General features: G+C 43.7%; 55 protein-coding genes, 1 pseudogene and 1 other annotated feature (1 of these 57 running past the window's edge). Of the genes and pseudogenes, 8 read left to right on the top strand and 48 right to left on the bottom strand.

The window, feature by feature from the left end:
- On the top strand, window positions 1-238 hold the final stretch of the coding sequence (locus tag HPK16_RS12885) for a sodium-dependent transporter (protein WP_181677345.1). 1109 nt of this gene lie to the left of the window's left edge; only the last 238 of its 1347 coding nucleotides appear in the window; its start codon lies off the left edge, out of view; it ends in the stop codon at window positions 236-238.
- 45 nt (window positions 239-283) lie between these two features.
- Here the strand turns inward: HPK16_RS12885 and HPK16_RS12880 are convergent, their stop codons facing one another.
- From HPK16_RS12880 to HPK16_RS12855, 6 genes are all read right to left on the bottom strand, one after another.
- A complete protein-coding gene (locus tag HPK16_RS12880) occupies window positions 284-1267 on the bottom strand; it encodes an NAD-dependent epimerase/dehydratase family protein (protein WP_181677344.1) in 984 nt (327 codons plus the stop codon).
- A gap of 43 nt (window positions 1268-1310) precedes the next feature.
- Complete coding sequence (locus HPK16_RS12875) at window positions 1311-2390, bottom strand: M42 family metallopeptidase (RefSeq protein WP_181677343.1); 1080 nt, start codon at window positions 2388-2390, stop codon at window positions 1311-1313.
- Window positions 2391-2523: 133 nt separating this feature from the next.
- Window positions 2524-2883, bottom strand: a complete 360-nt coding sequence (rplT, locus tag HPK16_RS12870; RefSeq protein WP_036062116.1) for a 50S ribosomal protein L20 — start codon at window positions 2881-2883, stop codon at window positions 2524-2526.
- 64 nt (window positions 2884-2947) lie between these two features.
- Window positions 2948-3148: a 50S ribosomal protein L35 gene (gene rpmI, locus HPK16_RS12865; RefSeq protein WP_036064633.1), complete on the bottom strand. Its 201-nt coding sequence runs from the start codon at window positions 3146-3148 to the stop codon at window positions 2948-2950.
- Between the two features lie 21 nt (window positions 3149-3169).
- On the bottom strand, window positions 3170-3685 hold the full coding sequence (gene infC / locus HPK16_RS12860; RefSeq protein ID WP_103035007.1) for a translation initiation factor IF-3: 516 nt from the start codon (window positions 3683-3685) through the stop codon (window positions 3170-3172).
- Between the two features lie 44 nt (window positions 3686-3729).
- Window positions 3730-3868 (bottom strand) — a sequence feature (ribosomal protein L20 leader region).
- A 124-nt stretch (window positions 3869-3992) separates the two neighbouring features.
- Window positions 3993-4238: a hypothetical protein gene (locus HPK16_RS12855; protein WP_181677342.1), complete on the bottom strand. Its 246-nt coding sequence runs from the start codon at window positions 4236-4238 to the stop codon at window positions 3993-3995.
- A gap of 133 nt (window positions 4239-4371) precedes the next feature.
- Here HPK16_RS12855 and HPK16_RS12850 point away from each other — a divergent pair, with 133 nt between their 5' ends.
- Window positions 4372-5433, top strand: a complete 1062-nt coding sequence (locus HPK16_RS12850; protein WP_181677341.1) for a type I restriction endonuclease — start codon at window positions 4372-4374, stop codon at window positions 5431-5433.
- A 233-nt stretch (window positions 5434-5666) separates the two neighbouring features.
- Here HPK16_RS12850 and HPK16_RS12845 read toward each other — a convergent pair whose 3' ends face one another.
- Both HPK16_RS12845 and rplS read right to left on the bottom strand, forming a co-directional pair.
- A complete protein-coding gene (locus HPK16_RS12845) occupies window positions 5667-6062 on the bottom strand; it encodes a VOC family protein (RefSeq protein ID WP_181677340.1) in 396 nt (131 codons plus the stop codon).
- A gap of 110 nt (window positions 6063-6172) precedes the next feature.
- The gene (rplS, locus tag HPK16_RS12840) at window positions 6173-6517 is read right to left on the bottom strand and encodes a 50S ribosomal protein L19 (RefSeq protein WP_036064629.1); all 345 of its coding nucleotides are present in this window, start codon (window positions 6515-6517) and stop codon (window positions 6173-6175) included.
- A 197-nt stretch (window positions 6518-6714) separates the two neighbouring features.
- Between rplS and HPK16_RS12835 the strand changes: the two genes are divergently transcribed.
- Window positions 6715-7419 carry an MBL fold metallo-hydrolase gene (locus HPK16_RS12835; RefSeq protein ID WP_181677339.1) on the top strand — a complete coding sequence of 235 codons (705 nt, stop codon included), beginning with the start codon at window positions 6715-6717 and terminating at the stop codon, window positions 7417-7419.
- A gap of 48 nt (window positions 7420-7467) precedes the next feature.
- Here HPK16_RS12835 and HPK16_RS12830 read toward each other — a convergent pair whose 3' ends face one another.
- From HPK16_RS12830 to HPK16_RS12800, 7 genes are all read right to left on the bottom strand, one after another.
- Complete coding sequence (locus HPK16_RS12830; protein ID WP_181677338.1) at window positions 7468-7812, bottom strand: hypothetical protein; 345 nt, start codon at window positions 7810-7812, stop codon at window positions 7468-7470.
- 2 nt (window positions 7813-7814) lie between these two features.
- Window positions 7815-8555, bottom strand: a complete 741-nt coding sequence (gene trmD / locus HPK16_RS12825; protein ID WP_181677337.1) for a tRNA (guanosine(37)-N1)-methyltransferase TrmD — start codon at window positions 8553-8555, stop codon at window positions 7815-7817.
- A complete protein-coding gene (gene rimM, locus HPK16_RS12820; RefSeq protein ID WP_181677336.1) occupies window positions 8556-9074 on the bottom strand; it encodes a ribosome maturation factor RimM in 519 nt (172 codons plus the stop codon). It abuts the gene before it with no gap.
- A gap of 10 nt (window positions 9075-9084) precedes the next feature.
- Window positions 9085-9471: a YlqD family protein gene (locus HPK16_RS12815; protein ID WP_181677335.1), complete on the bottom strand. Its 387-nt coding sequence runs from the start codon at window positions 9469-9471 to the stop codon at window positions 9085-9087.
- A gap of 552 nt (window positions 9472-10023) precedes the next feature.
- Window positions 10024-10254, bottom strand: coding sequence for a KH domain-containing protein (locus HPK16_RS12810; protein ID WP_036072758.1), 231 nt, complete (start codon window positions 10252-10254; stop codon window positions 10024-10026).
- A gap of 14 nt (window positions 10255-10268) precedes the next feature.
- The gene (rpsP, locus tag HPK16_RS12805; RefSeq protein ID WP_036093318.1) at window positions 10269-10541 is read right to left on the bottom strand and encodes a 30S ribosomal protein S16; all 273 of its coding nucleotides are present in this window, start codon (window positions 10539-10541) and stop codon (window positions 10269-10271) included.
- Between the two features lie 78 nt (window positions 10542-10619).
- The gene (locus HPK16_RS12800; RefSeq protein ID WP_181677334.1) at window positions 10620-12086 is read right to left on the bottom strand and encodes a poly(glycerol-phosphate) alpha-glucosyltransferase; all 1467 of its coding nucleotides are present in this window, start codon (window positions 12084-12086) and stop codon (window positions 10620-10622) included.
- 311 nt (window positions 12087-12397) lie between these two features.
- Here HPK16_RS12800 and HPK16_RS12795 point away from each other — a divergent pair, with 311 nt between their 5' ends.
- Together HPK16_RS12795 and HPK16_RS12790 are read left to right on the top strand one after the other, a co-directional pair.
- Window positions 12398-13216, top strand: a complete 819-nt coding sequence (locus HPK16_RS12795; RefSeq protein ID WP_181677333.1) for a hypothetical protein — start codon at window positions 12398-12400, stop codon at window positions 13214-13216.
- Window positions 13217-13357: 141 nt separating this feature from the next.
- A pseudogene (locus HPK16_RS12790) lies at window positions 13358-14631 on the top strand (IS3 family transposase).
- 108 nt (window positions 14632-14739) lie between these two features.
- Here the strand turns inward: HPK16_RS12790 and ffh are convergent.
- Both ffh and HPK16_RS12780 read right to left on the bottom strand, forming a co-directional pair.
- Window positions 14740-16095 carry a signal recognition particle protein gene (ffh, locus tag HPK16_RS12785; RefSeq protein WP_181677332.1) on the bottom strand — a complete coding sequence of 452 codons (1356 nt, stop codon included), beginning with the start codon at window positions 16093-16095 and terminating at the stop codon, window positions 14740-14742.
- Between the two features lie 12 nt (window positions 16096-16107).
- Window positions 16108-16440, bottom strand: a complete 333-nt coding sequence (locus HPK16_RS12780) for a putative DNA-binding protein (protein WP_181677331.1) — start codon at window positions 16438-16440, stop codon at window positions 16108-16110.
- A 922-nt stretch (window positions 16441-17362) separates the two neighbouring features.
- Here HPK16_RS12780 and HPK16_RS12775 point away from each other — a divergent pair.
- On the top strand, window positions 17363-17890 hold the full coding sequence (locus HPK16_RS12775; RefSeq protein ID WP_181677330.1) for a dihydrofolate reductase family protein: 528 nt from the start codon (window positions 17363-17365) through the stop codon (window positions 17888-17890).
- 63 nt (window positions 17891-17953) lie between these two features.
- Here the strand turns inward: HPK16_RS12775 and ftsY are convergent, their stop codons facing one another.
- The 13 genes from ftsY to HPK16_RS12710 all read right to left on the bottom strand — a co-directional run bounded on the left by ftsY (window position 17954) and on the right by HPK16_RS12710 (window position 33496).
- A complete protein-coding gene (gene ftsY / locus HPK16_RS12770; RefSeq protein ID WP_181677329.1) occupies window positions 17954-18943 on the bottom strand; it encodes a signal recognition particle-docking protein FtsY in 990 nt (329 codons plus the stop codon).
- A 16-nt stretch (window positions 18944-18959) separates the two neighbouring features.
- Entirely contained in the window at window positions 18960-22520 is a 3561-nt protein-coding gene (smc, locus tag HPK16_RS12765; RefSeq protein ID WP_181677328.1) for a chromosome segregation protein SMC, read from the bottom strand.
- Between the two features lie 19 nt (window positions 22521-22539).
- On the bottom strand, window positions 22540-23229 hold the full coding sequence (gene rnc, locus HPK16_RS12760; RefSeq protein WP_181677327.1) for a ribonuclease III: 690 nt from the start codon (window positions 23227-23229) through the stop codon (window positions 22540-22542).
- 207 nt (window positions 23230-23436) lie between these two features.
- Entirely contained in the window at window positions 23437-23670 is a 234-nt protein-coding gene (locus tag HPK16_RS12755; protein ID WP_036060159.1) for an acyl carrier protein, read from the bottom strand.
- A gap of 285 nt (window positions 23671-23955) precedes the next feature.
- Entirely contained in the window at window positions 23956-24699 is a 744-nt protein-coding gene (gene fabG / locus HPK16_RS12750; protein ID WP_181677326.1) for a 3-oxoacyl-[acyl-carrier-protein] reductase, read from the bottom strand.
- Window positions 24696-25646, bottom strand: a complete 951-nt coding sequence (gene fabD, locus HPK16_RS12745; protein ID WP_181677325.1) for an ACP S-malonyltransferase — start codon at window positions 25644-25646, stop codon at window positions 24696-24698. The genes fabG and fabD overlap by 4 nt, the downstream gene beginning before the upstream one ends.
- Complete coding sequence (gene plsX, locus HPK16_RS12740; RefSeq protein ID WP_181677324.1) at window positions 25639-26676, bottom strand: phosphate acyltransferase PlsX; 1038 nt, start codon at window positions 26674-26676, stop codon at window positions 25639-25641. Before plsX ends, fabD begins: the two co-directional genes overlap by 8 nt.
- Window positions 26673-27257 (bottom strand): transcription factor FapR, encoded by a 585-nt coding sequence (gene fapR / locus HPK16_RS12735; protein WP_181677323.1) that lies wholly within the window; start codon window positions 27255-27257, stop codon window positions 26673-26675. Before fapR ends, plsX begins: the two co-directional genes overlap by 4 nt.
- 106 nt (window positions 27258-27363) lie before the next feature.
- Window positions 27364-29412: an ATP-dependent DNA helicase RecG gene (gene recG / locus HPK16_RS12730; RefSeq protein ID WP_181677322.1), complete on the bottom strand. Its 2049-nt coding sequence runs from the start codon at window positions 29410-29412 to the stop codon at window positions 27364-27366.
- The gene (gene sdaAA, locus HPK16_RS12725; RefSeq protein WP_181677321.1) at window positions 29396-30295 is read right to left on the bottom strand and encodes an L-serine ammonia-lyase, iron-sulfur-dependent, subunit alpha; all 900 of its coding nucleotides are present in this window, start codon (window positions 30293-30295) and stop codon (window positions 29396-29398) included. Before sdaAA ends, recG begins: the two co-directional genes overlap by 17 nt.
- Before the next feature lie 305 nt (window positions 30296-30600).
- Window positions 30601-31263 (bottom strand): L-serine ammonia-lyase, iron-sulfur-dependent subunit beta, encoded by a 663-nt coding sequence (sdaAB, locus tag HPK16_RS12720; protein ID WP_181677320.1) that lies wholly within the window; start codon window positions 31261-31263, stop codon window positions 30601-30603.
- Between the two features lie 192 nt (window positions 31264-31455).
- Window positions 31456-33114, bottom strand: a complete 1659-nt coding sequence (locus HPK16_RS12715) for a DAK2 domain-containing protein (RefSeq protein ID WP_181677319.1) — start codon at window positions 33112-33114, stop codon at window positions 31456-31458.
- 16 nt (window positions 33115-33130) lie between these two features.
- Complete coding sequence (locus tag HPK16_RS12710) at window positions 33131-33496, bottom strand: Asp23/Gls24 family envelope stress response protein (RefSeq protein ID WP_036069692.1); 366 nt, start codon at window positions 33494-33496, stop codon at window positions 33131-33133.
- Between the two features lie 733 nt (window positions 33497-34229).
- On the opposite strand from HPK16_RS12710, the gene rpmB reads away from it, so the two are divergent.
- Window positions 34230-34418: a 50S ribosomal protein L28 gene (rpmB, locus tag HPK16_RS12705; protein WP_036060116.1), complete on the top strand. Its 189-nt coding sequence runs from the start codon at window positions 34230-34232 to the stop codon at window positions 34416-34418.
- Between the two features lie 102 nt (window positions 34419-34520).
- Here the strand turns inward: rpmB and araA are convergent, their stop codons facing one another.
- From araA to HPK16_RS12690, 3 genes are read right to left on the bottom strand one after another with little or no spacing between them, the layout of a single operon-like run.
- Entirely contained in the window at window positions 34521-35945 is a 1425-nt protein-coding gene (araA, locus tag HPK16_RS12700) for an L-arabinose isomerase (protein ID WP_181677318.1), read from the bottom strand.
- 17 nt (window positions 35946-35962) lie between these two features.
- A complete protein-coding gene (locus HPK16_RS12695; RefSeq protein WP_181677317.1) occupies window positions 35963-36661 on the bottom strand; it encodes an L-ribulose-5-phosphate 4-epimerase in 699 nt (232 codons plus the stop codon).
- A 16-nt stretch (window positions 36662-36677) separates the two neighbouring features.
- Window positions 36678-38285: a xylulokinase gene (locus HPK16_RS12690; protein WP_181677316.1), complete on the bottom strand. Its 1608-nt coding sequence runs from the start codon at window positions 38283-38285 to the stop codon at window positions 36678-36680.
- A gap of 216 nt (window positions 38286-38501) precedes the next feature.
- Here HPK16_RS12690 and HPK16_RS12685 point away from each other — a divergent pair, with 216 nt between their 5' ends.
- A complete protein-coding gene (locus HPK16_RS12685; protein WP_181677315.1) occupies window positions 38502-39893 on the top strand; it encodes a sugar porter family MFS transporter in 1392 nt (463 codons plus the stop codon).
- A 99-nt stretch (window positions 39894-39992) separates the two neighbouring features.
- Here the strand turns inward: HPK16_RS12685 and ltrA are convergent, their stop codons facing one another.
- From ltrA to HPK16_RS12610, 15 genes are all read right to left on the bottom strand, one after another.
- Entirely contained in the window at window positions 39993-41276 is a 1284-nt protein-coding gene (gene ltrA / locus HPK16_RS12680; RefSeq protein WP_181677314.1) for a group II intron reverse transcriptase/maturase, read from the bottom strand.
- 609 nt (window positions 41277-41885) lie between these two features.
- Complete coding sequence (locus tag HPK16_RS12675; RefSeq protein WP_181677313.1) at window positions 41886-42968, bottom strand: GntR family transcriptional regulator; 1083 nt, start codon at window positions 42966-42968, stop codon at window positions 41886-41888.
- 122 nt (window positions 42969-43090) lie between these two features.
- On the bottom strand, window positions 43091-43594 hold the full coding sequence (locus HPK16_RS12670; protein WP_181677312.1) for a YqhG/Tai3 family protein: 504 nt from the start codon (window positions 43592-43594) through the stop codon (window positions 43091-43093).
- Window positions 43594-43953, bottom strand: coding sequence for a DUF1418 family protein (locus tag HPK16_RS12665; RefSeq protein WP_181677311.1), 360 nt, complete (start codon window positions 43951-43953; stop codon window positions 43594-43596). The genes HPK16_RS12670 and HPK16_RS12665 overlap by 1 nt, the downstream gene beginning before the upstream one ends.
- Before the next feature lie 13 nt (window positions 43954-43966).
- Window positions 43967-44605, bottom strand: coding sequence for a thiamine diphosphokinase (locus tag HPK16_RS12660; protein ID WP_181677310.1), 639 nt, complete (start codon window positions 44603-44605; stop codon window positions 43967-43969).
- 756 nt (window positions 44606-45361) lie between these two features.
- Window positions 45362-46018 (bottom strand): ribulose-phosphate 3-epimerase, encoded by a 657-nt coding sequence (gene rpe / locus HPK16_RS12655; RefSeq protein ID WP_181677309.1) that lies wholly within the window; start codon window positions 46016-46018, stop codon window positions 45362-45364.
- A 1-nt stretch (window position 46019) separates the two neighbouring features.
- Window positions 46020-46907, bottom strand: a complete 888-nt coding sequence (gene rsgA, locus HPK16_RS12650; RefSeq protein ID WP_181677308.1) for a ribosome small subunit-dependent GTPase A — start codon at window positions 46905-46907, stop codon at window positions 46020-46022.
- Window positions 46908-46910: 3 nt separating this feature from the next.
- The gene (gene pknB, locus HPK16_RS12645) at window positions 46911-48869 is read right to left on the bottom strand and encodes a Stk1 family PASTA domain-containing Ser/Thr kinase (RefSeq protein ID WP_181677307.1); all 1959 of its coding nucleotides are present in this window, start codon (window positions 48867-48869) and stop codon (window positions 46911-46913) included.
- Entirely contained in the window at window positions 48866-49624 is a 759-nt protein-coding gene (locus tag HPK16_RS12640; protein WP_181677306.1) for a Stp1/IreP family PP2C-type Ser/Thr phosphatase, read from the bottom strand. The genes pknB and HPK16_RS12640 overlap by 4 nt, the downstream gene beginning before the upstream one ends.
- Window positions 49625-49684: 60 nt before the next feature.
- The gene (gene rsmB, locus HPK16_RS12635) at window positions 49685-51022 is read right to left on the bottom strand and encodes a 16S rRNA (cytosine(967)-C(5))-methyltransferase RsmB (RefSeq protein WP_181677305.1); all 1338 of its coding nucleotides are present in this window, start codon (window positions 51020-51022) and stop codon (window positions 49685-49687) included.
- A complete protein-coding gene (gene fmt, locus HPK16_RS12630) occupies window positions 51019-51963 on the bottom strand; it encodes a methionyl-tRNA formyltransferase (protein WP_181677304.1) in 945 nt (314 codons plus the stop codon). The genes rsmB and fmt overlap by 4 nt, the downstream gene beginning before the upstream one ends.
- Before the next feature lie 13 nt (window positions 51964-51976).
- The gene (gene priA, locus HPK16_RS12625) at window positions 51977-54379 is read right to left on the bottom strand and encodes a primosomal protein N' (protein WP_181677303.1); all 2403 of its coding nucleotides are present in this window, start codon (window positions 54377-54379) and stop codon (window positions 51977-51979) included.
- A 1-nt stretch (window position 54380) separates the two neighbouring features.
- Window positions 54381-55586 carry a bifunctional phosphopantothenoylcysteine decarboxylase/phosphopantothenate--cysteine ligase CoaBC gene (coaBC, locus tag HPK16_RS12620; RefSeq protein ID WP_181677302.1) on the bottom strand — a complete coding sequence of 402 codons (1206 nt, stop codon included), beginning with the start codon at window positions 55584-55586 and terminating at the stop codon, window positions 54381-54383.
- 176 nt (window positions 55587-55762) lie between these two features.
- Complete coding sequence (locus HPK16_RS12615) at window positions 55763-56719, bottom strand: zinc-binding dehydrogenase (protein ID WP_181677301.1); 957 nt, start codon at window positions 56717-56719, stop codon at window positions 55763-55765.
- A gap of 203 nt (window positions 56720-56922) precedes the next feature.
- A partial coding sequence (locus tag HPK16_RS12610; RefSeq protein ID WP_343064818.1) for an immunoglobulin-like domain-containing protein occupies window positions 56923-57671 on the bottom strand: 749 nt, incomplete at its 5' end.

The following is a 57671-nucleotide window of genomic DNA, read 5'->3' as shown; positions in this document are numbered from 1 at the left end:
CGGGAAAAATTTATTCGATATCGCGGACTATCTTGCATCGAATATCTTACTTCCAATCGGCGCTTTCTTAATCGCTATCTTTGTTGGGTTTCGAATGCCACGCCAAGTTTTACTGGATGAAATTACATCAGGCGGTGCGTTTCGCTTCAAACTTTTCGCGGCTTGGTTATTAATTTTAAAATATGTATGCCCAATCGCGATTTTCCTTGTATTCTTACAGCAACTAGGAATTTTATAAACACAAAAACGATGATGTAGAGTCCAGGCATCATCGTTTTTTGCGTTATAAACTTGTGAAAACTTCTTGAATCGCTTTTTCTACATTGTCTGTATGGTAGTCTAGCACGTCTAACGCCTCGATTGGGTCCACGTAAAGGGCTCGGGTTAATAATTCTGTATAAGCCACTGGTTCAAGCCCTGCCTCGCGACCCGTTAGTTCAATCTCATGCGCCTCTTTTCTTGCTACCGCTTGAATCTCGCGAAATGTTAGCGTCTTAATTTTGATATCCGACTGTAAAGCACGTTTCGCTTGCATTAAGAAAGACTCGTTTGAGATATTTCGCCAGCCAAGTGTGTAACTTTTCGGCGCGACATCCTCGTTCGCCGCGCCAACAAGCGCCTGACCAACCTGTTTTGCGGTCATATAACATGAACCACCCGTCGCTTTGTTATGATGATCGATGTATAGCGGAAACTCCCTTTTTTGCAAGCGTTTGGCGTACATTTTCCAAGCAGAAACACGATCCGGAACCAATCCCACAACATAAGGTAGGCGCAGAGCAACTGTTTCCAAGCCATTCCCATTCTCAGCCAATAGACGCATCTCTTGCTCCACACTTGCATAAATATACGGATGAAGCTCCGTCAACTGCATTTCAGGCCACAACGCGTGAAAATAATTATAGAACGATGTGCAGAGAATAAATCGCGATACCCCCGCCTGTCTCGCGAGCTGTGCCAGATGTTCCACAGGCTCTACATTCGCCTGAAAGAAAAACGCTTTCGCTGGCTTTTTCGGAATGTAATGCGAGTTTACCCCACCTGCAAAAATAAAAATATCCTGCCCTTTTAAAAATTTCACAATCTCAGCATCAGACATATCATTTATATTGCCAAAATGATGTTTTGCGCGCGCATCTAGCACACCGTCTGCTGGCACTGGCGGCAAGGAGAATGTGGTGACCAGATAGTCCTCCGTGTCTAGAAACGCTTTTGTTGCGGCGTAACCAATCAAGCCTGTTCCGCCTAGAATAAATACGGATTTCACTGTTGTAAACCCTCCCAGCTCGTCTGAAGTGGTGCTCTTTTTCTTAACCTAAACGAATCTCTTTTACTTTATCCGTATCTAAACGCTTCACAACTTCCGTAATCAATTTTACCGCATTTGTGAAGTCATCGCGATGTAGCATGGACGTATGTGAGTGAATATACCGCGTCGCAATCGTAATCGACAGCGATGGAATCCCATTACCAGTCAAATGAATCGAACCAGAATCCGTCCCACCTGCAGCAATCGCCTCGAATTGATATGGAATCTCCAATTCATCCGCCACATCTGTCACAAAATTCCGCAACGGTGTATGGCTAATCATCGATGCATCATAAATAATAATTTGCGGACCTTCTCCCATTTTGCTGACTGCTTCTTTCACCGTCACGCCTGGCGTATCTCCTGCAATACCAACATCAACAGCAAATGCGATATCTGGCATCACTTGATGTGCCGACGTTTTAGCACCACGTAAACCGACCTCTTCTTGCACAGTTCCCACGCCATAGACAATATTCGGATGCTTTTCACCTTGTAAATTTCGCAATACTTCAATCGCAATCGCAAGTCCAATCCGGTTATCCCACGCTTTCGCAAGGAGATATTTCTCATTTTTCATCACGGTGAATTCGAACGCAGGAACGATCATATCGCCGGGCTTAATTCCCCAACTTACGACCTCCTCTTTATCCGCCGCACCAACATCGATAAACATATCTTTAATATCAAAAGCTTTTTGGCGCTCCGCTGCACTCATCAAATGTGGTGGCTTCGAACCGATAACGCCCGTAACCTCTTCGCCAGAACGCGTCACAATCGTTACACGCTGCGCTAGCATCACAGAACTGACCCAGCCACCAATCGTTTGGAATTTGATGAAACCTTTGTCATCGATTTGTGTCACCATGAATCCAACTTCATCTAAGTGACCCGCGATCATGATTTTAGGACCGTTCGCATCTCCGGTTTTTGTAGCAATCGCACTGCCAAGGCCGTCCGTTTCAAATGTGTCTGCAAGCGGCTCTATGTAGTTCTTAAATACTTCGCGCACCGCACGCTCATTTCCTGAGATACCTTTCGCATCGGTCAGCTCTTTTAACATCTCTAACTGTTTATCCATCTTTCGTTCCTCCTCGAAATTACATCTTTTCCTTCTATAGTATACGCGATTTTTTCTGGCAAAACCACTTCTAGACATAAAAATAAGCAGTGAATAGAGAAACAAATTCTCTGTCCACCACTTATGTCATTGATTATTTAGCTAAAGCGTCTTTTGCTTGTGTCGCGATTTGCGTGAAAGCTGCTTCATCGTGTACAGCAAGATCTGCTAGCATTTTACGGTTCATGTCAATGCCGGCTAATTTCAAACCGTGCATGAATTTGCTGTAAGAAAGATCATTCAAACGAGCTGCCGCATTGATACGTGCGATCCATAATTTACGGAAATCACGTTTCTTTTGACGACGATCCCGGTAAGCATATTGGTAAGATTTCATTACCGCTTGGTTTGCTACTTTATATAGTGTATGCTTCGAGCCGTAATAGCCCTTCGCTAATTTAATTACTTTTCTCCGACGTTTGCGTGTTACTGTTCCGCCTTTTACGCGTGGCATATAAATTACCTCCTAATGGGTTTTCACAAAAATAGATTCTGTGTTTTTCCGAATTAAAACTTGCTTATTTCATTTTAGCGACCATTTGGCGAATACGCTTGAAGTCACCTTTTGAAACTAACGCACTTTTACGTAGTTTACGTTTTTGTTTTTGAGATTTGTTTGCGAACATATGACTTGTGTAACCGTGCGAACGTTTTAATTTACCAGAACCTGTTCTTTTGAAACGCTTAGCAGAGCCACGGTGAGTTTTCATTTTTGGCATGAATTTTTCCTCCTCAGAACTTTACTTCTCTTGAATTGGCGCTAGGACTAAGAACATTGAACGTCCGTCCATTTTTGGTCTTTGCTCAATTGTACAAAGGTCTTCGCACTCTTTCGCAAAACGGTCAAGCACCTTTTGACCGATTTCTTTATGGGTAATCGCACGCCCTTTAAAGCGGATAGAGCATTTTACTTTATCGCCTTTTTCAAGGAACTTGCGCGCGTTACGTAGTTTCGTATCGAAATCGTGTTCGTCAATCGTAGGACTTAAACGAACTTCTTTCATTACGATGATTTTTTGATTCTTGCGAGCTTCTTTGTCTTTCTTCTGTTGCTCGAAGCGGAATTTACCATAGTCCATAATACGGGCTACTGGCGGTTTCGCTGTCGGTGCAACTAGAACAACATCCAAATTGGCTTTCTCCGCAATTTCAAGTGCTTCAGCTTTTGTTTTTACACCAAGCTGTTCGCCGTCTTGATCAATCAATCTTAATTCACGTGCACGAATCCCATCGTTTACCAACATGTCTTTGCTAATGGTGAGCCACCTCCATAAATTATTACTCATAACAAGTGAAAGTACGCATAAAAAAAGCGCCGGTTTCATTACAAACCCGCACATCAGAAAATTCACATACGTCATACGTGAATTATAATTCCAATTCTTTGCCTGCAAAAATACATTTACGAGGCGAGAAGCGGGATGCTCCTTCTTTCTTGTCATTCATTAACCAGAAGTTATTGTACCACGGCTAGACTGCATATGTCAAATCACCTACTCATTCGACTACGAGACTTATCATATCAAAGTTTCGGATGCTTTTCAAGGACTTTCTGAAACTTTTTCAAATTCCCGGCTCAGAGAAAAGGATTTTGAATGGGCTGTGGATGGTTTGTTGCATAATTTGCGCCATGATTTCGTCTTTTTCAGGCTGGGGGATTGGTGTTAGTTCGTCCGCTTTATGCCAGTTTCGGATGGAAGTCGGGTCTGCGATGAAGCCTCCACGGACGAGTTCGCCGTTTAATTGGAAGTGTTGGCCTGATTGATTTTCGACCGTGATATGGTTGTTGTGACCTGTTAATATATACATTTTATTTCTCTCCTCCACCTAAGATATGTAAAAATGTGTATTCCATGATATAATTATACTAGCTTTTATAATGAATGAGGAGGCCTTACATAGCACTTTCCAAAAATAGATTAGAATAGGGAGCGAAATAAAAATGGAACAAGACCAATTTACCGCAAATGTAAAAGTACTTGGAGACCGTATTACGCAACTGAAAGAATCCATTATCACTGAAGAAGCCACAAAAACATCTTTGATCATGCCTTTTTTTCAAATACTAGGCTATGATGTCTTTAATCCGCTAGAATTCACACCAGAATTCATTGCGGATGTAGGCATAAAGAAAGGTGAAAAAGTAGACTATGCTATCTTGGCTGATGGTAAGCCTTTGATTTTGATTGAAGCCAAATCAATTAATGAGCAGCTTAAAAAGCACGACTCGCAACTTTTTAGATACTTTGGTACCACAACTGCAAAATTTGGAATCTTAACGAATGGTGATGAGTATCGTATTTATACGGATTTAGAGGCTCCCAACAAAATGGACCCTACCCCATTCTTCACATTCTCGCTAACAGACTTGCAAGATGTACAAATTCCTGAAATTATTAAGTTCCATAAGGATAACTTCGATGTGGAAGCCATTTCGAAAAACGCCTCTGACTTAAAGTACTTAGGACACATCAAGAAATTCATTGAAAAAGAAATTGATAATCCAAGTGAAGAGTTTGTAAAATTTGTCATTAATGAAGTCTATGAAGGAATGAAAACAAAGACTGTTATTGATAAGTTTACCCCCGTTGTCAAGCGCGGGTTCCGTCAATATATTTCGGATCAAGTCAACAATAAATTGAGTGCAGCACTAAACAATAATGTGAGTTCATCCGTTGAGATAGAGGAAATTTTACAAGATTCCTTGGCTGAGGAAGCTGAGATTGAAACGACTCACGAAGAGCTTGAAGCATTTACAACTGTCAAACTTCTTTTAAAAGATACCGTTGATACTAGCCGTATTTTCTTCCGGGATAATCGTTCGTACTTCAATATCATTTTGGATGATAATATTCGCAAATGGATACTTAGACTGCACGTGAATAATAGTCGAAAATTTATCACACTAAATGATGAAGAAAAAACAACAATTGATATTAATGAAGTCTTGGATATTTACAATCACGCGGATAAGATTGTCCCAATACTAGAAACGTATAAATAAATGCATAATGGGTCTGGGACATAACCCAGATAAATCGGCGAGAAGCGCTCGCATTCAGGGGATTTGGCGGACTTCCGGTTCTCACATACACCAGTATGCTCCGCTTCCGGCTTCCGCCAAATCCCCTGAATACAAACGCTTTCGCTCGATTTGTATAAAGCAGAATTTTTCGTCCTACCCGAAGAAATGGGAGGGCGCTTTGCTTTATCTTGAGTTTTGTCTCAGACTCATTCTTATTTCTCCCAATTCAGTTCCCAACTAAATCCAAATTTATCGACAACCTTCGCGTGCACGGCTCCCCAGAAAGCTTCTTGGAGTTCCATTTCAATGCTACCTTCTTCCGCAAGTGCTTTATAGATTTTCGTGATTTCTTCTTCTGAATCAAACTCTAAGCCTAATATAACGCTATTCCCCTCCGTAACCGGTGTTTGGAAAATATCATTGAGGTAGAGTGTCAAGTTTTCGTTAATGACGATTTCTGCGTGGAGGACTTTATTAGGGTACTGTTCAAAACCAGGAATTCCATCTGACATTTGAAAATTTTGAATTTCTCCTCCAAAAATGGCATGGTAATAGGCTACAGCTTCTTTACAGTGATCCGTCGTTAAATAAGGAATTAACTTTTTCATCGTTTAACTTCCTTTCCATTATTTGATAGTATCAGAATACGCGATTGGTTCTTTTTTTGCAAGGGATATATAAAAAGACGATCAGCGCAATGCCGACCGTCTTTTTATAATTAACGAATTTCTTTAATACGAGCTGCTTTACCACGTAGATCACGTAGGTAATACAATTTCGCACGACGTACTTTACCACGACGTAATACTTCTAATTTAGCGATACGCGGTGTGTGTACAGGGAATGTACGCTCAACGCCAACACTATAAGAGATTTTACGAACTGTGAAAGTTTCGCTGATTCCTGCTCCACGGCGTTTGATTACAACACCTTCAAAAAGCTGAATACGTTCGCGAGTTCCCTCGACAACCTTCACGTGAAGGCGAACAGTATCACCAGGACGGAAGCTAGGTACGTCTGGATTTAATTGACTTTTAGTAATTTCATTGATTAACAAATTCATTACATTTCATCTCCTTCCAACAGACATTCTTTCATTCAACATATGTAATGAAGCGGAACATCGTTATAAAACTGGATCTGTCCAGTTACTCATCTAATTTATCACATTTATCACGGTGTGTAAAGGGTTTTTTCTTGATGGCTAAAATATGGTATAATAACGCTAGCTATTTCAAAAAAGAAAGGGTGTGCTCCAATATGAAAACGGTGACGCAAAATAACCTCACACAACTCACCACATTGCCTTTCCTATTCCCAGTAAACTGCTATTTAGTAACAGACGGCGATTTCCTCACACTCATTGATACAGCCTTACCAATGAGCGCTAACAAAATTTTAAAACACATCGCTGCCACTGGCTTGCCGCTCCGGTATATTATTTTGACACACGCACACGGCGATCATATTGGGTCGCTACAAACGATTGCAGAAGCCCATCCAGATGCGCAAATTATGATCTCCAACCGAGAATTACAACTAATCAAAAATCCAGCAACGTATGCGTTTGAAGCCCAGAAACCAATCAAAGGTTCCTATCCGAAAATATTTCCGGTCAAGGTGGACAAAACAATTGTAGAAGGTGACATGATTGGCTCCTTATCTGTGATTGAAACACCCGGTCACACGCCTGGCTCCATTTCCTTTTTTGATAATCGCACCAAAGCCGTCATTGTCGGAGATTTGCTACAAACACAAGGCGGCATTGCAGTTGCGGGCGATACGCGTCCCTTCTTCCCTTTTCCGACGATGGGAACGTGGGATTTAGAAACCGGCATCGCCTCCACTGAAAAAATAATGCTTCACGATCCGAGCATTCTCGCAGTTGGCCACGGAAAAATGATTCTAAACCCAATGCCATTCCTCGAAAAAGCCGTGGCACGTGCGAAAAAACGCCTCAACTAAAAACGAATGGAGAACCGTCACGCGTTGGCTCTCCATTCGTTTTTTCTATTAAAATCTTGTAATTTTCGTCATGACAACCGTTCCATAACCAAGTTGACTCATGAGTAGTTTGCCATCTTCTTCTCGAATAAACTGTTCCTCGAAGTGGCAGTTAAGTACCGCATCCCCGCCGAGCTCATGGGCCTGTTCTTGCAATCCCCGAACAACACCCGAGAAATCCGACGTCGCGGCCCAACCTACTTTCGCCTCCGCTTGCACATAATTGCGAACAAAAACAACCTGTACAACATCGTGGTTTACTGCTGTTGGCCCAGTCGATACAAGTACCGATTCCACATCACGATTCAACACATCATCCCGATTTTCAGCCTCTTCATTTTTAAAAATCCCCATGCCTAGTCCACTCCTTTTTTTATCTCCTCTAACCATTTTTGCTGCTGGTCAGATAAAGTATAACTTTCAAGTAAGTCTGGTCGGCGTTCCCATGTACGGCGCAATGACTCGCGTTCTCGCCATTCTTCGATCAATTTATGATTCCCATTTAAAAGTACTTCCGGAACCTCCATATCGCGAAACTGCGCTGGTCGCGTGTAGTGCGGGTGCTCAAGCAGGCCTGTAGAAAAAGAATCCGTCACTGCCGAATCCGCATTTCCAAGCGCCCCAGGAAGCAGACGAATCACACTATCCATCATCGCCATCGCTCCAATTTCGCCACCCGTCAAAATATAATCACCTATCGAAACCTCATCTGTGACCAAAAACTCGCGAATCCGCTCATCATAGCCCTCATAATGACCACAAATAAAAATCAAATGTTCCTCCTGCGCAAATTCCTCCGCCAATTTCTGATCGAATCGTTTGCCAGCTGGATCCATCAAAATAATCCGTGGTTTCGTGTCTGGCGTTCTTTCCCGTAGCGCTTCCACTGCCGAGAAAATCGGTTGCGCCTTCAAAAGCATACCAGCGCCGCCGCCATATGGATAATCATCAACCGTTTGATGCTTTCCTTCTGCATATTCCCGAAAGTCCGTAATAGAAACATCCACGAGTCCTTTTTCAATTGTTTTTTTTATAATCGAATTCCCCGTCATGCCATCAAACATCGTTGGAAAAATTGACAAAACATCCATTTTCATTTAGTCAAACAATCCTTCCATGACCGAAATCGTGATTTTCTTATCCTTGATGTTAACCGACTGCACAACGTCCGCGATATACGGAATCAGCTTGTCTTTCTGGCCCTTCGTCTGCACGACCCACACATCATTCGCGCCAGGCGTCAAGATTTCACTAATCGTTCCGAGTAGTTCGCCTTCCTCCGTGTACACCTCACACCCAATAATCTCGTGGAAATAATACTCGTTTTCCTCCAAATCACCAAGCTGCGATTCCGGCACTTTCAGCATCCCGTCCCTCATTCGCTCGACATTATTAATACCAATAATCCCCTCAAACGTCAACAAGTCAAAATTCTTATGCTTCCGATGCGTCTTAATAACCAGTTTTTCAGGCTTCTTGCTATCCTTTGCGAATAAAAATAACTCATTCCCTACGGCAAAACGCTCATCCGCAAAATCTGTCTGCGAAATAACGCGAATCTCTCCCATTAAACCATGTGTATTCACTATTTTTCCTACATTAAACATCTGCTCCATGCTCTCACCTCTAGCGTATTTCTATTATAACATCATCTTTTACTACAATCGTTTTCGCAAAAATGGTCTCATCCCAAGCATCGCCAACCGCAACATCTAGGATTGCCTCCAATTCTCGCTCTTTGATTTCACTTCCAATCGGTAAAATTTCTAGCTGCTCGACTTGGAATTCAATAATTTTTACTTTCTCCTGCCGCATTTCAATTTCTTTCGCAAAATAACTATTTACCGATTCTTGATTAAACTTATTTTTGTGCTCCATCTTTTTTTGTTCAAAATGCAGCTGATCACTTTCTTTTTGTAACGTTTGCCGTTGTTCTAAGTAGAATTGAAACAATTTCTCTTTACTTTTTTCCGTAAGAATTTGTTTCACAGTCACTTTTTGGATAATTTTCATGAGGAACCCTCCTTTTATCCGGTGATTGCGTGTTTCTTTTATTGTAACACATGAAAAGCTGAAAGAGCACGTTTATGTTGATGAGCTTTCAAACCATCGTTTGGTTTGATGTTGTGAGTCAATAGGCAGTAGAGCGGCGCGAGACTGACAACCAATTTAATTGTTAGAGGGCGCAGTGAAAGTCCTCTTTTGACTTTTACGGAGGCCGCGAAATTTCCGAGAGGTTGGCTCTTGAAGCTGGATCCGGAGGCGCGAAAAGCGATATCACAGAAAGCCAATCTTTCTCCCCACTCAAAGAAACTGGAAACCAGCATCAGAAAAAACACCAATCACTATTCACCCATAAGTCCCAGCGCTGCGTTCACATGCATACTGGGGTTCTCTTAGTCTGCTGACTTCTTATTCGTCTATTAGTTTGTTCTTGTTCTGTATTTAAGAGCACTAATGGATTACCTGCTCACTGCGTTCACATGCATATTGAGGTTCTAATTCAGCATACTACGCTTCATAAGAACCACAACAAAAACCACCTCACAATTTAATGTGGGGCGGTCATTCAATGATTTCGAGACGTACTTTCTTCTCGCTACGGTTGCCTGAGGCGTAGACAAGGGTACGAATCGATTTCGCGATCCGTCCCTGCTTGCCTATCACACGGCCCATATCATCTTTGTTTACTGATAACTTATAAAGAAGGCTTGTAGCGCTCTCTTCCACCGAGACAACAACGTCATCTTGGTGATCAACAAGAGGCTTTACGATGGTTAGAATTAAATCCTCCATAGCCATGACCTTTATTACTTACCTAGTTTTGAATTGTGGAATTTTTCCATAATGCCTTCATTTGACAACAAGTTACGAACTGTGTCAGATGGTTTCGCACCGTTATGCAACCATTTTAAAACTGCTTCTTCGTCGATTTTCACTTCTGCCGGGTTGAGTAGTGGATTGTATGTACCCACTGTTTCGATTGAACGGCCATCACGTGGAGAACGAGAATCTGCAACTTGAATACGGTAGAAAGGTTTCTTGTTAGAACCCATACGTTTTAAACGAATTTTAACTGCCATTTATATATACACCTCCATAAAGTCTTACACAAGTATATATATTACCAGTAAAGGATTTGTTTGTAAAGTGTTTTTTCTTTACAGCTTCATTTTTTCTTTATTTTTTTCTGGCAAACTGCTTGTTATTCGGTTTAAATAGCGACAGTAGCCAGAAATATTATGTTCCACATCATCAATTCGAACGCGGAACGAATGGTGGCGAATAAAGAAACTATGCAGAATACGCGCCGGATTTTTGTAATACATTGCCAGTTCTGGATAGAAAAAACCATTCAGTTGATAATCCGCACGTTTTTCGATGGTACGTTCTAATTTTTCCCGATTAAAACCTTCGAGCAAATAAGCTTTGTTTTCCGCCTCAATCCGTTCGCACATATCATGCGTGGCCACAGTCAGCTCTAAAAAGGTTGGAAATGTTGTTTCGCGATCGTGAATAAAATCCAAACGACCGGAAGCATTCTTTAAACCAAATTCAAAATAGCGATCTTCCGGCAAGTATTTCGTTATTTCATTCGTACAGTAGCTGAGCCAATGATCATGATTTTTCCAGTACTCTTTGTCAATAAAATGATCAAAGGCTTTCGTAGCAACGTCCAACCAGCGTGCATCACGATCAAGATCATATAAACGTAGCAAGCCCAAAACAGCTTCTCCATCATAATAGATAATCCGAAAAGCGTCTTTTACTGCGAGGGTTGGGTATTCCAAAACATGAATAAACCGACCACCTTCCTGTTGTTGATCACAAATTGCATTGGCTAATTTCTGCGAAAGCGCCAAATAGGTGTTATCGTTAGTCACCTGCATATATTTCGAAAAAGCCAAAATCGCTGCTGCATTCGCGCCTAGCTTAATCTCATTGTTATCGCGTTCAATGACATAAGCGCGGCTTTCCAGCTCCCGAATCAGGTCAATAGCCAAAAAGCGCAATGCCTTTTCAGCTGCCTGCAAAATTTTAGAATCGCCAGACACTTCATAGGATTCCAGCATCGAATACGTGGAACTCGCATGACGTAAACTATTATAATGTTTTATTTTCTTATCAAAACAAGAGAAATAACCATAGATAAATTCGCCATCCACACCAACTTGATCTGCCAAATACGCACCAGATTGCTGGATGAGCTCCTCCACTTCTGAAGGTTCCAACTGTGCAATAATGCGTCGCCCATGATTTAATTCCCCACTATAAAGCGGCAAAACAACCTCTCCATCAAAATAAAAACCAAGCGTATCAAAAACAATGACTTCCGAATCCGCCTCGATTTCTAATTTCCCACGTTCCTTATGCGACTGTATCAAATAGCGATTTAAATTCTCCACATTCAGCGCTAATCCATCCTCGTTCGGCTGTATCATCGCGTTTCCATTGACTTCTTGCTCCAACAAAGCCGTGTGAAAGCCCTTATCAAATGAAACACCGAGACGGCAATAATTTTTCTTCGTATGTAGCGCCATATCGTTCCATTCCGAAAAAAGCATCGCCTCGAACTGGTAAGCAGCGTCAATTTTAAAATGAGCATCGTGTTTGTCTATTTGAATCAATTTCATAACTCCACTTTTGTTTTAACAGGAATAATAACCCAGTCTATTTCAGGATAGCGCAGGCAAAGAGATTTGAAAACTTGATACTAGTTATTTTTTGGTATTTATCTGAGTAGCATGGGGAGGTAGCCATTTTTGATGTTATGAAAGTCATTATGCCGCAACGTTTTTGAATCATGAAATTGAAATATATTATATTCCGATTTCAAATAATTTCTTTTCAATACAATCTCAAAATAGGGTTTCATCAGATACGTACAGGGTATCTTATCCTAGTAACATGATTTCAATTAGATTGAGGGGGAAATGTAATGACAAAGCGCAAGAAAAAAAGTTTCTTAGGATTACTCTTTTTATTCGCATTATTGATTGGGGTTTCTATCTTTAGTACAGATACGAAAGCGGCAAGTGTTAGTTTGTTAAAAAATAGCACATTGACATCGACATATGATAATTCCGAGCTTAATTTAATTCTAACCGGGGAGACACCACTAGAAATCTCACTTTTACAATCGCAGTACGTAGCTTTTAAAGTAGATGACCAACTCAAACCGTTACTGGCTAATCCACAAGTAGCAAGCTCATTTAAAATTTATTATAACGTACCAACTCTACTTGGTAATAAATTTGGTACACTAACAAATCTCTCCGTGGACGCAAACACTGGCGTGGTTTCTGCACGCCTTCCATTAAATTTGTTGACCATTGCTGCTGGCCGAACAGCAACCTACCAGCTAAGTGGAGATATTACAATTCCAGCTGGCTCATATGGATTCAAAGCAGTCACAGCTGATGGACTGATCAATTTGCCATTATTAGGGGCTAGTGGCGCGGTATCAACTTTAGATGTAGTTGGCCCACATCTTGACTACTTCTTTGCAGAATATTCTACTATAGGCGGTGACCGTGGTACCTACCTAGATATTTTGGGAGGTGTTCTTGGATCTGTAATCGATGTTTCCGTGCCATCGATTGGGTTTCATGAACAAGCCACGTTAGAAGCTCACCCTAATGGCCCGTTTGCTGAGTTCCTATTCCATACGTATTTATCAGAAGGGACGCCAATTGTGATTATTGTAACAGAACCGAATGGCACAGTATATACCGAGCATATTATTTTCACCAATTAGTAATCCCATTTTGTATTAATAGCAAAGGGTAGGACATCTACAATGGTACCTATAGAATGGACACTTCAAAAAAGAAGTTCATTCTATAGGTACTTTTTGTATACTCAATAAAACAATGACTCCGTCAGAAAGGAAGCAATCATGAGCAAAAAACTATTCTCGAACGCCGAAATCCAAAAATTAAAACAAAATCCAAATGTAAGAAACGTTTCGCCACGCACCATCACATACTCCGACGCTTTCAAGCGTATCTTTGTAGAGCGTTATTTAGCAGGAGAATTACCACGCGCTATTTTTGAAGCACACCATTTTGATGTTGCCATCCTTGGGATGAAACGTGTCGAGCAATGTGCCAGCCGCTGGAAAAAAGCCTATGAAAAAGACAGTGTCATAGGTTTGATGGACAATCGTAAAGGGGCTCAAAAAAATCTCAAGCGAGTACTGACACCTGAAGAGACAATCCAACGACAACAAGCAAGAATAGCTGTATTAGAAGAACAAGTAGAGGTTCTAAAAAAGCTCGAGAAGATAGAAGGAAGGTGCTTCATAAGAAAAAATAAATTAACAACGGCTATGAAATTTCAATGGATTCAAACACTGGTCTCAAATAACAACTTTTCTCGCTACGTTAGCTATTTCTGTAGTTTATTAGAGGTGTCTAGATCTGGCTATTATCGGTATCTACAGTGTCAATCGCAGCGAACACAGCGAGAAAATCAAGACGAAGCATCGCGTGATATGCTTTCCATCGTCGCGGTTTCAAAAAGGGCGCTAGAAGTATCAAAATGATACTAGAGAATGAATTTGGCATCATTTATAGCCGTAAGAAAATCCGTAGGATTATGCGGAAGTACGACATCGTTTGCCCACATCGTAAACCGAATCCTTATAAACGAATTGCCAAGGCAACCCAAAAGCATCGCGTCATTCCAAATCAATTGAAACGCCAATTTAAGCAAGCTATTCCCGGAAAGGTCCTACTCACAAACACTACCTATCTTCCCTACGGCAAGCGACAAATGGCCTATTTATCGACCATTAAAGATGGTTCCACCAATGAGATTTTAGCTTACCACACGTCCGATAGAATCACATTAGACATTGCGATACAAACGATTAAAAAGCTCAAAAAACGGAAATATAACTTACACAAAGATGCCTTTATTCACTCCGATCAAGGAAGCCTTTACACTAGCCCTATCTATCAAAAGATCTTAAAAAAATACGACTTAGGCCAATCTTGTCTCACCGAGGAAACTGCTGGGATAACGCTCCGCAGGAGTCCTTATTTGGCCATTTTAAAGATGATATTGTTTGATACCCTAGCCGCCCTGAAATCGAAAATAGACTACTATATGATTTACTATAATAATTATCGCTATCAATGGAACCTCAAAAAGATGGCTCCCGTATAATACAGAAACCATCTTCTAACAAGTGCTTAATTCTTTTTTTATAAGTATCCTTGACATGGGTACCACTTTAAACATAGCTTTTCGCTATGTTTTTTTATTTCTTTTTTATTAAAACGGCATTTTAAAATTACCTAATCCGCCACGTTTTTTCTTGCCTTTTCCACCCGCACCGGACATCTGTTTCATCATTTTTTTCATTTCATTAAACTGTTTTAAAAGTCGATTGACCTCTTGAATTGGACGTCCTGAACCGCGTGCAATACGTTTGCGTCGATTTGCATTAATGATATCCGGATGGTCTTTCTCCGCTTTTGTCATCGATTTAATGATTGCCTCAATATGCGTCAATTGCTTTTCATCAACGTTCATATTATCGAGACCTTTCATTTTATTCGCACCTGGCATCATTTTTAGAAGCTCATCAAGTGGCCCCATTTGGCGTACTTGTTGCAGTTGCTCCAAGAAATCATCCAGCGTCATCGACATATCTTTGACTTTCTGCTCAAGCTCACGCGCCTTGTCCTCGTCGACTGAAACCTGCGCCTTCTCAATGAGAGATAACACATCACCCATGCCAAGAATACGAGATGCCATTCGGTCTGGATGGAAACTTTCGAGTGCCTCCATCTTCTCGCCCATACCGACAAATTTGATAGGTTTCTCCGTCACAGAACGGATAGAAAGCGCCGCACCACCACGTGTATCCCCATCAAGTTTTGTTAAGACAACACCAGTAATATCTAACTGCGCATTAAAACTTTCCGCTACATTTACCGCATCTTGCCCTGTCATCGAATCGACAACGAGTAAAATCTCAGACGGATTAGCGATTTCTTTCACCGCTACCAATTCATCCATTAACTCCGTATCAATATGAAGACGCCCCGCCGTATCAATCAACACATAATCCAGATGATCCTCTTTCGCCTTCGCAATCGCCTGTTTGGCAATTTCGACAGGACTGACTTGATCACCTAGAGAAAAGACTGGCATATCCAACTGATTTCCCAACGTTTCCAATTGTTTAATGGCCGCTGGACGATAAATATCCGCCGCCACGAGAAGTGGTTTACGATTATATTTTTTACGTAGTAAGTTCGCAAGTTTACCAGTAGTTGTTGTTTTACCGGCCCCTTGAAGTCCAACCATCATGACAACAGTCGGTGGCTTATCAGCAACGGCAATCTTACTTTCCTCGCCGCCCATCAACGTCGTCAGTTCTTCTTGGACAATTTTGATGACTTGCTGACCAGGCGTTAGGCTCTTCATAACCTCGCTACCGACAGCACGCTCGCTTACTATTTTGATAAATTGTTTGACTACTTTAAAGTTAACATCCGCTTCCAGCAAAGCAAGTCGGACCTCACGCATCATTTCTTTTACATCCGCCTCATTCACTTTCCCTTTTCCGCGGATTTTGTTCATCGTTTCTTGTAATCGGCCGGCTAATCCTTCAAATGCCATGTGCGCCGCCTCCTAATCCATATTTTTAAGTTGTTGAAGCAGCCCAGCCACTTCATTGTCTAACACTTGTTCTTCCTGTAATCGTCGTTCCAGATGCTCAATTAATTGCTCACGCTCCTGATATTTCTTTAAAACGCCAAGCTTTTCTTCATAATTCTCGAGCACCGCCTCGGTCCGCTTAATATTATCATACACCGCCTGCCGACTCACCTCATACTCCTCAGCAATCTCACCAAGCGACAAATCCTCCAAATAATAAAGCGAAACATAGGACCGCTGCTTCTCTGTTAAAAGCGAATCATAGATATCAATCAAAAAATTCATCCGCGTCGTTTTCTCAAACATATCCGCATCGTTCCTTCCCTAGCCAAAACCCGCTTATACTATATAAGAATACGTGGAAAAATGGGGGATGTCAAGCATTGAAAAGCTGAAAGAGCCCGTTAGCCTCGACAGAAATTGTTAGGGGGCGCAGTGAAAATCCTCTTTTGATTTTTGCGGAGGCCACGAAATTTCCGAGAGGCTGGCTCTTGAAGCTAGCCCGACCATGAAGCAACCGCCAAACGAACGCAGAGCATGATTCCCGCTACACTAAGAATAGTATTTGCTCTTTATGGAGACTGCTCCAGTTTTCGAGGAGTTAGCTAAAAGGAAGGCAGTTTCATTGCATTCAACTGCCTATTGAGGTTCTAAAAAAGCACACTACGCTTTTCAAGAATCTCAACAAAGCTAGATCGGAGGCACAGGCCATAACGCGTACAAGGAGCGAATGCTCACTCTGTTCGCACTCGTATTGAGGCTCTAAATCGGCGAGTAATGCCTCATAAGAACCACAACATAGGGGGGGCGCAGTGAAAATCCTCTTTTGATTTTTGCGGAGGCCACGAAATTTCCGAGAGGCTGGCTCTTGAAGCTAGCCCGACCGTGAAGCAACCGCCAAACGAACGCAGAGCATGATTTCCGCTACACTAAGAATAGTATTTGCTCTTTATGGAGGCCGCTCCAGTTTTCGAGGAGTTAGCTAAAAGGAAGGCAGTTTCATTGCATTCAACTGCCTATTGAGGTTCTAAAAAAGCACACTACGCTTTTCAAGAATCTCAACAAGGAACGAATGCTCACTCTGTTCGCACTCGTATTGAGGCTCTAAATCGGCGAGTAATGCCTCATAAGAGCCACAACAAAGCTAGACCCAGCGTGAAGAAACCCCCAACCCCAAACATTTGTGCTATAATAAAAACATCTCAACGCTAAAGGAGCTATGCAAATCATGAGAAAAGTAGTTTTTTACGGCGCCGTTACCCTAGACGGATACCTAGCCGACCAAGACAATAGTTTAACCTGGCTATTCGAAACAGACACAGGCGAAGGGACCACCTACGAAAAATTCATCCAAAATATCGATGCAGTCGTCATGGGCCGCGTCACGTACGAAGAAGTTCTAAAGCTACAAAAAGGCGAACCATTTTATCCAGACCAAGAGGTATACGTTTTCACAAGAGACACGACTAAAACCTTTGAAGATACCCATACCATCCATGAAAACCCAGTTTCTTTTATTAACGAATTAAAAGAACAAGATGGAAAACCCATTTGGATTGTAGGTGGCGGCAACTTATTAAAACCACTTCTAGAAGCCAATATGATCGATGAGTGGTGGATTCAAATTACGCCTATCCTGCTTGGTAAAGGAAAACGGTTATTCGAAGAGGGCGACTATCTAGAACGCCTTGAATTAGTTGATACTACTTCTTTCGGCCAGTTTGTCGAGCTACATTACAAAAAAAGCGAAGCATAGGAAATAACCCGTTTACCAGAAAAACAATTCTGATAGACGGGTTTTTCTATCGCCTAAATAGTATTAGTCTTTAGCACCGTCAATAACATCTGCGAACAAACCATATACATATTCATTCGCATCGAAAGCTTGAAGGTCATCCATTTTTTCACCCAAACCAACAAATTTAACCGGGATATGCAGCTCATTACGAATCGCAATCACGATCCCACCTTTTGCTGTACCGTCTAATTTAGTGAGCACAATCCCGCTTACATCTGTCGCCTCTTTGAACTGTTTTGCCTGCACAAACGCATTTTGCCCAGTGGTCGCATCTAAGACAAGCAAGACCTCATGTGGCGCATTTGGCACCTCACGCGTGATGACACGTTTCACCTTTTCTAGCTCGTTCATTAAGTTCACTTTGTTTTGCAAACGTCCAGCCGTGTCACAGAGCAAGACATCCACGTTACGCGCTTTGGCCGCTTGTACCGCATCAAACATCACCGCTGCAGGATCACTGCCCTCAGCTTGCTTGATAACGTCCACACCGACACGTTCACCCCAAACATCTAACTGATCAATCGCCCCAGCTCGGAACGTATCGCCAGCCGCTAGAAGCACGCTCTTGCCTTGTGCTTTCAAATGATGTGCTAGTTTTCCGATTGTCGTTGTTTTACCAACACCATTCACGCCGACAAAAAGAATCACAGTCAAGCCCTCTGGTTGGATATTTAACTCTGGTAATTCTTTCTCTTCGCCGTGGTAAATCGCCACCAATTTCTCCACGATGACTTCCTGCACTTCTTTCGGATCCTGAATATTACGCAACTTCACCTCTTCGCGTAACTGCTCGACAAGCTCCATCACCGTTTCAAAACCAACATCTGCCTGAATCAGAATTTCCTCCAACTCTTCAAAAAATTCCTCATCCACTTTACGATAACGCGCCACAAGTTCATTCATTTTACCTGAGAAATTATCACGTGTTTTGGATAAACCATCTTTAAATTTTTCCGTAACAGAATCGGTTTGTTGCGTTAGTTTATCTTTTATTTTCTTAAAAAATGTCATCCGGTTTGCAACTCCTCTATTTGATTAGTTCTGCGGTTTCTTCTAAGCGTACCGAAACGAGCTTCGAGACGCCGGATTCCTGCATTGTTACACCGTACAGCACATCCGCTTCCTCCATCGTGCCCTTGCGGTGAGTGATAACGATAAATTGAATATTCGTTTCAAATTTCTTCAAATAACGACTAAAGCGCGTCACGTTCGCCTCATCAAGCGCCGCCTCCACTTCATCCAAAATACAGAATGGCATCGGACGCACGCGAATAATCGCAAATAATAAAGCAATCGCCGTTAACGCTCGCTCGCCACCCGAAAGTAGACTCAAGTTCTGCAATTTCTTGCCTGGTGGTTGCGCTTCGATATCCACGCCTGTCGTTAAAACTTCATCCGGATTTTGTAAAATAAGTCGCGCCTGCCCACCACCAAAAAGTTCAGGGAAAACAATCGCAAATTCCGCCTGAATCGCTGTGAAAGAGGCATCAAATCGCTTCTTCATCTCTTCATCCATCTCGTCCATCACTTGGAACAAGGTTGATTTAGCCTCGAGCAAATCCGTTTGCTGCCCATTTAGGAAGTCAAAACGTTCTTTAATCCGCTCGAATTCATCGATAGCGCCAATATTGACGACACCAAGTTCATCGATGGAACGTTTCAATAACCGGACTTTGGACCGCGCGTTATCGATGTCCATGTCTTCCACCTTGCGAGCTTTAGCCGCCTCAAAAGTGAGCACATAGGCCTCCGATAAGCGTTCTAAACGATTGTCTACATCCGCATCTAAACGACTCAGACTGACCTCTACGGTTGTTTTTTGCTCCATGTAAAAACTTGCTTGATTATGCTTTTGCTGTAGGGCTTCTTCTTGAACGGCCAAGCTTTCTTGTAGCGCCAGGCGTTTTTCGCGTAATTCATCACGTTTCGTTGCCGTTTGTTCCTTCGCCAAGCGCGCCTGCTCGATGATTTCAGCTAACTCTTCCGTACTCGTATGCACCGTTTCGAGGTTCGTTTGAAGCATCGCCAGTTTTGACGTAATCGCCTCTTTTTGGTTATAGTAATCAGTCATATCCGTTTCTAGCGTCAGCAAGGCTTGTTCTGCGGTTTGAAGCTGTTCACGACTCACTGCCACGCGGGATTTAAGTGTCGAATAACTTTCTTGATCACTCGCACGATTATGTTCTTGCTCTTTGCTTTGCTTCGTCATCCGCTGAATCTGTTCATCTTTATCAATAATCTCTAGCGCCAGCACCGTTAATTCTTGTTGCAATTTCTCTTTGCGTTCCGTCAATTGCTGATGCTCCGACGTGCCTTCCGCTTTCTCCATATCGTAAATTTGGAGCTGTTTGTTCGCTACGGCTAAACGTTCTTCCGCTCGCTCTTTTTTCCCGAGCAATTCCGTCTCTTGCAAACGAAGCGATTCGCCAATGGACCGTGCTTGTTCTAGCTGCTCTCGTTTTCCTTTGACTTCTTCTTTCAATGCCGTAAATTGTTTCTCCGTTTTCTCTACAGAGACTGTCATTTGTGCAATCGTTTTGCTCAAGTTTTCCAGTTCGTGTTTACGCGTCATGATAGATGATTTTCCTTGCGCCGTTGCTCCACCAGTCATCGAACCACCAGCGTTCACGACATCACCTTCCAACGTAACCACACGATATCGGAAGTTCACCAATTTTGCGAGTAGATTCGCGCCTTTTAAGTCCTTTGCCAAAATGGTCGTACCAAGCGCGTTCAAAATCACGTTTTCTACTTGGGCATCGTACGTTAAAACATCACTTGCCAACGCGACAAAAGCTGGTTGTTGCTCTAAGCTGTGTTTTGTCGCCATCGGAATTTGGCGTGGCTGAATCGTTGTCAGCGGTAAGAATGTCGCCCGTCCAGCTCGCGTCTCTTTCAAATAACCAATCGCTTCACGTGCCGCTTGATCATCGCGCACAATAATATGTTGGGCATTCGCACCAAGCGCAATCTCAAGCGCCTTCTGGTAATGCTCTGGAATCTCGACTAATTCCACAAACGCGCCCATAATCCCGTTCAACTTCTTCTTCGCCTTCAAAACTTCACGAACACCTTGGAAAAATCCAGCGTAATCATCCGCGAGTTCCGCCAATGTTTCCTGACGCGACTTCGCTTGTTGAATCGTTTCATATTGCCGATACATTTCACGCTCTTGTTTCGTGAAAACCGCTTCCTGTTTCGCCAATTCCTGCTGAACCGACTGATAATTTCCCATCTGATCCGTCAGTTTTGTCCGCATTTCTTCTAGATGTTTCGTCAAACTTTCGACATTCGCAATAATTTCATTTCGCTCTGAAATATGTTGCTGATTTTCATGATCCAGTTTCTCCGAACGACCTTGCATCTGCGACAACTGCCGCTCCAAATAACCAATATCATTTTTCATCGTCGTCTGCGTATGGCGTAACTCAATATAATCACTTTTCATGTTCTCAATTTTTTCTTCCGATAAGTTGCTATACTCCGCCAATTTGGCCTCAAGTACCTTCTTTTCTTTCAGGAAAATCTCGAGCGCCGTTTCTTTTTCTAGCTTATCTTGCAAAAGTACTTGTTTTTGTTCCTCAAAAGTCTTAATCTTCGCTTCCAGTTGTTGCAGATTTGCATGCATTGCCTGTTCGTTCTCGTTGCTATGTTTCTTCCGTTCCAGCGCCACATTTCGTTGCCCTTCCAATTGTTCCAGTCGCTCCGTTACAACGAGAAGTTCGGCCTGCGTCACGTCCATTTGCTCATCCATCTCCGCGAGCAGTTGCTTTTGCGCGAAAATCTGGGCTTCTTCCTGCTTAATTTCTGCTTGCATCGCCGTCAAAATTTCACCGTTCTTCGCAAATTCCGCTTTTTGGATTGCAATTTTTTCCGTGAACGCTTCAATTTCAGCCACGAGTAACGTCACTTCATATTTCTCCAACTCTTCCTGCTGGAATAAATAATCCTTCGCCACACTCGCCTGCATCTCAAGCGGCTCCAATTGCCCCTCTAACTCGTATAAAATATCCTGCACTCGGTTCAAGTTCTCTTCTGTTTCAAAAAGCTTGTTTTCCGCTTGCTTCTTGCGATGTTTATATTTCAAAACACCCGCCGCTTCTTCAAAAATCGAGCGCCGTTCCTCCGGCTTACTATTTAGAATCTCATCAATTTTCCCTTGACTAATAATTGAAAACGACTCGCGTCCAAGGCCCGAATCCATAAACAGATCCACGATATCCTTCAGCCGGCAAGACTGCTTATTAATCAAATAATCGCTGTCCCCATTACGGAAAATACGCCTTGTCACCGAAACCTCACTATAATCAAGCGGTAAAAACCGATCCTCATTCTCAAAAACAAGCGACACTTCCGCAAAATTAATTGGTTTTCGCGAATCACTTCCTGCAAAAATAACATCACCCATCCGACCACCGCGAAGACTTTTGGCAGACTGCTCCCCAAGTACCCAGCGAATCGCCTCGGTAATATTACTTTTTCCACTTCCATTTGGGCCTACTATCGCTGTAGTGCCCGGCACAAAATCAATTACCATTTTGTCAGCAAATGACTTGAAACCATTCATTTCTAATCGTTTTAATAACATGTCCGGACTCCTTCACCGCTTAGTTTTGGCGCAACGCTTGGATAGCGCTTTTGGCGGCATTTTGCTCCGCTTGTTTCTTCGTCTTACCCGTTCCAGCGCCGCGTTTTTCTTGGTTGATGGCAACAATTGCCTCGAAAGCCTTGCTGTGCGCAGGCCCTTTTTCATCTAGAATCGTATACGTAATCACGACATCACGGTCTTTTTGCACAATTTCTTGTAGCTGCGTTTTATAATCAACAGTTTGCTCAAAATAACCAGCATCGATTTTTGGAAACACAACGCGCTCGAGGAATCGCACGACCTTGTCCAGCCCTTGATCAAGGAATAACGCTCCAATAAAGGACTCAAACACATCTGCAAGCAACGCCGGGCGCGTTCTACCACCAGCCCGCTCTTCCCCGCGTCCAAGTCTCACATACCGCGAGAAGTTCACCATTTCCGCAAAATCAACGAGCGAAGGTTCACATACGATTGCTGCACGCATTTTCGTCATTTGCCCTTCCGCCATACTTGGAAATTTCGTGAATAAGTAATGCGAAACCGTCACCTCAAGCACCGCGTCCCCTAGAAACTCCAAGCGCTCATTATCCTGAATTTTTTCCTTGCGATGTTCATTCACGTAAGACGAGTGCGTAAAAGCCGTTTTTAGAAGATTCGTATCTGTAAATGTAAAACCAACACTTTCCTGTAATTCTTCCCAAAGATCCATCTGTAAAGCCCTCCATTTCAATCAACTAGACACATCAGAGCTTTATTTTCTAAACATCTTTTAAGAGAAGAGTCTGCTTAGAAAATAAACTTTAATGTGGAAAAAGAGGATGTCTAGGTGTGCGACAGAATTTTTAACCGGAATACCCGTCTAAAACAGTCTGTGCTACCTAGACACCCTCGTTCATTTGTTTAAAACAAGTCGGAATTATGCGTTCGCCTCTATGTATTTCACAGCGTCCCCAACTTTTTCAATATTTGCTGCATCATCGTCTGAAATTTCTACACCAAATTCATCTTCAAGTTCCATAACCAATTCAACAACGTCTAGTGAATCTGCACCTAGATCGTCTTTGAAGGAAGCTTCTAAAGTCACTTTAGATTCCTCGACGCCTAAACGGTCAACGATAATCTTAGTTACTTTCTCTAATACTTCTGCCATTGTTTACTTCACCTCCCTCCAAGTATTATATAGGATTTCTTCGTATTCGTAAACTATTAATTAAAAAAAGACATGAAAATATGCGCAAAAGCTCGGAAACTGGCGTATTTCAGCCTTATTTTCGACTAACTCCCAATCCAACTCCGTGCCGCCAAACTGCTGGGCGACGAGAAATGCCCAGATTCTAGGCAAAGTCGAGCACCGAAGCGGAGCGTACTGTGGTACGTGAGCATCGGAGCACAGACTTTAACGACGAAGATAGGTGTTTCTCGTCGCGCTGAAAGATTACATTGTCATGCCGCCATCGATTGCAATCGTCTGCCCCGTCATATAGCTTGAAACATCACTCGCTAAGAACAATACCGCATTCGCAACGTCTTCCACCGAACCATATTTACCAAGCGGGATTTGCGCTAACATTGCTTCTTTCGTCGCTTCATCTAACTCATCCGTCATTTCTGTAGCAATAAAACCTGGAGCGACCGCATTCACATTAATGCCGCGCGTCGCTAATTCACGCGCCGTCGTTTTTGTAAGGCCAATCACGCCGGCCTTACTTGCCACATAATTCGCTTGACCAGCGTTTCCAATCAAACCAACAACAGATGTGATATTAATAATTTTACCGTAGCGCTGTTTCATCATCGTACGAGAAACGGCTTTTGTGCAAAGGAAAACACCTTTTAGATTCGTATCAATAACCGCATCCCACTCGTCTACTTTCATGCGCATCAGTAGGTTATCGCGCGTAATACCTGCGTTATTGACTAAAATATCGATTCGTCCATATTTGTCTACCGCTTCTTTAAATAAGGCTTGTACGTCTTCCTCGACAGCAACATTGGCTTTCATCGCTGCGGCTTCTCCACCAGCTGCCACAATCTCACTAACGATTGCTTCTGCGGCTTCTTGAGAACCATTATAATTAAAAAATACCGTCGCGCCTTGTTTGGCTAGTGTCATGACGATTTCGCGACCAATTCCGCGTGATCCGCCTGTTACTAGGGCTACTTTTCCTGTTAAAGTCATTGTTTGGCTGCCTCCTTTAATTGTTCTGCTACTTCTTTGACAGAGGCAACATCACCTGCTGCAAGAATCGTTACATCGCGATTAATTTTCTTGATTAGGCCAGAAAGTACTTTTCCTGAACCAATCTCAACAAATGTATCCACGCCTTGTGCTACGAGATTTGTAATGATATCTTCCCACAAAACAGGTGAATAGATTTGCTGCACTAATTTTTCTGGGATGGCGTTTTTATCCGTGGTTGCTTTTGCATCAACGTTATTTACGACTGGAATTGTGCCATCTTGAAAAGTCACTTGGTCTAGTTCGGCTTGGAATTGTTCGGCTGCTGGAACCATTAATTTCGAGTGGAACGGACCGCTTACCGCAAGAGGTAACACACGTTTGGCGCCAGCTTCTTTCGCTTGTTCACCAGCTTTTTCAACGCCTGCTACGGTTCCTGAAATAACGATTTGACCTGGGCAATTGAGATTCGCTAACTGCACATCGTCGCCTGCTGTTGTGACAGAATCCGTTATAGCTCCAAGTGTTTCGCGATCTAAGCCTAAAACAGCGGCCATCGCACCTTGACCATTTGGCACGGCTGCTTCCATCAATTTACCGCGTCGGTGTACTAAATAAATCGCGTCCTCTGCAGTTAAAAATCCACCCGCAACAAGCGCGCTGTACTCCCCTAAACTATGTCCGGCAACGAAATCCGCCTTTACGCCATACGTTTCCAGCGCCTTTAAAATCGCCACACTCGTCGAAACAAGCGCTGGTTGAGCATTTTCTGATTTTGTTAAAAGTTCCATCGGGCCCTCTGCAATGATATCTGTGATAGCGTAGCCTAATTTAGCGTCAGCAGCTGTATAAACGGCTTGCGCTTCTTGATATTCTGCTGCAACATCTTGCCCCATGCCTACCTTTTGTGATCCTTGACCTGGGAATACGAATGCTATTTTACTCATCTTTCGTGCCTCCTTGATTTGCTTTATCTTGCTCTGCTTTTAAGTGACCGCTCGCGACCTCAGTAACGATTGTTTCGACAACTTGTTTTTGAACCATATCACGCGCTTGGCGAATCGTTGAAAAAATCGCTCTGGCATTCGATGATCCGTGTGCTTTAATAACCGGGGCTTGAACGCCGAATAAGCAGGCGCCACCGTATTCACTGTAGTCCATTTTCGCTTTTAATTCCGTCAAATCTTTTTTCAAGAACGATGCGGCGATTTTATTTTTGAAGCCATTTAGTAGACTCATTTTCATAAGACTGAAGAAGGCGCCAGCTGTCCCTTCGATGGATTTCAAAACCATGTTGCCCGTAAAGCCGTCTGTTACGATGACATCCGCGACATCCATCATGATATCCCGTGCTTCTACATTGCCGACAAAGTTGTACGCTTCTTGATTTTTCATCAATTCAAAAGCACGTTTTGTTAAATCATTTCCTTTTGTTTCCTCGGTTCCGATGTTGAGCAAAGCCACGCGTGGACGCTCGATTTTGCGGACTTTCTCAGCGTAAACCGAACCCATTAACCCAAACTGCAAAAGATGCTCGGGTTTTGCTTCGGAATTCGCGCCTAAATCAAGCATAACGAAGCCTTTTCCGGTAACGGTTGGCAATGTTGGTGCTAAGGCTGGACGATCGATTCCTTTTATGCGGCCAATCACGAACAAGCCAGTTGCCATTAAGGCTCCTGTGTTCCCCGCAGAAATACAGGCATCCGCTTCGCCATCTTTCACGGCTTGTGCGGCTAGAACCATCGACGCTTTCTTTTTACGTTTCACAGCACGGACCGGTTCATCATCACTTTCGATTTTTTCGTCCGTATGTATGACTTGGATACGCGTTTTATCAGCCAAATATTCATTGATTTTCACTTCATCACCAAAAAGGAGGAATTCTACATCTTTATACTGTGCGGCGGCTTTCATAACACCCAACACAATTTCTTTAGGCGCATTATCGCCGCCCATTGCATCTACTGCAATTTTCATTTCACGTCACTCCTTTTTTCTGTTGTATGGTACATCTCGAATTTTCCTTTTAAAACCAGTTCATCACCGACATAACTGTTGACATCCACAATTGTGATGGACTTACTATCGCGATCATCACGTACTTTCGCCTTCGCAATCACGCGTTCCCCTTCTTTTACAGAATGAATAAATCGAACGGTTGCCTGCGTTGTCAAGGCTAAATCGTTCGGGATAATAGCCGTTGCAAGCGAGTTGGCTTGGGCGAACAAATGATGTCCGCGGGCAATTTTATTTCGTTTGAAAACATGTTCTGGACCTACTTCAAAAATCGAAATAGCGCCTTTATTTAATTCAATATCAATGATTTCACCGATAATTTCTTCGATTGGAAGGGAGCGAACGGCATCTGCGTAGTTTTCGGAAGCCACATGCTTAATTCGTTCGCGAAGTTCTGGAATCGCAAGCGCAACCCGGTCTAGTCGAACCGTCTGCACACTGACTTGAAACTTTTCGGCCAGTTGTTCATCCGTGATAAATGGATTATCTTCAATGGCCTGGGCCAGCCGCGCTTGTCTTTCTTTTTTCGGATATTTTTTCATCTGCGTTCCCTCCTCTTCTTCTTTGAAATTTAACACCAGATACTAAGAGTAATATATAAAAAATGCTCCCAACATGCAAGTTATAAGGCTAGGCGTATTTCAGTAATCAGTCTAATTTCTGTTCACCGAAGACGCCATTTGCCTCGAAAAAGTCGCGTAATGGAGTGTATTCTGCTTGTTCTAAAAAGCCATCGTGGTAAATGATTTCAACAGCATCTTGACGGGCAATTTCTAAAACCCGATAGTCGTGCACCATATCGGCGACTTTGAATTCCGGGATACCGCTTTGCTTTTTACCAAAGAAATCGCCGGGACCGCGGAGTTCTAAGTCGCGCTCACTGACAACAAAGCCATCGTTTGTTTCGGTCATAATCGTCATCCGCTCCTTGCCGACTTCCGTTTTCGGATCAGCAATGAGAACACAGAAGGATTGTTCAGCGCCACGCCCAACGCGTCCACGAAGCTGGTGAAGTTGCGCGAGACCAAAGCGGTCGGCGTCATAAATAACCATCATCGTTGCGTTTGGAACGTTAACACCAACTTCGACAACCGTCGTGGATACGAGACAATCGATTTTGTGATCGTTGAAGTCTCGCATAATTTGATCTTTTTCTACCGATGGAAGTTTGCCGTGCATCAAGCCCGCGGAATGCTTGCCTTGCCATTTGCCATTTAGAATATTATACACATCGATAGCATTTTGAACGTCTAGTTTTTCAGATTCTTCAATAAGTGGACAAATCACGTAAGCTTGACGCCCTTTCGTGATTTCCTGTTCGATAAAACCAATGACGCGTTCGAGCATTTGATGTTTCACCCAATAGGTCTCGATTTGCTTCCGACCAGCTGGTAATTCATCGATAACCGACACGTCCATTTCACCAAAAGCCGTGATGGCAAGCGTCCGCGGAATGGGTGTCGCCGTCATGAATAACACGTCGGGAAATTCGCCTTTTTCGCGTAAAACTCGCCGCTGTTCAACGCCGAATCGATGTTGCTCATCCGTGATAACAAGTCCTAGCTTCTTAAAAATAACCTCGTCTTGAATGAGGGCATGCGTGCCGACAAGAACATCGATTTCTCCCGCTTCCAGTAACGCCAACATTTCACGTCGCCGCTTTCCTTTGACACTACTCGTTAGGAGTCCGACGGTCACATCGAAGGGTTGCAGTAAATCGACTAAAGAATTCGCATGCTGCTCTGCCAAAATCTCCGTCGGGACCATGAGTGCGCCTTGAAAACCACTTTTTGCTGCAGCGTAAAGTGCAATCGAGGCCACGACGGTTTTTCCTGATCCTACGTCCCCTTGAAGCAAGCGATTCATATGGAAATGCGATTTCATGTCGCCACATATTTCGTTGACCACTCGTTTTTGCGCACCAGTAAGCGGAAATGGCAAGCTCTCAATATAATGACGCAGATTATTGACATCATAATCAATCGACACCCCGCCAGACCGTTCCCGCTCAATTTTGCGAAATAGCTGCATTTTCAATTGGAACAACAGGAATTCTTCGTAAACCATCCGACGCCGCGCCTGCTTTAGCTCTTCCGGACTTTTTGGAAAATGTAAAAATTGAACCGCTTCCTGTCTGGAAATCAGCTGATATTTTTGCAACCATTTTTCAGGTAAAATTTCAATAATCAATTCCCCGTACGCGTCAAAAGCTGTCGTCGTGAATTTCAGCAACGTTTTATTGCGAATTGTACCTTTTAGCCTGTAAACCCCTTCTAGCGCTTCCTCCGAGGTTTGGTGTCCCAACTTATATTTACTCGCCGTAATTTGCGCGCGACCTTTATCCCATTTTCCCGAAACCGTCACAGCATCACCAACTGCCAGCTTTCCTTTTATGTACGGCTGATTGAAAAAATCGATTTTCACGACTTGATGCCCTGATGCAACGCGAAAAGACAGCTTCGATTTCTTCCTTCCATAGTAGGCGAGAGTAGGCTCGGTAAGGACTTCTCCTTGCACTGTCACCCGCTCCTCATGCGCCACTTCGGACAAATCCCGCAACCGATAATCCTCATACCGATACGGGAAATTGAAAAGTAAATCAGCTACTGTCTCTATATCCAATTCTTTTAACGTTTTTGCCGTTTCAGCGCCGACTCCTTTTACGTCAGTCACTGGAATATCATTCAGATTCTTCACGTTCCTCTTGCGGCGACAAACCAAAGATCTTTCTTTGTACTGCCCTACCAGTAGGTGTTGCCGCTAGACCTCCTTCGCCGGTTTCACGTAACGAACTCGGCATTTGTAGCCCAACACGGTACATTGCCTCAATCACTTCGTCACATGGAATTCTACTTTTGATACCCGCTAATGCCATATCCGCTGAAATCATCGCCTGTGAAGCTCCTAGCGCGTTACGTTTCACACATGGTACCTCAACAAGACCAGCCACCGGATCACAAACAAGTCCTAACATATTTTTCATCGTCATCGCCATTGCTTCGGCCGATTGTTCGGGAGTCCCGCCTGCCGCTTCCACAATCGCCGCCGACGCCATCGCACTCGCCGACCCAATTTCCGCCTGGCAACCACCTGCCGCACCAGAAATAAACGCCTTATTCGCCACGACAAATCCAAATGCCCCAGCTGTAAAAAGGAAGCGTAGCATATCATCACGCGACATGTTCAAGCGATCCTTCACCGCATAGAGCACACCAGGAACAACGCCAGCACTACCAGCAGTTGGTGTCGCACAAATTACGCCCATCGCAGCATTGACCTCATTTGTCGCAATCGCTTTAGCAACCGCATCTAAAATCGTCTCACCAGACAACATATTCCCTTTTGCAATATAGTCGCGCATCAGAACCGCATCGCCACCAGTCAACCCAGTAGTAGACTCAACGCCCTCTTCCCCGCGAACAATCGCCTCTTCCATCACTGTCAAATTACGATCCATCACGGCTAAAATCGTTTCGCGCGTATTGTTCGTTACGCTCATTTCGCGCTCAATCATGATTTCCGAAATTGGCTTATTATCGCGATTTGCAATATCAATAAGTTCTGCCACTGAGTGGAACATTTTTTAACCTCCTCATCATGTTTTTAATCGTGTTTGGCGCCTTTAGGATCTAGCTTTGTTGTGGTTCTTGGAAAGCATCGTTTGCTTTATTAGAACCACAATATGCAGTTGAATGTAACGAGACTGCGCTCCTTTTAGTCAACTCTTCAAAAGCTGGAGCTGAACGGGCCGTTTCAGCTTTTCAACAGATCCAGCTTCAAGAGCCAGCCTCTCGGAAATTTCGTGGCCTCCGCAAAAGTCAAGAAAGGACTTTCACTGCGCCCTCTAACAATTTCTGTCGAGGCTAAACGGGCTCTTTCAGCTTTTCATAAAACAAAACTCGCCACCTGATAAATATCCTGTAACTCCTTAATCTCATCTAGTACAACCTGCTCGACAAGCTGATCAACCTCAAGCACCATCAAGGCTTCATCACCTTTTACTTTTCTGGAAACTTTCATTTGACCGATATTAATTTCATGCTTGGCAAAAACTCCAGAAACCGCAGCAATCGCACCGAACCGATCTTTATGTAACACTAAAACAGCTGGTGACATCCCGGTAAATTCCAATTCGAACTCATTCAAGCGCACAATCTCGACTTTCCCGCCGCCGATCGATGCCCCGACAAGAGTCGTTTGTTGCATACCATTTTTAAGCACCAATTTTACAGTATTAGGGTGAGCCGCTTCCTCGCGTTCCTCGATGAAATTAATATGCATGCCCCACTCCTCAGCCAGTTTAATCGCATCCGGCATCCGCTCATCATCCGTTTCGAACCCAAGCAAACCACCAATCAGCGCCACATCCGTCCCATGCCCTTTATACGTCTTCGCAAAAGACCCATACAAATGAATATCCACCTGCATCGGCATCTCATTAAACACACTCCGAGCCACCGCACCAATCCGACAAGCCCCCGCCGTATGCGAACTCGAAGGCCCAATCATCACCGGCCCAATAATATCAAACACACTATTAAATTTCATCCCACATCACCCCTTCATAATTATTATAACAACGATCTAACTACAAACACGCTGTAGATTACCAAGCTGAGAGAGGCGCGGTAAATGCTTAGTTTCTAGGCAAAGCCGAGCACCGAAGCGTAGCGTACGACTGTACGTGAGCATCGGAGCACAGGCTTTAACGACGAAAATGAGCGTTTGCCGCGCCTCTCGTCACTCGACGGAGAAGATGTATGGATAAACCGGCTGCCCACCCGAGTGAATTTCGAATTCGATATCAGGAAACTTATTAGACACTTCTTCCGCCACTTTTTCAGCATCGGCTTCTGTCACGTCTTTCCCGTAAAGCAATGTCACAATCTCACTATACTCATCAACCATCTCAGAAAGCGTCGCAACCGTCGCTGCTTCCAGACTCGGGTGGCATACTTTAATATCGCCTTCTACAATCCCGATATAATCATCTTTCTTAATCGCCACACCGTCCACCGTCGTATCACGAACCGCTGTCGTCACTTGCCCACTTGCGATATCTTGAATAGCAGCAATCATCTCATTGGCATTATCCTCAAATGTGAAATCTGCTTGGAAAACAAGCAATGCTGCTAAACCTTGTGGAATCGTTTTCGTCGGAATAATTTTGACCTTATCTTCGCCTAAAATAAGCGCGGCTTGATCTGCGGCCATTTGGATGTTCTTATTATTCGGCAACACAAAAACTTGCTCGGCATTTGCTGATTCAATCGCTTTCACGATATCTTCGGTACTCGGATTCATCGTTTGACCGCCTGAAAGAACAACCGTAGCACCAACACTTTCAAATAAGCGCTTAATGCCGTCTCCCACTGAGACCGTTACAATGCCGTAAGCTGCTTTTTCAGATGCTTCTACTGGCGTATCTTTCACGACTTCGCGATGCTGTTCTCGCATATTATCGACTTTCATTTTGATTAGACTACCGTATTGCTGACCATAATTGAAAACATTTCCCGGATACTCTGTATGAACATGGACTTTTGCTACTTCATCATCTGCAACAACCAGCAGGGAATCGCCCATTTCCGAAAGATCAGCGCGGAATTTCTCTTCATCAAATTTCTTTTGTCCCGGTTTATTTTCATTGATTTGCACCATGATTTCTGTACAATAACCGTAAACGATTTCTTCCGTTGACATGACGTCCTGCACATGGCGATGGTGTTCGGCGTTAATTAACTCACCCATCGAAGCCGTATAGTTCGTTATGCCGTCTTCATTGCCTGTTAAAGCCGCATAAAATCCTTCATAAATAATAATCAGACCTTGCCCACCACTATCCACGACGCCAACTTCTTTTAAAACTGGCAACATTTCTTGCGTTTTGGCAAGCACAATTCTACCTTTTTCAAGGATTTGTTGCATCACGAATTCGATATCATCCGATTCATTGGCCGCGATAACACCCGCTTTGGCTGCTTCACGAGCCACCGTCAAAATCGTGCCCTCGACTGGTTTCATTACTGCTTTGTAAGCCGTTTCAACACCAGCCGTGAATGCAGCTGCCAATTCTTTCGTATTTAACTCGGTTTTACCTTCAATAGATTTTGAAAAGCCACGGAAAAGTTGGGATAAAATAACACCCGAATTACCGCGCGCTCCCATTAGAAGTCCTTTTGCTAAACTGCTTCCTACCGCGCCCACCGTGCTCATGCTATTTCGACTAACCTCTTGCGCACCGCTCGTCATAGAAAGATTCATATTGGTCCCTGTGTCTCCGTCTGGAACTGGGAATACATTCAAAGAATCCACGAAATCTGCGTTCTTTGCTAAATTTTCTGATCCAGCTGCAATCATTGCCGCTAATTTTTCTCCATTCAACTGATACACACTCACGATTACGTATCCTCCCTTATGCTTCGTTCGTCACACGGACACCCTGGACATAGATATTCACAGAATCAACTGTGATGCCCAACGTTTTTTCTAATGTATACTTCACGCGCTCTTGTACGTTATGAGCCACTTCCGAAATCTTGGTACCAAAACCAACAATAATATACATATCAATATTTAAACCGTCATCCTCTTGACGAACAATAACACCTTTCGTATAGTTTTCACGACGTAAAATATCAGTCAAGCCATCACGGATTTGATGCTGACTTGCCATTCCTACGATTCCGAAATTTTCCTCTGCTGCACCCCCAGCAAGCGTTGCGATCACATCCGTTGTGATATCAATTTTGCCGAGCTTTGTTTCCATTTCAATTGTCATCTTTATAGTTCCTCCTTATTGTTAAGTAGGTTTTGTGAAAGAAGCCGATTTCGTGCCTGCACTTCTCGCTATCAATACTTAAAAATCACACTAACATTTCTGTTCCTTTCTATTCTACTATAATTAATGGGGGTTGGGAAGGAGTTTGTTGTTGTGGCTCTTATGAAGCCTCTTCTGCTGAATTAGAGCCTCAATATGAGTGTGAGCAAAGCGAGCATTCGTTCCATGTTCTTAAAAATCAAGCACTACTCCTAGCACAACTTATATCATGTTCTGCGTTTGTTTGTAGGCTTTTTGTTGTGGCTTTTATGAGGCCTCTTCTGCTGAATTAGAGCCTCAATATGAGTACGAACGTAGCGAGCATTCGTTCCATGTTCTTAAAAATCAAGCACTACTCCTGGCACAGCGTACATCATGTTCTGCTTTCGTTTGCGACGCTTTCACGCTCGGGCTAGCTTCAACAGCCAGCCTCTCGGAATTTTCGTGGCCTCCGCAAAAACCAAGGGCGGGTTTTCACTGCGCCCCCTAACAAATTCTGTCGAGGCTAACGGGCTGTTTCAGCTTTTCGTACTGTCAAGTAAAAATTCTTTGCAGGTTTTTCGCTTAAGAGGTTGCAATTGAGGTTGGTTTGTGATAAATTATTGTAGTATATGAAAAACAAAAAGCTATTTTTATGCGATAGATGGGTAATTAGCAGCTTTTTTGAAGTAGCTCTGTAAGGAGGGAAATAACGATGGCAAAAGTATGCGTAATCACAGGTCGTAAAACTCGTTCGGGTAACAAACGTTCCCACGCGATGAACGCAAGCAAACGTACTTGGAAAGCAAACTTACAAAAAGTTCGTATCTTAGTAAACGGCAAACCTAAAAAAGTTTGGGTTTCAGCTCGTGCGCTTAAGTCCGGTAAAGTTGAACGTGTTTAATAAGAAAATGGATGCAGGTCTTCGGATGCTGCATTTTTTCTTTGTCCAAAAAATAAAAACAGGATTTCCATTGCAAATTGATGGAAATCCTGTTTTATCTAGTTACTTAATCACAGTCGTCTCTAATCCAACTAATTTTGCCCAAGTTAGAATTTGATCGGTTGTTAACTCTAGCGAAACAACCGTGTGATGTCCGCCCCCTGCTTCTATCCAGGCATGCACACCTTCATGGAAACCCGGTTTCACTTCCCATAAAACTCGCGCCACTGGTAAATTTGGTGCTGGTTCTGTCGGTTCAAATGCGGATACTTCATTAATCAACAACTTATAATGCGTGCCAAAATCCGCCATGGAAACGACGACGCCGTCTCCTGATTTCCCATCAAAAACAAGACGTGCTGGGTCTTCACGATCTCCCATTGAAAGCGGTGAAACGACAATTTTCGGCTTATTAGCAGCGAGCGTAGGATCCACTTCCATCATATGAGATTGCAAAATGGCTTCCTTCCCAGCTGCCAGTTCGTACGTATAATCTTCCATGAATCCTGTATTTTTATTATGCGCCATAACCTTCATCAACCGGTCAATCGCAGCCGTTTTCCAGTCACCTTCGCCAGCAAATCCATATCCTTCTGCCATCAAACGTTGTACGGCAAGACCAGGTAATTGCTTCATCCCATAAAGGTCTTCAAAATTGGAGGTAAACCCATTATACTCCCCTTGCTCAAGGAAGCGACGGATTCCAATTTCTTGGCGAGCTTGTACTTTGACGTGCGCTTCCCACGTCTTTTGATCGTAATCGCCGTATTCAAAGTCATATAGCTGCTTGTACTCGTCAAATAAAGCGTCCACTTCATCATCTGTTACGGCATCAATTACTTGAACTAAATCACCAATTCCAAAATAATCGACAACCCAACCGAACTGGATTTGCGCCTCTACCTTATCACCTTCCGTCACACCAACATTTCGCATATTATCCCCGAAACGTGCAATTTTAATAGCAAAACTTTCCTCATAAGCAACCGCCACATCCATCCAATCAGCAATCTCTGTCATGACACGCTCTGTTTGCCAATAGCCGACCACAATTTTGTTCTGTTTGCCAAGGCGTGCGTTAATAAAACCATATTCACGATCACCGTGTGCCGATTGATTCAAATTCATAAAGTCCATATCAATCGTTTTCCACGGGATACTTTCGTTAAACTGCGTCGCTAAATGAAGTAATGGTTTTTGTAATAATTTCGTGCCACGGATCCACATTTTCGCAGGCGAGAATGTGTGCATCCACGTAATAACACCAGCAACTTCATCCCGATAATTCACTTCTTTCATGATTTTCGTAATCGTATCCGCCGTAACTGCCAGCTCTTTTAGAACGATCGGATATGGCAGATTCCCGTTTTTATTCAGCGCATCAACCATTTCTTCCGCATCTTTTTTCACACTTCTTAAAGCCTCTTCCCCGTACAAATGTTGCGAACCAACGACAAACCAAAATTCTTTTTCAGCTACTTTTAACATTTTCACTTCAGCTCCTTTTATTTTCCTTGTCCATAATAGGCGTTTTTCCCATGTTTTCTCAAAAAATGCTTATCCAGCACCCGTTTTGGCAGCTCTTGTGCATAACTATTCAGCTGCCTCGTAAAATAATTCATCTTGCAAACTTCATCTAAAACCACTGCGTTCATGACTGCACTAGCTGCATTTTTTCCCCATGTGAACGGTCCATGCCCATGAAGCAAAACCCCTGGCACATCTATCGGGTCGATGCCTCGCTCCTGAAACGTTTCTACTATGACATTCCCCGTCTCATGCTCATATCCGCTATCAATCTCTTCCTGCGCTAAAACTCGTGCACAAGGAACCGCACCGAAAAAGGTATCCGCATGAGTCGTTCCCATAGCGGGAACGTCGAGTCCAGCTTGTGCCCAAATCGTTGCCCATGTTGAATGCGTATGCACGATGCCACCGATTTCCGGAAAATGTTTATAAAGCACCGCATGTGTCGGTGTATCCGAAGAAGGGTTTAAATCACCCTCCACAACCCGATTATCCAAATCAACAACAACCATATCCGATGCTTTCATTTCTGCATAACTAACACCACTCGGTTTAATCACAAAACATCCCGATTCCCGGTCAAAAGCACTCACATTGCCCCACGTATATTTAATAAGTCCACGTTCTGGTAATTCCAAATTAGCCTTGAAAACCTCTTCTTTCAAATCTTCTAACATCGAAAGCCCCTCCTGTCTAAATTAATTTTTCAATCGCTTCATTTTCAATCGATAACCCTGCAAGGTAACGTTTCAAAAACACGTCATAACCAGCCATCTCATCTTCCGTCGGTTCAAGTGTCACACCTTGGTCCTCTTTAAACACCTGCTGCGCCAAAAATTCATCCAACGATTCTCCCGAGCTAGCTTTCATATACGAAGCGAGCAACGCAATACCCCATGCGCCACCTTCACTCGCCGTATCCATCACAGTAATCGGCGCTCTCATCGCGGCCGCAAGAATACGCTGTCCAACCTCAGGCGTTTTAAAAATTCCGCCATGCCCAACTAATGTATCAATTTGAATGTCCTCTTGTTTTAAAATATCCAGCCCAATTCGCATCGCACCAAATGCGCTAGCCAAATGCACGCGCATAAAATTCGCCAAATTAAATCGACTGTCTGGCGAGTGAACGAATAACGGTCTACCTTCATTCATGCCCGTGATATTTTCACCGGAATAATAACCGTAAGAAAGCAAGCCACCGCAATCAGAATCACCATTTAGCGCCTCTTTTAACAACACAGAAAATAACCTGTCTTTACTAAGCTCAAATCCCAACGTCTCCGTCACTTCTTGAAATAGATTCATCCATGCATTAATATCCGACGAACAATTATTGGCATGCACCATTCCTACAAGATCCCCAGATGGCGTCGTCACCAAATCAATCTCTGGATAGACCGCTTGAAGCTCTTTTTCGAGTACAATCATCGCAAAAGCAGACGTTCCAACAGATACATTACCTGTTCGCTTCGCCACGCTATTCGTTGCAACCATGCCCGTTCCCGCATCTCCCTCTGGCGGACAAATCGGAATCCCAGGCTTCAAATTACCCGTTGGATCAAGCAAATAAGCGCCCTCCTGCGTCAACTTACCCGCCTCATTTCCAGCAAGAAATACATGAGGTAAAATCGCATCCAAATCTAACGTAATCCCTTCCTGTTCAGCTAATTGTTCGAACGCTGCAACCATTTTTTGATTGTAGGTTTTCGTCTCCATATCAATTGGAAACATCCCCGAGGCGTCACCAACCCCAATGTTCCGCTCACCAGTCAATTGCCAATGTATGTAACCAGCCAGCGTCGTTAAATAATCAATTCCACCAACGTGCGCTTCCTTATTCAAAATTGCCTGGTACAAATGAGCAATACTCCAACGCTGCGGAATATTGTAACTAAAGCGCTCCGTCAATTTCTTTTCCGCTTCTTCCGTCATCGAGTTACGCCACGTCCGAAATGGGACCAGCAATTGCTTATCCGCATCAAAAGCCATGTAACCGTGCATCATAGCGCTAAATCCAATGGCGCCCACGGATGAAAGCGTCTCACCATACTTTTCAAAAACTTCAGATGCTAGCTTGCGATAACTCATACGTAAGCCCTTCCAAATAGAATCAAGTGAATATGTCCAAACACCATTTTCTAATTGATTCTCCCATTCATAACTTCCAGTAGCCACTGCGCTAAAGGTAGAATCCATCAAAACCGCTTTAATTCGCGTTGATCCAAATTCAATGCCTAAAGATGTACGGCCATCAATAATGTCCAACATTTCTCGAGCTTTTACTTCTTCTGTACTCATTTTAAAAACCTCCTTAAAACGTAGTCCAATCCACGATTTTTAGTAACGCTTACACTCTAAATTTAACTCTTTTGTACGTACATGTCAATAATAAAATATAAAAAATCAATAAAATCACTTGATATGTACGAACAAATATTGTAGAATGAAAATGCTTACATAAAGCGTAATCCATTTATTTTAAAACTATTATGAAAAGAAGGGGTTGAACGCAACATGAAAAAAGAAAAGAAAATTTCCGCATCATTTATTTACTTTTTTGGCGCTTTTGGAGGAATCTTGTTTGGTTACGATATCGGGGTAATGACCGGAGCACTCCCATTTCTGCAAGATGACTGGAACCTCACTGGACATGCCGGACTAATAGGTTGGATCACATCCGCGGTCATGCTAGGAGCCATATTCGGTGGCGCAATGGCTGGAATACTATCTGACAGACTAGGACGACGCAAGATGATTTTAATTTCAGCTGTTATTTTTGTCATCGGGTCTATTCTATGTGGAATCGCTCCACATAATGGCGAATATTACTTAATTGGCGCTAGAGTTGTGCTTGGATTAGCGGTTGGAGCTGCGTCTGCACTTGTGCCTTCTTATATGTCTGAAATGGCGCCGGCCAAGCTACGTGGACGTTTGTCAGGGATCAACCAAGTGATGATAGTTTCGGGAATGCTTCTTTCGTACATCATCGACTTTCTTCTAAAAGGACTACCTGAGATGTGGGCTTGGCGCTTGATGCTTGGATTGGCAGCGGTTCCAGCAGTTATTCTTTTCTTTGGCGTCATGGCACTTCCCGAATCACCGCGTTTCCTTGTAAAATCTAAAAAATTGGACGAAGCTCGTAAAGTTCTTGGCTATATTCGCAAACCAACAGAAGTCGACCAAGAACTAGATCAAATCATTAAAACCGCTCAGCAAGAGGAGAAAATAGCACACACAACCACTTGGGGAACCCTCCTCACCGGTCGTTACCGGGCACTTGTTTTCGCTGGAATTGGGGTTGCTGCTTTCCAACAATTCCAAGGAGCCAATGCTATTTTTTACTACATTCCATTAATCGTTGAAAAAGCAACCGGACATTCTGCAAGTGAAGCACTTATGTGGCCGATTATTCAAGGGGTCATTCTTGTTCTTGGTGCACTTTTCTTCTTAGTCATTGCAGACAAATTTAACCGCCGAACCTTATTGACTGTTGGTGGAGCCGTGATGGGACTTTCCTTCATCCTGCCAGCCATTATCAATACGTTTGTAAAATCCGATGCCAGCCCAATGATTATGCTCGTTTTCCTCTGTGTTTATGTGGCTTTCTATTCTTGTACGTGGGCACCATTAACCTGGGTTATTGTCGGCGAAATTTTCCCACTCGCGATTCGCGGTCGTGCATCTGGGCTAGCCTCCTCCTTCAACTGGATTGGCTCTTTCCTTGTCGGGCTACTTTTCCCAATTATGACAGCGTATATGCCACAAGAACTCGTATTCGCTATTTTTGGAATTATATGCTTCCTAGGCGTGTTATTCATTCGTTTCTTCGTTCCAGAAACACGTGGGCGTACACTTGAAGAAATTGAACAAGATGGTAAACAGATTGCCAAAGAAGTTCGTATATAAGGCAAGAGGCTGGGCATAAATCGAGTAGGAGGAGCCTAACGGCTCCGACCTCTCACACCACCGTACGTACGGATCCGTATACGGCGGTTCAATTTTATACTAAACATGTATGTTACTATAGTGCTCAGTTGCTGATATTAACCCAAATTTAGCGAGTCGCTGATTCGTGATAGTTGTTGTTAATATCCATGAATACGCAACTCTAGCATAGGATTTACTGGTGTAGCTATATTTGTAAGCCTCGTACCGACTCATCCCAAGCTTCATTAAGTTTTTCCGTCTATTCTTCGGAGTCTTCCACTGCTTCCAAATACATATCCTTAACCTCACACGTGTATTCGCATCTATCTGTTTTAAATGTTGCTTCATTTTTCCGATTCTAAAGTAGTTAACCCAACCACGAATCAGAGAATTAATTCTAGCTACTCGGCACTTTGTTGATATTCCCCAAGCTCTTCTAGTGAGGCGCTTCAATTTAAATTTCAGTTCCTGCAAGGACAACTTATGTGGTCTTGCTTTGTATAAACGGTCCTGCCAATCATAATAAAATCCGAACCCTAGAAACTTCGTTTCTTCATCTTCTGGTCTTCTGACTTTACTCTTCGTCACATTGACGATAAGCCCTAATGTTTCCTCAATAAATTTGCTTACAGAACGCATGACGCGTCGAGCAGCCATGTCGCTTTTCACAAAAATAAGACAGTCGTCTGCATATCTTACAAAACGTAACTCCCGACTCGCTAGCTCTTTATCTAGCTCATTCAGCATAATATTACTAAGGAGTGGAGATAGATTGCCACCTTGCGGAGTGCCGATAATCGTTTCTTGATACTCTTCTTGCACCATAACACCACTTACTAAGAATTTTCTCACGAGTGATATAACATCACCATCTTTCACTGTCCTTGCGACAATGTTCATGAGTCTATCATGATGTACGGTGTCAAAGAAACGCTCTAAATCGATGTCAACGAGCCATTCATACCCATCATTCATGTTCTCTAATGATTGGAGAATAGCCATCTCTGCATAACGCTTGGGGCGAAATCCATAACTGTTAACGTGAAAATCCTTATCGAAGATCGGTGTCAACACTTGCGCAATCGCTTGCTGAATAAAGCGGTCTGTGACCGTAGGTATTCCTAACAAACGTACACCACCATTTGCTTTAGGAATCTCCACGCGCTTGACTGGTTGTGGATGGTATTCTCTTTGCTGTATCTGATGAATAAGCGTTTCCTTGTGGAGGCTTAAGTGCGCTTTTAATGCGGTAATAGGCATATCATCTACACCCGCGGCTCCTTTGTTTTTCATGACTTGTTTGTAAGCCTGATTTAAATTATCTGGATTTACTATTTGTGCCAATAATGTTGGTTCATACATGTCTGTTATTCCTTCCTTTTCTCGTAAAATTAGTATCCACTTTCCTGCATCTTCTGCCAGTGGTCTTTTCCTATTTTCCAATCACGAATATCCTAACGATAAAATTGTTCCACCCTTCGCTCTTTCTTCCTTTCGGAAGACGTCTTCACTACTATGGTTTCTGCTGACTTCTCACAATCCAGACTTATATCACTATAAGCTTTTGGGTTAGAGTCGTGAGACCTCCCCAGTTAAGGTGCAAACTCTTTCTCTCCATCTATCCGCCACATTTACACCATGCAATTTTTTTTCTAGTAGTTATTGGACTTTAGTTTCTTTGGCAACCTTATCCTTGCATGACGCCTTCTATGTGATTTCTGTTCGTCGGACCAGAGATTTGCCTCAAGCTTCCTTCAGATTCCATGTCACCATGGACACCCTTGCTGTTGGCTAGGTGCTTACCACTACTTGGTCGCACTCGGGACTTTCACCCATTAGAGTTTGCCCATGCTGGGCAAACCAAAAAAATCGAGCGAAAGCGCTCGATTTGTGTATAGCATAATTTTCGTCTTACCCAAAATAATGGGTAAGGCGATTTTATCTTGTTTGGATTTTTTTCATCCTGTTTTCTTATATTCCTTTAACCGAGTCCCTCTCAATGAGCACCGGTTTATAGCAAATATTTTCCTCTGGGATCCCCGTCTCAATTGTGCGCACGATCCAATTCGCTGCGTCTTTTCCCATCTCTTCTTTAGGATGACTTAGCGTCGTTAACTTAACGCTACCAAGTCGACTCAATGACGAATCATCATTCCCAATAATCGAGAAATCAGCTGGAATTTTGTAGTCTCTCTCCATCAATTCCGTGGCAAGCAAATTCGCAATTTGATCATTGTAGCAAACAATTCCCGTCACATCTTTTTGACCAAGCCGCTCTAAAATTTGATGGATGACCTGTGTCCGCGTTTCTGTCGTATACGTAATAACATCACCTTCAGAAAATTGGATTTCATAGGCCTCACAAGCTTCGATAAAACCTTTTAAGCGATATTTCCCTTGTAAATCGTCGGTTTTCGTGACAAAAAGAAGTTTTTTATGTTGCTTCTTAATGAGGAATTCTGTCGCCAAATATCCCACCGAAACATCATCAACACAAATATACGGGGTATTTAATTCCTCGTAGCGCGCATTAATCATAACAATTGGAATTCCCCGTTCACGTAAACTAACATACAGCGCTAAATTCGGGTTATACAGCGCACTTTTCGTCGGCTCAACAATGAGTCCATCCACACCTTGATCAATCATTTTTTGCAGGCACTCTTTTTCGGCTGCGTAATCATTGTTCGTACTCGCTAACAATAAGGAATAATTGTCACTGCGCAGCGATTGTTCGATGCCACGGATGATTGACGGGAAAATATAGTCGGATAAATACGTCGTAATAACGCCGATTGTTTTATGCTCACTTTTCTTTCTATTTGTCTGTTCCGCTTTATAGTGGTTATCTACGTAGGTGCCTGAGCCTTTTTCTTTTCGCAGTAACCCTTCATTAACTAGTACCGCGATGGCTTGACGAACAGTATGGCGGCTCACTCCGTAGTCTTTTTGAAGTTTCAATTCAGGCGGAATCGCCGTATCTTGAGGATAGTCTCCCGATAAGATTTTTGTACGTATATCTTCCGCAATAACTTGGTATTTAGATTGATTCATACATCTATTCCTTTCCGCATCCCACCGTTTGCTTTCTCTACTAAATTTATGTATAAATAAATTCCCTTCTGCAAAAAGAAAATCGGAATCTAACATCGTGTCTTTTGCTAGATCCCAGTTTCCTATATCCGCATAAAATTAGCGCCCCGCTCGAAAATTCGAATATCGTCGCCGGTTCCTTTGCCAATCTTATTGTAAATTTCTTTTTCGGTCAAGTTGGTTCCTTTTGTATGCCATGGAGTTAGCGCCACCAGTTGCCAAGTATTGTCCACCTTTTGCAATGTTAACTCTAATTTTTCAGGCTTTTCTTTATCGATGAATGTGAATAAATAATAAATCTTATCTTTTTGGTAGTATGCGCCGTACAAGTAGTCATTTTCCTTTTGCACCTCTTGATACGAGCTTTTATAGGTTGGCAAGTCAAATTTTTGATTCGCCACTGAATTTTTTTGCACACTTACTGCATCTTTATTGAAAATAGCTTCGATTGTCTGTGTTGCTAGTTCGTCTGCCGCTTTATCAGGACTCGCGCTCTTGTTGTCATTCAAACCATTTGGAGCAGTGGAACAGGCGGAAAGTCCGAGAAGCATGCAGCTAAAAAGCAAGATTAATAAACTTTTTCTCATCAGCGCTCGCCTTTTTCTAATTTGTCTACATTTGACACAATGACACCACCGATAAGAATAGCGATTCCTGGAAATGGATTGACAAATATGGCGCATGCAATTCCAGTGATAGTTAGTGTCAATCCCGCTTTATAGTAGCTTTTTTTGATTAGGAAGACAAGTCCAACTGCCGCAATAATCATGAAGAAAATACCAATATAGGTCATGCTCATCAAGGCATTATATAACGGATTTGTGCTACTTTTTCCGAGATTAATAAAGGTGGAAATTTGTACAAGAACGCTTAAAACGAGTCCGATAATCGTAACAATCAGGGCTATTTTGGATCTTTTTGCGATTAAAGCTGTATTATCTTTCATTGCGATACTCCTTCTAGTCATTACTTTGGATAAATAGGATTAAGCCTGTTTGGAATGAGAATGTGCCTTGTTCTCCGGTGAATTCGTTGCTGGAGAGTGCGGCTCCAAATGGATAATTGGCTTCTGTGAGTGGATATTTGAAGTCTTTTAATGTGAGTTTCTTTACGTCTGCCATCGTTATGAAGGCGGCATATTTTTTATCGGGCATTCGGGAGACGGTGTATTCACCTGGTTTGTACATTTTGATGTAGTTATAGCGATCGATTAGCTCGATTTTTGAGATGACGTCTAGAAACCGAGGCTGCATAAGCATCATAATGTTAGCAAGTAGGTGATCGAGACGACCACCCGTTGCGCCAAAAATGCGAATGAGGTCTGGTTTTTGTGTCAACGCCCACTGGAGACCTATTTCAGTATCTGTTTCGTCTTTTTCGGCTGGGAATTCGGTAACTTCTGTGATTGTTTTTAGGTGGGATAATTCTGGTTTGGACAGAGAATCAAAGTCGCCCATCGCGATTATTGGTGTGATGCCACGGTCTGTAAGGCGGATGGCGCCACGGTCGACGCCGATCCACGGAATTTTTTTGTCGTATTTTGATATATCAGGGAGCTCCGACTCTGGACCTCCGACCATGATATGTAAGGTTTTCATTGGATTTATCTCCCCCTCCTTGATTAGTGGCTTAATATGAATGAGAATGCGGTGAAAGTGATTTCTTTTAGCCAGAGCTTCGAAAACTGGAGCTGATGTGGTGGACTGATACTAGTTTGCTTTTTTAGAAACTCAATATGCAGTGGAATGCAATGAGACTGCCTTCCTTTTGGTTAGAATTTCGAAAACGGGAGCTGACGTGGTGGACTGATACTAGTTGAGTTGTTATTCATAGCTCAGCAATCCTGTTTGCGGGAACGCTCTGGTTTTTGACGTATCATCGTTTCCAGATCTAGCTTCAACGGCCAGACCCTCGAAATTTTCGTGCCCTCCGCAAAAACCAAGTGCGGGTTTTCACTGCGGCCCCTAACAAATTTTTTCGGGTCTAACGGGCCGTTTCAGCTTTTCACTTGATCTAGCTTTGTTGTGGTTCTTGAAAAGCGTCGTTTGCTTTTTTAGAACTTCAATATGCAGTGGAATGCAATGAGACTGCCTTCCTTTTGGCTAAAACTTCGAAAACTGGAGCTGATGCGGTGGACTGATAATAATTGGGTGGTTATTCATAGTTCAGCAATCCTGTTTGCGGGAACGCTCTGGTTTTTGACGTATCATCATTTCCAGATCTAGCTTCAACGGCCAACTCCTCGAAAACTTCACGCCCTCCATAAAAAGCAAGATCGGCTTTTTACTGCGGCCGCTCCAGTTTTTTTCGGAGCTGAACGGGCCGTTTCAGCTTTTCACTCTTTCAGCTTTTCATTATTCCCCCACAATCTCTCTCAATTTATCCACGGCTTTCTCCCGATCCTTATTCCCGTATATATACGATCCGGCAACAAAGACATCGGCGCCGGCTGCGACGCATAGTGGGGCGGTTTTATCATCCACGCCGCCGTCTACTTCAATCTCGATGTTCAGGCCTTTTTCTTCAATCATTTGTTTCGCGGCTGTAATTTTTGGTAGCACTTCTTTAATAAAACTCTGTCCGCCAAACCCTGGGTTCACCGTCATAAATAGGATCAAATCGACTTCTTCCAACACGTGTTTGATCGTTTCAATCGGTGTCGCTGGGTTTAGAACAACGCCTGCTTTCACGTCAAAGGAACGGATTAACTGCAATGTTCGGTGTAAATGTGTGCAGGCTTCTACATGTACAGAAATATAGTCTGCGCCGGCTTTCGCGAATTCTGGAATATATAAATCTGGGTTTTCAATCATCAAATGCACGTCTAGTGGTAGCTTCGTAACTGGTCGAATCGCTTTGACAACGCTCGGTCCAAATGTAATGTTAGGTACGAAATGTCCGTCCATGACATCGACGTGAATGTAGTCTGCGCCATATCCTTCCACTTCCTTAATGTCTGCTGCTAAATTGGCAAAGTCTGCGCTAAGTATCGATGGAGCTATTTTTCCCATGTTAATACCTCTCTTTTTTGTTTTTGACTTCGGTTAAAATTTGAATGTAATGTTTGTACCGAAAAGCTGCAATTTCGCCGTTCTCGACAGCCGTTTTCACAGCGCATTTCGGCTCATTTTCATGAACGCAACCGCGGAATTTGCATTCGCCGCGACGTCGGTCTATTTCTGGAAAGCAAAATTGGAGATTTTCAGTCGTTAAGTCGTCCATTTCAATCGAGCTAAAACCTGGTGTATCAGCAATAAAACCTTCGCCAATTGTCATCAATTCCACGTGGCGTGTCGTATGTTTTCCGCGTCCTAATACGAAGGAAATAACGCCTGTCTCAATATCTAAATTCGGATTGAGCGCATTCAATAAAGTTGATTTTCCAACACCGGATTGGCCTGCAATCACAGCAATTTTCCCAGCGATAACGTCAAGAACAGCTTTTTTATCGATGTCCGTATTCGTTAACAACACTTGGTATCCCGCTTCTTCATAAATCGCTTGGTACTCGGCGATCTCCGCTTTACGCGCTTCATCCGCCAAGTCCATTTTGCTGATACAAATAACGGGTTCCACATCTTCCAACTCAATCGCTACGAGGAACCGGTCTGCTAAATTAGCTGAGAAATCCGGCTCTACTGCTGAGAAAACGAGCAGGGCTAACTCTACATTCGCGATTGGCGGACGTACTAGCGCATTTTTCCGAGGAAGTAGCTCTAGCACGTAGCCTTCTTTTAAATTATCTGCTTGAAAAACGACATGATCGCCGACGAGTGGTGTCAATCCACGCTTTCTAAAATTACCACGCGCGCGACATTGATAGGTTTTGCCCTCGCAATAAACGTAATAAAAACCGCTTAACGCCTTCATAATTTGTCCTTCCAGAAAAGTCACCTTCATTTCTTATGAATTTGGATAATCAATGGTTTCCTCTAAAATAACGGTATTATCGCGAACGACTTTATACCCACCTTGTGTGCCTTCTTCAATATCAAAGGATAGCGTCTCGGTTGTATCTTTCGTGATATCCATTTCTTTGTAGGCTGTCGTCATACTGTTATTCTTGTCTTGGATATAGATTTGAATATGCTGTGGTACGAGCGGATTTGCAGCTGGGTCTTCCGGCTCATACTTGATAGTAATTGTCCGTTTGACCGTCTTCACTTCTTTTTCTTTCGGGCCTTTACTCATCACAACGGTCACTTTGTCGCCATTATTTAACGAGGCGCCTGCTTCCGGTTTTTGCGAAATAACTTGGCCAGCGCCGACCGTATCGGAATATTCTTCGCTACCAACGGAAATAGTAATGTCGTTGGAACTCGCGTAGTCGTCTAAGCCTACTTGGTTAAATCCTGATAAGTCTTTTAACGTCAACGGCTGCGGGCCTTTACTCACTACAAACGAAATTTCTGTATCTGCGGCAACGACTTCGCTTCCGGATGATGGGTCTTGCGAAATAATTACGCCGGAATCAACGGAATCGCTATATTCTTCGGTGTAACTGACTTTTTTATAGCCTTGCTGATCCAATACTTGCTTCACTGTGTCATATGTCTTGCCAGTATAATCTTCTACTGTGATTTTTTTCGCGCCAATACTCATATATAGGTTGACCGTCGAGCCTTTTTCTTCGCCTGTTCCAATTTCAGGGTCGGTTTCGATGATTTTATCTTCCTCTACTTTATCGCTGTTCTTCTCAAACGTTTCTCCAACGACAAAGCCCGCATCTTGCAGTTTTTGCACAGCGGTTTCTTTCGTGTCATTTGCCACGTTTGGAATTTTCACCGTAGCTGGTGGACGGCCCATGAGCCAGAGCGCAACGACGATAATCGCGAATAAAAGAACAACCGCGGATATAATCCAGATTTTCTTTTTGTTATTCTTCTTCTTTTTCGGTGGTTCGGTCGGTTCTTCTGGTTTTTCTGCGGCGCTAACCACCGTATTATCGAGGTTTTGCATCGCGCTTTTCGTTGCAATAATGGGAATCGTTTTCGTTTCGCCATCATCCATCGGGAATACGTATTTCGGCTCATTGCGCCGCTCTGGATCGAGCGCTGTTTTTAAATCGGCTTTCATCTCTTCGGCAGTTTGATAGCGCAAAAATGGATCTTTGGCAGTTGCGCGAATCACGATATTTTCCAAACTTTGTGGAACTGCTTCGTTCTCATCACGAATCGATGGGATGCTGGCTTGTAAATGCTTGATTGCAATCGAAACCGGCGATTCACCATCATGCGGAACTTTTCCAACGAGCAGTTCGTAGAGCACTATTCCGAGTGAATAAATATCTGATTTTTGCGTTGCCATCCCGCCACGAGCTTGTTCTGGTGACAAATAATGCACCGAGCCAAGTAGCGAATTGGTCTGCGTAATCGAAGTTTCAGAGAGTGCCATCGCGATACCGAAATCGGTAATTTTCACAACGCCGTCATGGTCGATTAAAATATTTTGTGGCTTCAAATCACGATGGACGATATGTGCACTGTGGGCTACCGCAACGGCTGAAACGATTTGGAGCATGATATCCACAGCTTTTTCGAATGGAATTGGATGGTTTTCATGAATGTACTGCTTTAAATCCATTCCTTCTACGTATTCCATTACGATGTAGTGAAGATCGTTCTCCTCTCCTACATCGTAAATGCTAACAATGTTTGGATGCACCAAGCTTGTCGCTGATTGTGCTTCTCGTTGAAAACGGCGTATCAAGTTACTTTCATCTGCTAAATCAATACGCAACACTTTCACGGCCACATTACGATCAAGAATCATGTCATGTGCAAGAAAAACATTGGCCATTCCGCCGCCACCGATTGCGCTGACAACTTTGTAACGGTCATTAATTCGCTTGCCGATCATCATGATACATCCCTACCTTTCTTCCCTAGATTCCGTTCCAAAAGCAACACCGTGATGTTGTCTTCTCCCCCATTGGCATTCGCTTTCGTTATAAAAATGTCCGCTTTTTCTGCGAGCGTTCGTTTACTAGTTAATATCGCTTCAATTTCCTGTTTGGTCAACATATTGGATAAACCATCCGAACAAAGCAGCAACTGATCCTTCGATTGAAATGGCAAAATAAAGACATCCGTCTCCACATTTCCTTCGATCCCTAGCGCGCGTAACAAGATATTTTTGCGTGGATGATTTTCCGCGTCTTCTTTCGTAATTTCCCCTTTACGAAGTAGCTCATTGACGAGCGAATGATCTTCTGTGAGCTGTTCTAGTACGCCATTTTTCATAATGTAGCCGCGACTATCGCCAACGTTTGCCACGATGATTTGACTATTTGCAAAAACGGCTGCAACAAGTGTTGTTCCCATACCTTGAAGTGTTGGGTCTTGTTTTGCATGCGCCAAAATTTGCTCGTTCACAGCTTGAATAGCCTCGCGGAACCATGAATCGATCTCCGCAGCAGACTTCATATCCGCCACATCTCGCCATTTCTCGCTAAGCAAACGAACAGCCATTTCACTAGCAACATCGCCAGCCCTGTGACCACCCATTCCATCTGCAACGATGACTAACGGATTTCCAAGTTGATTTTCGAAAATGCCGCCGTTATCTTCATTATGATTTCTGATTCTGCCTCGATCTGTTCTAAATTCTGCATGCATATTACTTACACCTCACATTGCCGGGAAAATTTCAAACGTTAAAAACGGTCTTCCCATTGCTTATTTGTTGGTTACTTTGCGGAATGCGGCGATGAAGAAACCGTCACTTCCTATATCTGTCGGCACTAATTCGAGGTAATCTCCTTGTACGTAAGGAATCATTTTTTCAGGAACGTGTACTTGTTCTAATTGGAATTCCGGATGATTTCTGAGGAAGTTCTCCACAACACCGCGGTTTTCCGTTTGGTCAATCGTACACGTACTATATATTAATATACCATTTTCTTTAAGCAATGCGCCAACCTCAGCTAATATTGCTTGCTGAATCCGCGCCAAATTATCGATATCTGACTCCGTTTTGCTGTACTTAATGTCCGGTTTACGACGCAAAACGCCAAATCCAGAGCATGGGGCATCCACCAAAACACGATCAAAGCTTTCCTGTGCAAAAAGTTCACTCGCTTTTCTGGCATCCAACACTTCCGTTGTGATATTCGTCAAATCAAGACGTTTCGCCGCTTTATTCACAAGTTTCGTTTTATGCGGATGGATATCAAGCGCGACAATTTCACCCGTATTATGCATTTTTTCAGCGATATGCGTCGTTTTCCCACCTGGTGCCGAACATGCATCGAGCACACGTAAACCATCTTCGAGTTGCAAAGCATGTGCGACAAGCATCGAACTCTCATCTTGAATCGTACAACGACCGTTATGGTAAGCTTGGGTTTCGGCAATCGAGCCGCGTTCCATCATTAAAGCTTCTGGAATATAGGCGTTTTGCTCCGTTTCAATACCTTGCGCGGAAAGCTCGGCTTGCAGTTCCGCAACCGTCACTTTATTTTCATTGACACGAATGCTCTGCGATGGCGCCTCTAAAAAGGACAATCCGATTTCGCGTGTTTTCTCAGCACCAAATTGCGCGATCCAACGCTTCACGAGCCATGTCGGCAAACTAGATTCCACGGCGATTTGCTCCGTTTCGTTGCTAATATCCTCGATTTTTGGCACACCTTTACGAATCACATTTCGCAACACACCATTCACGAATTTCGTCACACCATCATGCCCACGTTCACGCGCAATTTCGCCCGCCTCATGCAAAATCGCATGCTCAGGAACTTTATCGAGAAACTCCAACTGATACACCGATAACCGCAACAAATTCAAAACCCAATTTTCAGGAGTTTGTCGCAAAAATGGCGCTAAGTAAAAGTCTAGCGTGATACGTCGTTGCGTCGTGCCGTAAACGAGCTCGGTTAAAAGCCCACGGTCCATTTGATTTAAATCACTATTTTTAAGCGCGTCGTTGATTAGTAAATGACTAAACGACTGATTATTTTCGATTTTCTCGATTAAGTCCAACGCTATTTCGCGGACTGTTTCTGGTTTTTTCATATGTCACCGAACCTTGTTTCTAGATTTAGATGTTGCCCGGCTCCCGCCATATAGTCAGCAACAGCCATTTTTTGCTTGCCTGCTGGTTGCACGATTTCCGGCACGATAACCGTTTTATCACCCGTCGCAATCGCAAAATCATGTTTGGTCGTCCAGACAATTTGTCCCGCCGACGCTTGTTTATCCGTCTCTTCCATACGCGCTTGCCAAATTTTAAAAGCATTCCCAGCAAGCGTCGTGTACGCAACCGGCCACGGCGAAAGCCCGCGAATCTGGTTGAAAATTGCACGACCATCACGCGCCCAGTCGATTTTTTCCTGCTCCCGCTTAATGTTCGGCGCAAATGTCACAAGGCTCGCGTCCTGCGGCTCCGGCGTCAATTTTCCAGCGAGCAAATCTGGCAATGTATCCATCAACAGCGACGCACCAACCGCGCTCAGCTTCTCGAACATCGTCCCGACATTATCCGCGTCCGTAATCGGAATACTGCGGCGCGCCAACATATCGCCAGCGTCCAACTTCTCGACCATGTACATAATCGTCACGCCCGTCTCCGTTTTCCCATCCAAAATCGCATAGTGCACCGGCGCACCGCCACGATACTCCGGCAACAGCGACGCATGGACGTTGATACAACCATGTTTTGGCGACTCCAACAACGCATTCGGTAAAATCTGTCCATATGCCGCCGTCACGATCAAATCCGCGCCAAGTCCAATCAATTCATCCAATTCAGGCGAACTGCGCAACTTCTCCGGCTGGTAGACAGGAATCCCACGCGCAACCGCAGCTTCCTTCACTGGCGGCGGCGTCAACACACGCTTACGCCCCACCGCACGATCCGGCTGCGTCACGACCGCAATCACCTCATATTTATCCGCGACTCGCTCTAAAACAGGCACCGAAAACGCCGGCGTCCCCATAAAAATTATTTTCGTCATTCTCATTTCTCCTTTACATCATCACAAACGGCTGCACGTCCATCGTGATCGTCAGTCCTTTAACTTGCTCTTTTTGATAGTGCAGTAAAATATTTTTCAGTTCGGTCTTCAGTTCCGGCTCCACTTTATATTTAATAATACATTGATAGCGATATTTATTCTTAATCCTCGCAATCGAACTCGGCACCGGCCCCAGAATAATCGCATCCGGACCCAACTTCCCTTGCAAAAATTGTGTGATCTCCTGAATCGTCCGAACCGCCTTCATTTCATCCTCGTCGCTTACATTAATCAGTGTCAAATAATAAAACGGCGGATACGAGCCAATTTTACGAACGCGCATCTCGTGGTTGTAAAAACCAATATAATCATGCGTCTTTGCAAACTGGATACTATAATGTTCCGGGTTATAACTCTGCACAATAACCTCACCCGTCAACTCATGCCGTCCCGCGCGACCACTCACTTGCGTCAACAACTGGAACGTTTTCTCCGACGCCCGAAAATCCGGCAAGTTCAGCATCGTGTCCGCATTCAGAACCCCGACAAGCGTAATATCCGGAAAATCCAGACCTTTCGCAATCATCTGCGTCCCTAAGAGCACATCCGCTTCCTTATCCCGAAACTGGTTCAGCAACTTCTCATGCGAGCCCTTTTTCGACGTCGTATCCACATCCATCCGAATCACACGCGCCTCCGGAATCAATTTTGCCAAACTCTCCTGCACCTTCTGCGTCCCCGTTCCAAAGTACCGAATCTGCTCACTTTCGCAACTCGGACAATGGTTCGGCACACCTTCCTGGTACCCGCAATAATGGCATTTCATCTGATTATGCGCCTGATGATACGTCAGCGAAATACTACAATTCGGGCATTCCACGACATACCCACAATCCCGACACATCACAAACGACGAATACCCGCGCCGATTCAGCAGCAACACAATCTGCTCCTTTTTCGCCAGCCGATCCTTGATTTTTTCCAATAACACTTGCGAAAATTCCGTCCGGTTCTCGTTGCGCAATTCCTCACTCATGTCAACCACTTCAACCTCTGGAAGCGCCGTATCATTCACACGCGTTGGCAACTCGAGCAACGTATACCGCTTCTTCCCAGCCCGCGCAAACGACTCCAAAGATGGCGTCGCACTACCAAGCACAACCGGGCAACCATAACGCTTCGCCCGCTCAATCGCCACGTCCCGCGCATGATACCGCGGATTATCCTCCTGCTTATAACTCGTTTCATGCTCCTCATCAATAATAATAATTCCAAGCTTCAAAAATGGTGCAAAAACTGCAGAACGCGCCCCAACAACAACCTTGGCTTTCCCCTGCTCAATTTTGCGCCACTCATCGTATTTCTCACCCGCCGAAAGCGCGCTATGAAGTACCGCGACCAATTTCCCGAAGCGACGTTTAAAACGCTCCACCATTTGCGGCGTCAGCGCGATCTCCGGAACGAGCACAATCGCCTCTTTCCCAGCCGCGAGCACCGCCTCAATCGACTGCAAGTAAATCTCGGTTTTCCCGCTCCCAGTCACGCCATGCAACAAGAACGTTTCCTGAACTCCCGCCTCAGCCGAAGCCACAATCGCGTCCCTCGCCGCCTGCTGATCCGGCAATAACGGTAACGGCGTACTTGCCTTAAAATCATGATGCTCATACGGATCCCGCGACACATGCTGATCCACTATTTCAATCAAGCCAAGCGCCGCCACCTTCTGAATCGTCGCATCCGTCGTCTGAACCTTCTCCCGCAACGCTTTCACCGAAATAAATTCCTCATCAAACACCTGGAAAAACTGCAAAATCTTGATCTGCGCTTTGGCACCTTTCGAAAGCCCCGCGATCGCATCCTCTAATTGCTGTACAGTCGCACGCGGTTTCACGACACGCATCGTTTTTTTCGTCACCTTGTTTTTCACCTGATATACCAATTCAACGATGCCGTCCTTCATCCACTTTTGCAGCGTTGGCAAGGCTCCGAGCTGTTCCGCCCGTTTCCAATCCATCGTTTCATACCCTTCAAAAAGCCGCTCCGCCTCGTCATTTTCCGTATCCAACAACACAAAGTACTTCTCATATTTCGCACGCAAAGCCGCCGGTAGCATCGCCTGATACGCCGTAATCCGGTAAGCCAGCGTCTCCTCGGAAATCCAATCCCCAAGCTCCAAAAGCTCCGCGTTCAAAACCGGCGCCAAATCCATCATTTCCCGAATCTCTTTCAACTTCGCGAATTCGCTCGTGTCCGACGTTCCAACAACAAAGCCCTGCAACGCCCGATTCCCAAACGGCACCGAAACGCGCATCCCAGGCCGCACAATCTCCTGCCAAGCCTCCGGAATCAGATAATCAAATGGCCGATCAACCTGCATCGCCGGCACATCCACAATCACTTGAGCCACTTTTGCCATCTTATTTTTCCTCCAACAAACGCGCAGCCTGTTCGATAATTTCGCGCGCTACCTCTTGCTTAGACAACATCGGAAAAACCTTCTCCGCATCTTCCTGCCCATAAAAAGTCACCTGATTTGTATCCACGCCAAAGCCAGCACCAATTTGCGCCACATTATTCGCTACAATCAAATCCGCATTTTTGGCATGCAGTTTTTTCAACGCGTTCTCCTTCACATTTTGCGTCTCCGCGGCAAAGCCAATCACAACCTGCTCCGCCTTCTTATTCTGACCAATTTCCGCCAAAATATCCTTCGTACGCACCATTTCAATCGCATAATCACCCGGCTGCTTCTTAATTTTGTGCTCATGAATCACTTTTGGCGTATAATCCGCAACCGCCGCGCTCATCACAAAAACGTCCGCCGAATCCTGATGCTTCATCACTTCCGTATACATCTCCTGCGCCGTCTCAATATAAACCGCCTGAACACCGTGCGGCACCGCAAGTTTCGTCGACGACGTCACCAGCAACACTTCCGCGCCATATCTCGCCGCCGTCTCCGCGACCGCAAAGCCCATCTTGCCCGTCGAATGATTCGTAAAATAGCGCACCGGGTCCAATTTCTCCATCGTCGCCCCAGCCGTCACCACGACCTTCCGTCCAGCAAGCGCCGTATTCTTCTCCGCAAAAAAGTTCGTCAAATGCCCGACAATCCGCTCCGGCTCCTCCAAACGGCCACGCCCAACGTACCCGCATGCCAAATAACCCTCGCTCGGCTCAATAAAACGAACACCGTCCGCATAAAGCTGATTAATATTTCGCACCACAGCTGGATGTGCAATCATGTGCACATTCATCGCTGGCGCTACCCAAACCGGCGCTTCCGTCGCAAGCAGCGTCGTCGTCACCATATCATCCGCAATCCCGTTCGCCATCTTCCCAATCACATTCGCCGTCGCCGGCGCCACAATCACAAGATCCGCCCAGTCCGCAAGATTAATATGCGCCACCACACCCGAATCCTTCTCATCAAACGTATCCGTATACACATCATTCCGCGACAGCACCTGAAACGAAAGCGTCGGCACAAACTCCTGCGCACTTTTCGTCATCATCACCTTCACATTCGCGCCCGCCTGCGTCAATTTACTCGTAAGCGCCACAGCTTTATAAACAGCGATTCCACCAGAAACCGCGAGTAAGATATTTTTTCCATCTAACATCTAGGTCACCTCTTTCACCTTCCAGTCAATTATACCGTTTTAACGCAGGAAAAAACAGTGCTTGAGGTTAGAAAGGTGAAGAAAAAGCTAGGAATCCCTCATTACATGGAGAAAATCCTAGCTTTATCTTTAAATATCGTCTCTTAACAGCTAATCCAGCACCTACTTACAGAAAATCAACTATTCAACACAACCACTTTCCCAAAACTGCCACCAACCTCCAAATAACGATGCGCTTCTGCTACTTGGTTTAACGAGAAAACTTTTTCTGGTGTCACATCTATTTTCTTTTCCTCAATAATTCGCAAAATATCATTCAGCGTAGTATTAGAAACATCCCCCGAATAAAACGAAGTCAAATAGGCATGATTTCTTAATTCAAAAATCGGATCAAATTCTTCTAACTCCCATTTCCCGCCCAGTTGACCAACACTACATATAATTCCATACGCATGCAAGGACCCCAGTGTATTTTTTAAAGTAGCGGGGCCGATAAGTTCCAATATTTTATCGAACTTCTCTTCTGTCTGTAAATCCCCATCTTGATCTGCAATAACATCGCTAAATCCTTTATTACGTAATACGTTCTCTTTTGCTAACTGCCGCGTGGAACCAGCAATGTGGATATTCGGATGTAACGCTTTCACAATCTTCATGAATGCAACCCCGACGCCACTCGTAGCCGCTCTGACTAAGACTTTGTCTGAATCCTTAATTTGTAGCGATAAATAAGAACCGTATGCCGTATAAAATGTTTCTGGTATAGCGGCAAGCTCCTCCCACGAAAGCGTTGTCTCCACAGGATATATTTGTTCGTTTGGTAAAAGAACATACTCCGCATAGCTACCATCAAACGCTCTGCCCATCTCTCCCATGATTGATATCACTGCCATACCTACTTCTAAACGAGACGCGTCACTTGTTTCTGCCACTATTCCAACACACTCGATTCCTAATATCCGTGGAAATTGAACGCTTGGAGATTCCCCTTTCCGTGTGAATATTTCTGAATGATTGATTCCAAAGCCATTCACTTTTATGAGAGACCATCCTTCTTTTATTTTTGGCATAGCAACTTCTGTATACATAAAATTTTCTGGACTTCCTGGCTGATTTAAAATAACCGCTTTCATCAAATCCCTACTTTCAACCGTTTTATCCATTATAAACGAAGTAAAACATAACATCATGTCATCTGTGCTAAAAAAATTAATAATGTCTCAAAATATTTATTTCCTATTCTTCTTTTTATAATCTAAAAAAGCGCAAATAAAAGAGCAGAAGAAAGGTTATAGCCATCTCTGGCATATCCTTTCTTCTGCTCTTCCATACTTAATTATTTAACTGTTACTTTAACTTCTAAAGCAAGTCCGACAGAGTCATAGCCTAGAACCGTTACTTCTTCTGTTGCGTCTGTAATTTTGTCCTTCGCATAGTAAGTGTATGTGCCATCTGCTGCTACTGGGACTTTAGTGTACGTTGTGTCGCCTACTTTAATGCCGACATATTTAATGCCGCCTGTAAACGTTCCTGTTACATTTCTTGTTGTACCGATCGTGAAATCGTCTGCTTTCATTGTTGGTGCAACGCCTGGATCGAGTGTAACTGCTTTTTCTGCGACAACAGCGCCTGTTGAGTCATACCCTAGAACTGTGATAACATCGTCTTTACTAGTTACTTTATCTTTGATGTAGTAAGTGTACGTGCCATCTGCGTTAACAGGGACTTTAGTGTATGTTGTGTCATTGATTTTAACAGCCACATATTTCACTGTTCCTGTATATGTTCCTGTTACATTACCTGTACCTAACAAGTATGTGCTTGCTGTTAGTGTAGAAGTACTTTCTGGTGTGATCGTTACAGTTGCAGTTGCAATTTGTGTGCCTGTGCTGTCATAACCGATAACGGAAACAGCTGTTTTATCATCTGTAATCTTATCTTTTGCATAGTACTGCCAGTTAGTGCCATCTACAACGGCTACTTTACTGTACACAGTATCGCCTACTTTCAGCGCTACATATTTCACGCTTCCAGTGAAAGTACCTTTCACATTTGTATCTGTTTTCAGTTTGAAAGCAGCTGGTA

This window comes from Paenilisteria rustica (genome assembly GCF_013820765.1).
GTDB lineage: Bacteria > Bacillota > Bacilli > Lactobacillales > Listeriaceae > Listeria_A > Listeria_A rustica.
The sequence above is the reverse complement of the archived record's forward strand: the minus strand, read 5'-3'. Positions and strand labels throughout refer to the sequence as shown.

Excerpts from the sequence above, each read along its gene's own strand:
- HPK16_RS12795 (WP_181677333.1), top strand. The coding sequence starts at position 12,398 with ATGACAAAGCGCAAGAAAAAAAGTTTCTTAGGATTACTCTTTTTATTC.
- HPK16_RS12665 (WP_181677311.1), bottom strand. The coding sequence starts at position 43,953 with ATGAAAGATAATACAGCTTTAATCGCAAAAAGATCCAAAATAGCCCTG.
- sdaAA (WP_181677321.1), bottom strand. The coding sequence starts at position 30,295 with ATGTTCCACTCAGTGGCAGAACTTATTGATATTGCAAATCGCGATAAT.
- sdaAB (WP_181677320.1), bottom strand. The coding sequence starts at position 31,263 with ATGAAATTTAATAGTGTGTTTGATATTATTGGGCCGGTGATGATTGGG.
- rplT (WP_036062116.1), bottom strand. The coding sequence starts at position 2,883 with ATGCCACGCGTAAAAGGCGGAACAGTAACACGCAAACGTCGGAGAAAA.
- araA (WP_181677318.1), bottom strand. The coding sequence starts at position 35,945 with ATGTTAAAAGTAGCTGAAAAAGAATTTTGGTTTGTCGTTGGTTCGCAA.
- rpmI (WP_036064633.1), bottom strand. The coding sequence starts at position 3,148 with ATGCCAAAAATGAAAACTCACCGTGGCTCTGCTAAGCGTTTCAAAAGA.
- HPK16_RS12810 (WP_036072758.1), bottom strand. The coding sequence starts at position 10,254 with ATGGAGGATTTAATTCTAACCATCGTAAAGCCTCTTGTTGATCACCAA.
- HPK16_RS12815 (WP_181677335.1), bottom strand. The coding sequence starts at position 9,471 with ATGAAAATTATCCAAAAAGTGACTGTGAAACAAATTCTTACGGAAAAA.
- ftsY (WP_181677329.1), bottom strand. The coding sequence starts at position 18,943 with ATGACATTTTTTAAGAAAATAAAAGATAAACTAACGCAACAAACCGAT.
- smc (WP_181677328.1), bottom strand. The coding sequence starts at position 22,520 with ATGTTATTAAAACGATTAGAAATGAATGGTTTCAAGTCATTTGCTGAC.
- HPK16_RS12855 (WP_181677342.1), bottom strand. The coding sequence starts at position 4,238 with ATGTATATATTAACAGGTCACAACAACCATATCACGGTCGAAAATCAA.
- HPK16_RS12670 (WP_181677312.1), bottom strand. The coding sequence starts at position 43,594 with ATGAGAAAAAGTTTATTAATCTTGCTTTTTAGCTGCATGCTTCTCGGA.
- rnc (WP_181677327.1), bottom strand. The coding sequence starts at position 23,229 with ATGGATCTTTGGGAAGAATTACAGGAAAGTGTTGGTTTTACATTTACA.
- HPK16_RS12780 (WP_181677331.1), bottom strand. The coding sequence starts at position 16,440 with ATGTTTGAGAAAACGACGCGGATGAATTTTTTGATTGATATCTATGAT.
- HPK16_RS12690 (WP_181677316.1), bottom strand. The coding sequence starts at position 38,285 with ATGAGTACAGAAGAAGTAAAAGCTCGAGAAATGTTGGACATTATTGAT.
- priA (WP_181677303.1), bottom strand. The coding sequence starts at position 54,379 with ATGGCAAAAGTGGCTCAAGTGATTGTGGATGTGCCGGCGATGCAGGTT.
- plsX (WP_181677324.1), bottom strand. The coding sequence starts at position 26,676 with ATGAAAATTGCAGTAGATGCAATGGGCGGCGATAATGCGCCTAAAGAA.
- HPK16_RS12640 (WP_181677306.1), bottom strand. The coding sequence starts at position 49,624 with ATGCATGCAGAATTTAGAACAGATCGAGGCAGAATCAGAAATCATAAT.
- fabD (WP_181677325.1), bottom strand. The coding sequence starts at position 25,646 with ATGAGTAAAATAGCATTCGTATTCCCAGGTCAAGGATCACAAAAGGTA.
- HPK16_RS12685 (WP_181677315.1), top strand. The coding sequence starts at position 38,502 with ATGAAAAAAGAAAAGAAAATTTCCGCATCATTTATTTACTTTTTTGGC.
- HPK16_RS12775 (WP_181677330.1), top strand. The coding sequence starts at position 17,363 with ATGAGAAAAGTAGTTTTTTACGGCGCCGTTACCCTAGACGGATACCTA.
- HPK16_RS12660 (WP_181677310.1), bottom strand. The coding sequence starts at position 44,605 with ATGAAAACCTTACATATCATGGTCGGAGGTCCAGAGTCGGAGCTCCCT.
- fmt (WP_181677304.1), bottom strand. The coding sequence starts at position 51,963 with ATGACGAAAATAATTTTTATGGGGACGCCGGCGTTTTCGGTGCCTGTT.
- HPK16_RS12710 (WP_036069692.1), bottom strand. The coding sequence starts at position 33,496 with ATGACAATTGAAATGGAAACAAAGCTCGGCAAAATTGATATCACAACG.
- fabG (WP_181677326.1), bottom strand. The coding sequence starts at position 24,699 with ATGACTTTAACAGGAAAAGTAGCCCTAGTAACAGGCGGATCACGCGGA.
- HPK16_RS12875 (WP_181677343.1), bottom strand. The coding sequence starts at position 2,390 with ATGGATAAACAGTTAGAGATGTTAAAAGAGCTGACCGATGCGAAAGGT.
- coaBC (WP_181677302.1), bottom strand. The coding sequence starts at position 55,586 with ATGTTAGATGGAAAAAATATCTTACTCGCGGTTTCTGGTGGAATCGCT.
- HPK16_RS12615 (WP_181677301.1), bottom strand. The coding sequence starts at position 56,719 with ATGAAAGCGGTTATTTTAAATCAGCCAGGAAGTCCAGAAAATTTTATG.
- trmD (WP_181677337.1), bottom strand. The coding sequence starts at position 8,555 with ATGAAAATGGATGTTTTGTCAATTTTTCCAACGATGTTTGATGGCATG.
- HPK16_RS12675 (WP_181677313.1), bottom strand. The coding sequence starts at position 42,968 with ATGAATCAATCTAAATACCAAGTTATTGCGGAAGATATACGTACAAAA.
- HPK16_RS12830 (WP_181677338.1), bottom strand. The coding sequence starts at position 7,812 with ATGGGGATTTTTAAAAATGAAGAGGCTGAAAATCGGGATGATGTGTTG.
- HPK16_RS12695 (WP_181677317.1), bottom strand. The coding sequence starts at position 36,661 with ATGTTAGAAGATTTGAAAGAAGAGGTTTTCAAGGCTAATTTGGAATTA.
- fapR (WP_181677323.1), bottom strand. The coding sequence starts at position 27,257 with ATGAAAAAATATCCGAAAAAAGAAAGACAAGCGCGGCTGGCCCAGGCC.
- HPK16_RS12845 (WP_181677340.1), bottom strand. The coding sequence starts at position 6,062 with ATGAAAAAGTTAATTCCTTATTTAACGACGGATCACTGTAAAGAAGCT.
- HPK16_RS12755 (WP_036060159.1), bottom strand. The coding sequence starts at position 23,670 with ATGGCAGAAGTATTAGAGAAAGTAACTAAGATTATCGTTGACCGTTTA.
- rsgA (WP_181677308.1), bottom strand. The coding sequence starts at position 46,907 with ATGAAGGTGACTTTTCTGGAAGGACAAATTATGAAGGCGTTAAGCGGT.
- pknB (WP_181677307.1), bottom strand. The coding sequence starts at position 48,869 with ATGATGATCGGCAAGCGAATTAATGACCGTTACAAAGTTGTCAGCGCA.
- rpsP (WP_036093318.1), bottom strand. The coding sequence starts at position 10,541 with ATGGCAGTTAAAATTCGTTTAAAACGTATGGGTTCTAACAAGAAACCT.
- ltrA (WP_181677314.1), bottom strand. The coding sequence starts at position 41,276 with ATGTATGAACCAACATTATTGGCACAAATAGTAAATCCAGATAATTTA.
- HPK16_RS12850 (WP_181677341.1), top strand. The coding sequence starts at position 4,372 with ATGGAACAAGACCAATTTACCGCAAATGTAAAAGTACTTGGAGACCGT.
- rpe (WP_181677309.1), bottom strand. The coding sequence starts at position 46,018 with ATGGGAAAAATAGCTCCATCGATACTTAGCGCAGACTTTGCCAATTTA.
- rimM (WP_181677336.1), bottom strand. The coding sequence starts at position 9,074 with ATGGAGCAGATGTTTAATGTAGGAAAAATAGTGAATACACATGGTTTA.
- rsmB (WP_181677305.1), bottom strand. The coding sequence starts at position 51,022 with ATGAAAAAACCAGAAACAGTCCGCGAAATAGCGTTGGACTTAATCGAG.
- HPK16_RS12835 (WP_181677339.1), top strand. The coding sequence starts at position 6,715 with ATGAAAACGGTGACGCAAAATAACCTCACACAACTCACCACATTGCCT.
- rpmB (WP_036060116.1), top strand. The coding sequence starts at position 34,230 with ATGGCAAAAGTATGCGTAATCACAGGTCGTAAAACTCGTTCGGGTAAC.
- rplS (WP_036064629.1), bottom strand. The coding sequence starts at position 6,517 with ATGAATTTGTTAATCAATGAAATTACTAAAAGTCAATTAAATCCAGAC.
- ffh (WP_181677332.1), bottom strand. The coding sequence starts at position 16,095 with ATGGCATTTGAAGGATTAGCCGGCCGATTACAAGAAACGATGAACAAA.